This is a genomic window from Sinorhizobium terangae, assembly GCF_009601505.1.
In the GTDB taxonomy this organism is placed as follows: Bacteria; Pseudomonadota; Alphaproteobacteria; order Rhizobiales; family Rhizobiaceae; genus Sinorhizobium; species Sinorhizobium terangae.
On sequence record NZ_WITC01000036.1, the window covers coordinates 395,469 to 452,232 of the forward strand.

Genomic DNA, 56,764 nt, shown 5'->3' on the forward strand with positions numbered 1-56,764 from the left:
AGCCGCGCGAGTCCGGTCAGGTCCGGTCGGGCGATGCGTTCGCGGGCGTCGAAGAGGAGGGGCAGATCCCGCGATTGCGCGAGCACCGGTTCGGCGATGAGGAAGGCGCAGAGCGCGAGGATTCCGCAAATTCGTAGACTCAGGGCACGCGTCATTGCGATCCGATACTTGACGATCCGACACTGGGAGCCGCGGCCTGGAAACACGCGGATTCGATTTGGTTTTCCAGAGATTATCGAGATGTTGTCCGACTGGCTACAGGAACCTTGACGAGACGGGCAGGCGCCACTCCGGAAGTTCCTTCATCGTTACAAGGGACAGAAGAAGTGGAGCGGGTGATCGGGATCGAACCGACGACATCAAGCTTGGGAAGCTGGCGTTCTACCACTGAACTACACCCGCGACAGAAGCGGAAATTTCATCAACGGCCGCGTTCTGTCAAGCGCCTACAGCGTCGTGCGTCCTATTAGACGCACAAAAGGTCGCTGTAGCGCCGTGAATCGCTGCATCACTCGGCGCGAAAATGCTTGGAAAGCTTCAGGCCTTGCGCCTGATAGTTCGAGCCGAGGTCGAGGCCATAGAGACCTTCCGGCCGCTCCATCATGTGCTCGTAGACGAGGCGGCCGACGATCTGCCCGTGCTCCAGAATGAACGGCACTTCGTGGCTGCGCACCTCCAGCACCGCCCGACTGCCGCTGCCGCCGGCCGACGCGTGCCCGAAGCCAGGATCGAAGAAGCCGGCATAGTGAACGCGGAACTCGCCGACCAGAGGATCGAAGGGCGTCATTTCGGCCGCGTAGAGCGGCGGAACATGGACGGCCTCCCGCGAGACGAGGATATAGAACTCGTCCGGATCGAGGATCAGATCGTCGCGGCCGCGGCTGTAAAGCGGCTCCCAGAAGTCGAAGACCGGGTGTTCCGCCTTCTTGTCGACATCGACCACCGAGGTGTGGTGCTTGCCGCGGTAGCCGATGAGGCCGTCCGGACCAGTGCCCTTGAGATCGATCGAGAGCGCAATGCCGCCGCCGGTGACGTTGGGCCGCTCGCTCGCCACGAGCACATCGCTTTCGTGCAGCGCCAGCAACTCCTGTTCAGAGAGCACGGCATGCCCGACACGGAAGCGGATTTGCGACAGGCGGGAGCCGCGCCTGACGACGATCGGAAAGGTGCGCGGGCTGATCTCCAGATAGAGCGGGCCGCTGTAGCCGGCGGGGATCTTGTCGAATTCCTGTGCCCTGTCGGTGATGACGCGCGTGAAGATATCGAGGCGGCCGGTGGAGCTCTTCGGATTGGCGGAGGCCGACATGTTCTCCGGTAGTGCGAGGCTCTCCATCAGTGGCACGATATAGACGCAACCGGTCTCCAGCACCGCGCCGTCGGTGAGGTCAATGACATGCAATTTCAGGCGATCGAGCTTATCCGCGACAAGGTGGGCCGGGCCGGGCATGAAGCTCGCCCGAACGCGAAACGCCTTGGCGCCGAGGCGCAGATCAAGGCTTGCCGGCTGGATCTGGTCCTCATCCAGCGGCCTCTCGCTTTTCAAGCGCCCCGAGGCAAACAGCGCCGCAATCGCGCGGTCGGCCAAAATCCCTGTCTCGCGAGCCATACCGATCCTCATTCCAGTTGCCCGACAAAACCAAACTCCGGGAATTGACGCAAGCACGCCCAGGCAGTATTGGAGCTTTATCCCGTGGTGATTTGGCCGGTCGGCTTGCAGCCACGTTAAACAAGTAGCTAAAAAGGCCGGGTGTCAAACCGGCCCGTTTCGCGGCCGGTTTTTTTGTTTTGAAAGTGATTGTCGCATGAGCAAGACTTGGCGCCCGGCAACCCAACTCGTCCACGGCGGAACCCTCCGTTCGCAGTACGGCGAGACCTCCGAAGCAATCTTTCTGACACAGGGTTTCGTCTACGAAACATCCGAAGCGGCCGAAGCCCGTTTCAAGGGCGAGACCGACGGCTTCATCTATGCGCGCTACGGCAGTCCGACCAACGACATGTTCGAAAAGCGCATGTGCATGCTCGAAGGGGCCGAAGACGCCCGCGCCACCGCCTCCGGCATGGCCGCCGTTGCCTCGGCGATCCTCTGCCAGGTGAAGGCCGGCGATCACATCGTCGCCGCCCGCGCGCTTTTCGGCTCGTGCCGCTGGGTCGTGGAAACGCTCGCGCCCAAATACGGCGTCGAATGCACGCTCGTCGATGGCCGCGATCTCGCAAACTGGGAGAAGGCGGTGCGCCCGAACACCAAGGTCTTCTTCCTGGAGAGCCCGACCAACCCGACGCTCGAAGTGATCGACATCGCCGGCGTCGCGAAACTCGCCGATCAGGTGGGCGCCAAGCTGGTCGTCGACAACGTTTTTGCAACTCCCCTCTTCCAGAAGCCGCTGGAGCTCGGCGCCCATGTGGTCGTCTACTCCGCCACCAAGCACATTGACGGCCAAGGCCGCTGCCTTGGCGGCGTCGTGCTTTCCAGCAAGGAATGGATCGACGAAAACCTGCACGATTATTTCCGCCATACGGGCCCGGCGATGTCGCCGTTCAATGCCTGGACATTGCTCAAGGGCGTCGAGACGCTTCCCTTGCGCGTGAAGCAGCAGACCGAAAGCGCCCGCCTGATCGCCGACTTCCTGGCCGAGCAGCCGCAGGTCGGCCGTGTCATCTATCCCGGCCGCAAGGACCATCCGCAGGCGGATATCATCGCCAAGCAGATGAGCGGCGGTTCGACGCTGGTGGCGTTTGAACTGAAGGGCGGCAAGGAGGCAGCCTTCGCGCTTCAGAACGCATTGGAAATCGTCCGGATCTCCAACAATCTCGGCGACTCCAAGAGCCTGATCACCCATCCGGCGACGACAACGCACAAGAACCTGACGGAGGAAGCTCGCGCCGAACTCGGCATTTCCTCCGGCACCGTGCGCTTCTCCGCCGGCATCGAGGACGGTGAGGATCTCATCGAGGATTTCGCCCGCGCCTTGAGAAGCGTGAAGGCGTAACTATAGCAGGCCACGTTTTGTTGATGCCGCCCGTACATGCACGGGCGGTTTTTATTGCGGATCGAAGAAGCTGAGGCGGGCAAGAACGATCCGCGATACGGCCGTGTAAAGGCAGACGACCGCGAATACTGCCGCGAGAGGCGGGAACCACCCGGGAAACAGACAGAAGGCCAGAAAAACAACGATGGTCTCGGTCGCTTCGGCGAGCCCTGTCGTGAAATAGAGCGACTTTGCTCCGCGCACGCTGGTCGTCATCGCGCGCTTCTCGGCCATGATGGAATAGGCGAGAAAGCTCGATCCGTTGACATAAAAGGAGAAAAGCAGAAATGCGCCGGCAAGGGCGTTCGCAGCTGGATCCGCGACGATGAAGGCGAGCGGGATTGCGCCATAGAAGGCGAAGTCGAGGACGATATCGAGAAATCCGCCGAAATCCGTGCCGTGGCTGGCGCGTGCGACGGCTCCGTCGAGACCGTCGCACAGACGGCTGAGCAGGATCATGACGGCTCCGGCGAGATAGAACCGGTATGCTATGAGACCGGCGGCCGCCAGTCCGAGACCGAGACCGAAAAACGTGATGGTGTCGGCCTTTACGCCGCGCTTGACCAGAGCGGCGCCGAGCCGGTCAAGGAGCGGATCAAGCTGCCTGCGCACCGCACCGTCGAGCATGGATCTCGGCTCCGCCTAATTTGAATGGGCCTCGTGCAATCTTGCTGTTATTCTTGCCGAAACCATATTGCAGTAGAATACCCAAATAGATTTGGCATAGGGTGTTGCACATGTATCGTGCCCTGACTCGCGACATCGAGGTCACCGTCGAACCGTACTATCTGGAAGAACAGTCGGATCCGGACGATAGCCGCTATGTTTGGGGCTATCGCATCGTGATATCAAACCATTCAGACATCACCGTTCGCCTGATGACCCGTTACTGGCACATTACCGACGAGAACGGCCAGGTGGACGAAGTGAGTGGCCCCGGCGTGATCGGCGAGCAGCCTCTGCTCAATCCCGGCGACACTTACGAATATTCCTCCGGTTGCCCGCTGGATACCCCCTCGGGCGTCATGTTCGGCCACTACAGCATGGAGGCCGAAGACGGGGAGACCTTCAACGTGGCGATCCCCGCCTTCTCGCTCGATTCACCCGGGCTTGTCCGCACCCTGAACTGAGGGTGCGGCTCCTACAGCGTCGCGCGTCTTACCAGACGCGCCAAGGACGCTTTAGCACCTCAGTCGAGGCGCCTCACTGGGAGCGCACTTCGCTCGCCTCGAAGCGATAGGTGGTGGAGCAGAACTCGCACGTCACCTTGATCACGCCGTCCTCGATGCTGTTCTCGATATCGTCGCGGTCGAGCCCGGCCAATACCCCTCGGATCTTCTCGCGCGAGCAGCTGCAGCGATCAAAGACCGCTTGCGGCTGATAAACGCGGACTCCGCGCTCGTGGAACAGGCGATAGAGCAGCCTTTCCGTCCCGACGGTCGGGTCGGTCAACTCGTCGGTATCGATCGTTTCGACCATCACCTTGGCTTCCGACCAGAGATCGTCCTCCTCGAAGAGATGGATGGCCTCCCCCTCATCGCCATCGCCACCCGGAAGGTCCGGTTGGCGCATGCGTTCAGGTGCGTCCGGCAGGAACTGGGCAACCATACCGCCGGCGCGCCAGCGGTGCCGCGGCTTTCCGTCCTCGTCGCGATCGAGAAGCTCGGCGACACCGAGGCGCACCTTGGTCGGAATCTGCTCCGACTGACGGAAATAGGCGCCAGCAATGTCCTCAAGCGTTGCACCGTCGAGTTCGACAATGCCCTGGTAGCGCTGCATATGAGCGCCCTGGTCAATGGTGAAGGCAAGGACCCCCTTGCCGAGGAGCTCATGAGGCTCTGTGCGTCCATCCTGCTCGGCTGCAGCCAGAGCTTCCTGACTGTAACGAGCATAGGCGCGAACTCGGTCCGGGGTGGAAAAATCGGCGACGACAAGATCGACCGGACCATCACCCTGGGTCTGAACGATCAGCTTGCCCTCGAACTTCAGCGAAGTGCCAAGCAGTACCGTCAGCACCACTGTTTCAGCGACCAGACGAGCCACCGGCAGCGGATAATTGTGCCGCTCCAGGATGGCATCGAGCATCGGTCCGAGTTGCACGGCGCGTCCGCGCACATCGAGCCCCTCGACGTGGAAAGGCACGACATGGTCGTCACCGGCAAAATCGAACTCGCCAAGCCCCCGTGCTGTTTCTGTCATATCTTGCTCCTTGCATCACGGGCGAAGTTGCGTGGAGACATGGATTTCTCCGGCGCAGCCTGCCCGTTATTTCATTTGACCCTGTCGCGAACGAAGTTGTCCAGAAGGTTGTGCATTTCGACGGTGCGCACGCGCCCGCAATGCACGATGACTGATGGCGACCACTGTCCGGTAGCAGAACCGGAGCCGCCCGCTTGCCGCCCTAAATTGTGTTTCAGCCCGATAAATTCAATAGCCGTCCCGGTTTCCCAAGATCGGGCTGCTCGTCAGACGACGCCCATGCACCAGGCGAGGATCGATTTTTGCGCATGCAGCCGGTTTTCCGCCTCGTCGAAAACGACCGATTGCGGGCCATCAATGACCTCATCCGTCACCTCTTCGCCGCGGTGCGCCGGCAGGCAGTGCATGAACAATGCATCCGGCGCAGCATGCTTCATCAGGGCCCCGTTGACCTGATACGGCTGGAAAACATTGTGCCCGCGTGCGCGGTGCTCCTGGTTCATCGATACCCACGTGTCGGTGACGACGCAATTGGCGTCGGCGACGGCCTGCTCGGCCTCATGGCAAAGCAGGATCTCGCCGCCATTGTTGCGTGCCCAGTTGAGGAATTTGTCCTGTGGTTCGGACCCGAGCGGCACCGCCATGTTCATGCGATATCCGAAGCGCGCGGAGCCTTCGATCAGCGAATGAAGGACGTTGTTGCCGTCGCCCGTCCAGGCGATCGTCTTGCCCTTGACCGGTCCTCGATGCTCCTCGAAGGTCATGATGTCGGCCATGATCTGGCAGGGATGCGTATCGTCGGTCAGGCCGTTGATGACCGGCACCGTAGCGTGTTCGGCGAGCTCCAGCAGCCGCCGATGGTCTGTCGTGCGGATCATGATCGCGTCCACATAGCGCGAAAGTACCTTGGCGGTATCGCCGATCGTCTCGGCCCGGCCAAGCTGCATTTCCGTTCCGGAGAGAAACAGCGTCTCGCCACCGAGCTGGCGCATGCCGACATCAAAGGAGACGCGCGTGCGGGTGGAGGGCTTTTCGAAAATCATCGCGAGCATCTTACCGGCAAGCGGACGTCCGGCGGTGCCATCCTTCGTCGCCGTCTTGCGAACGCGGGCGTCGTCAATGATCGTCCTCAAGTCGGCGGCCGCCATCGCCGAGATGTCGAGAAAATGTCTGGTACCTGTCATTGCTCAGAATTCCTGTCGTGAAAGTCGGGCCGCTCAGGCCGCCGCGTTGCCGCTGTTGCTCTTGACCGCCTCGGCGGCGCGCTCGATCCTTGCGAGCCCTTCCCGGGCCTCGGCGGCGGTGGTGATCAACGGCGGCAGCAGGCGCAGCACGTTTTCGCCGGCGGGAACTACGAGCAGCTTCTCGGCGCGGATTGCTTTCAACAGGTCAGCCGAGGGCACCTTTGCCTTGATGCCAAGCAACAGCCCGTCGCCGCGGATTTCCTCGATCACATCCGGGAAACGGTCCTTGAGCGACGCGAGCCCCTGCCGGAAGACAAGAGCGACATCGCGCACCTGCTCGAGGAACCCGTCGGCAAGAACGACGTCGAGCACCGCGTTTCCGACCGCCATCGCCAACGGATTACCGCCATAGGTCGAGCCATGCGTGCCCGTGACCATGCCGGCTGCCGCTTCTTCAGTCGCCAGGCATGCGCCCAGCGGAAAGCCGCCGCCGATGCCCTTGGCGACCGCCATGATATCCGGCCGGATGCCGGCCCATTCATGGGCGAAAAGCTTGCCGGTCCGGCCAATGCCGGTCTGGACCTCATCGAGGATCAACAGCAGGCCGAACTCGTCGCAAAGCGCCCGCAACTCCTGCAGGAACTCCTTGCTCACCGGGCGAACGCCGCCCTCGCCCTGGATCGGCTCGATCAGGATCGCCGCCGTCTCGTCATTGATCGCATCCTTGACCGCGGCGATGTCGCCGAAGGGAACCTGGTAGAAGCCAGGTGCCTTTGGTCCGAAACCCTCGATGTACTTCTGTTGGCCACCGGCCGCGATCGTCGCGATCGTGCGGCCATGGAAGGCGCCCTCGAAGGTGATGACATGGAATTTTTCCGGGTTCCCCCTGGCGAAATGATAGCGGCGCGCGGTCTTGATGGCGCATTCCAGCGCTTCTGCACCCGAATTGGTGAAGAACACGCGATCCGCGAATGTCACTGCCGTCAGCCGGCGCGCCAGGCTTTCCTGGCCCGGAATTTCGTAGAGGTTGGAAAGATGCCAGACCTTGTCCGCCTGCGACTTCAGCGCCTCGACCAGGTGCGGATGGGCATGGCCAAGCGCATTCACGGCGACGCCGGCGGCAAAATCGAGATAGCGCGAGCCGTCCTCGGCAATGAGCCACACGCCTTCGCCTCGCTCGAAACGCAACGGCGCGCGCATATAGGTGTCGTAGAGCGGCGTTGTTGCGGCCATGGCGAACTTCTCCTTCCGTCCTGTTGGCATCGATATCGGGCGATCGCGCCCGATAAAAATCAAAAATGCCGCCTTTCGGCGGCGCAGGCACTATTCCCATTTCGCACCGCAATGTCAACAAAACCAAGGCTTGCAGCGCGCTTGAATGCCCGGATTCCGACGTGCGAAAAAACGTGCCGCAGGGGCTTGCAAAAATGCAACGGCCAGCCAGCAAGTTGGGGAAAACTCCGAAATCGATTCGGCGCGATTCCCGCGACTCTTGCCACGGAGTCACCCTGCCAGTAGGTTAATATTCAATTACTAGACGCATGCGGCGGACCTAGTCACCAAAAGAGTTATCGCGTTGCAGCTCCGGACTTTTTTCCGGAGCTTGGTGATGGATTCTGCCATCCAACGCCGAGAACGGGGAGTGCAGAAATGAACTGGACTGACGAGCGGGTGGAGAAACTGAAGAAGCTGTGGTCCGAGGGCCTGAGCGCCAGCCAGATCGCGGCACAACTGGGTGGCGTCAGCCGCAACGCCGTGATCGGCAAGGTTCACCGGTTGAGCCTGCCGGGCCGTGCGAAGGCGGGTGGCACGACCACTGCCGCGCGTCCGAAGCGCACCACGTCCGCTCCCCGGGCACCGAACTATGCCGCGCGCGTCGCCACCCGCACCGTCACCCGCACCGCCGGCGCGACCGTGCTGAAGGAAGAGGTCGAAGTCGATCTCGTCGCCGACCAGGACATCGAACTCGCACCGAACGTCGTCATCCCGATGTCGCGGCGCCTCGGCCTGACGGAGCTCACGGAGCGCACCTGCAAGTGGCCGATCGGCGACCCGCTGAAGGAAGAGTTCCATTTCTGCGGCAACGACTCGCCGGAATCGTCGCCCTATTGCAGCTATCACACGCGGCTCGCCTATCAGCCTTCCGCCGAGCGCCGGCGCATGCGCTGACCGACCGCGAGCAAACATAATTGAAAAAGGGGCGGTGACGCCCCTTTTTTGATGCCTGTGGAAGCGGGCGGGTGGCCTCAGCTTTCCAGTGAATAGCCGGCGCCGCGTACGGTGCGGATGACATCGGGCATGTTGGAGAAGTTCAACGCCTTGCGAAGGCGGCCGACATGCACGTCCACGGTGCGCTCGTCGACATAGATGTCATGTCCCCACACGCCGTCGAGAAGCTGCGAACGGGAGAAGACGCGCCCCGGCGAGGACATCAGGAACTCCAGGAGCCGGAACTCCGTCGGTCCGAGCCGGACTTCACGGCTGCGCCTGTGGACACGGTGCGTCTCGCGATCGAGTTCGATGTCGCCGCAGCGCAACAGCGTCGAAAGCACCTCGGGCTTGGCCCGCCTGAGCATTGCCTTCACTCTCGCCATCAGTTCCGGCGTCGAAAACGGTTTGACGACATAGTCGTCCGCGCCGGTGGCAAGCCCGCGAACGCGTTCGCTTTCCTCGCCCCGCGCGGTGAGCATGATGATCGGCAGGCGCTCCGTTTCCGGCCTCTGCCGCAGCCGGCGGCAGAGTTCGATGCCGGAGACCCCGGGCAGCATCCAGTCGAGGATCAGGAGATCGGGCAACCGCTCCTGAAGGCGGATCTCGGCCTCGTCTCCACGCAAGATCGTATCGACGTCGAAACCTTCGGCTTCGAGATTGTAGCGCAGGAGGACGCTCAGCGCCTCCTCGTCCTCGACTACGGCTATCTTCGGCAACATTCGGTCATGCTCCTTCCCACGCGCGGGTGCCATCATGCCACCGCGGCACAGTATGGGCCGCGGAAAACCGCGACCGGTATAAGATCAACGCATGCACTAGGGCATACGGCTATCGGGCACTCTAGTCCGTCACAGAGCCTAGCGTGGACGTCGTGTCGTCCTTCGGCCGCTCGCCCTGCGGCTGGGCGCCCGTCGCCATGTAGTAGATAGTTTCGGCAATGTTGGTCGCGTGGTCGCCGATACGCTCAATGTTCTTGGCACAGAAGAGAAGATGCGTGCACGGCGTGATGTTGCGCGGATCTTCCATCATATAGGTGAGCAGTTCGCGGAAAAGCGACGTGTAGATCGCGTCGATCTCCTCGTCGCGCTCGCGGATGCTGTTTGCCTTTTCCGGCGAGCGGGAGGCATAGACGTCGAGCACCTCCTTGAGCTGGACCAAGGCCAGTTCCGCCAGGTGCTCCAGGCCACGGGCGAGCTTGCGCGGGATGCCGGATCCGGCGACCGCGATCACGCGCTTGGCGGTGTTCTTGCCTAAATCGCCGACACGTTCCAGATCGGCGGCGATACGGATCGACCCCATGATCTCGCGGAGATCCGAGGCCATAGGCTGACGCTTGGCGATGGTGACGATCGCCTTGTCGCCGATTTGGCGCTCGGCATCGTCAAGGATGGCGTCGTCGGAAATCACCTTCTGCGCCAGCGCCAGGTCGGAATTCACGAGCGCCCGGACGGAATCGGCCACCATCTGCTCGGCAAGCCCTCCCATTTCCGAGACGCGGCGCGTCAGATATTTCAGCTCGTCGTCAAACGCCGACGTGATGTGTGTAGGTGACATGTTTCGTTCCTCGAACTCGCAAACCCGTTGACCAGATCATTTCATGCTCCGTCGAAACGCTGAAATGACCTAACTCCTTGAACTTACACAAATCCAGAGGAGAACCGTTGCGCGCTCTTCCTGGAATTGCCCTGGTCGCCTGGCTTAGCCAAACCGACCCATGATGTAGTCCTGCGTGCGCTGGTCATCCGGATTGGTGAACATCTTATCGGTATCGTTCTCCTCGACGAGATTGCCGAGGTGGAACATGGCGGTGCGCTGCGAGACGCGCGCGGCCTGCTGCATAGAGTGCGTCACGATGACGATCGTGAAGTTCGCGCGAAGTTCGTGAATGAGTTCCTCGACCTTCGCGGTAGCGATCGGATCGAGTGCCGAACAGGGCTCGTCCATCAGGATCACCTCGGGGCTGACGGCAACGGCGCGCGCAATACAGAGACGCTGCTGCTGGCCACCGGAAAGGCCTGTACCCGGCTCGTGCAGGCGATCCTTGACCTCGTTGAAAAGACCGGCCCTTTGCAGGCTCGTTTCGACGATCTCGTCGAACTCAGCCTTGGTGCGGGCGAGGCCATGAATACGAGGACCGTAGACGACGTTCTCGTAGATCGACTTCGGAAACGGGTTCGGTTTCTGGAACACCATGCCGACACGGGCCCGCAGTTCCACGACGTCGATCGACGGATCGTAAATGTCGTCCTCGTCGAGCGTGATCTTGCCGGTCACGCGGCAGTTCTCGATCGTGTCGTTCATACGGTTCAGCGTGCGCAGAAACGTCGACTTGCCGCAGCCCGACGGACCGATCAAGGCTGTCACGGTGTTTTCACGGATATTGAGATTGACGTCGAAAAGCGCGCGCTTCTCGCCGTAATAGACCGACACATCCTTGCCGATCATCTTGTAGGGTACCGTGTTCATTTTCAGGTCCAGAACTTTTTCCACTGCAGCTTCCGACATCATGTTCATAGTCCTTACCCCACTACCAGCGACGCTCAAAGCGACGCCGCAAGAGAATTGCGCCCAGGTTCATGATCACGAGGAAGATCAGGAGAATGATGATCGCTCCCGAGGTCCGCTCCACAAAGGCGCGTTCCGGCTCATTTGCCCACATGTAGATCTGCACCGGCAGTGCCGTGGAGGGCTCCAGCGGCGAACCGGGATAGTCGACAACGAAGGCCACCATGCCGATCAGGAGCAGCGGCGCCGTTTCGCCAAGCGCATGCGCAAGGCCGATGATCGTACCGGTCAGAATGCCCGGCATGGCGAGCGGCAGCACATGGTGGAAGATCGTCTGCATCCTCGATGCGCCGAGACCCAGTGCCGCGGAACGGATCGACGGCGGCACCGCCTTCAACGCCGCACGGGTGGCGATGATGATTGTCGGCAGCGTCATCAGCGTCAGCACGAAGCCGCCGACGAGGGCCGCCGAACGCGGCATGCCGGCGAAGTTGACGAATACGGCAAGACCAAGAAGGCCGTAAACGATCGACGGCACGGCGGCGAGATTGTTGATGTTGACTTCGATCAGATCCGTAAGCCGGTTCTTCGGCGCGAACTCCTCGAGATAGATCGAGGCGGCAACACCGATCGGCAGCGCCAGGACAAGCACGATCAGCATCATGTAGAGCGAGCCGACAAGTGCGACGCCGACACCCGCCGCTTCCGGACGGCTCGACGCGCCAAAGGTGAAGATACCGGTGTTGAAGCTCTTCTTGAGCACGCCGGCATCGGCAAGCTGGTTCATCCAGGCGACCTGCTGATCCTTGACCTTGCGCCTGCCCTCATCCACCGACAGGTCGATCTGACCCTTGAAAGCGGAGTCGATATTCGCCTCTGCAAGGAGGGTGACCGGCACGGTCTTGCCGATCAGCGACGGATCAGCAACGACCATGTTGCGCAGCTGCATGCGCGCGCTGGGCGAGATCATGTCCGTCGCCTGCTTGAGCAGCGGCCGCTTCGTCGGGTCGAGGCCGAGCTGCTTCACGAGAGCATTGCGTACGAGCAGAGGATAGTTTGCGGTCATCAGCGCCTTGGGATCGGTGGCGCGCTCGTTCTTCGGATCGATCACCTTCTCGGAGAATTCGATCGGCAGCGTGATCGTCGTCTGCAGGAAGGCGGTGTAACCATTGGAGACGACCGTCGAGATGAGGATCGCCAGAAACAGGAGGCCAAGGGTGATTGCGGTGATGCCGTAGGCGCGGAAGCGCCGCTCCGCCGCATAACGGCGCTTGATACCGATATCGCGGCGTGTTTCGGCGGGACGGGTGGAGACCCTTACCGTGGAGGTGGCAAGCTCGGTCATTCGTACTGTTCCCGGTATTTGCGCACGATGTAGAGCGCGTAGATGTTGAGGCAGAGCGTGATGACGAACAGCGTGATGCCGAGCGCGAAGGCGACCAGCGTCTGCGGCGACGTGAACTCCAGGTCGCCCGTCAACTGATTGACGATCTTGACCGTCACCGTCGTCATCGGCTCGAAGGGGCTGAATTGCATGCGCGCTGCGACGCCGGCGGCAAGCACGACGATCATCGTTTCACCGACCGCTCGCGAGGCCGTCAGCAACAGTGCGCCGACGATGCCGGGCAGTGCGGCCGGCAGGATGACCTTCTTCACCGTCTCCGAACGCGTGGCACCAAGGCCAAGAGAGCCATCGCGCAGCGCCCGCGGCACCTGGGTGATGATGTCGTCGGACAAAGAGGAGACGAACGGGATGAGCATGATGCCCATGACGATGCCGGCCGTGATGACGCTCTGTGCCTGAATGAAGTTCTGGTAGCTGCCGGTGATGAGACCGCTCAATTGCGCCGAGATATCGCGCAGGAATGGACCGACCGTCACGAGTGCGAAGAAGCCATAGACGATCGTCGGGATGCCGGCGAGCACCTCGAGGAGCGGCTTGGCGGTCGAACGCAGCCGCGGGCTGGCGTATTCGGCCATGTAGATCGCCGCGAAAAGGCCGATCGGCACGGCGAAAAGCATGGCGACGAAAGCAATGTAGAGCGTGCCGGCGAGCAGCGGCAGCAGACCAAACTGGCCCGAGGCACCGGAATTGCCGGCCGCGGCGAAACGCGGATCCCAGACGGTGCCGAAGAAAAACTCGACGGGCGATACCATGCTGAAGAACCGGCCGGCCTCCGACAGCATCGAACCGACGATGCCGATCGTCGTCAGGATGGCGATGGACGAGGCAACGACGAGCCCGCCCAGCATGACCCGCTCCACCTGATTGCGGGCACGGAAACGCGTCGAGACATTGCGGATCGCGTAGAGAGCGCCGGTAACGGCAATCAGAAGCACGACCGCGCTCATCAGCCAACGGCTGTAGTAACGCATTGCGTTGAACTGCTGCGCCGCCTCGATCATATACGGCTCGCCTTCACCGGCAAGCGGCACGCCCTTGGCCGCGAGCGCCTCACGAAGGTTGGCACTACCATTTTCAACCGCTGCAAGTTCGGCAGGGCTCAAGCGGCTGAGACCCACGGCAACGGACTTGACCTGGCCGAGCGCGAGCTGGGCATTCGCCTCACCCTGGCTCTGCACAGAATCGGGAAGAGCCGAGCGGACACTTGCATCGACGTAGATCGGCGAGGCGACCAGCCATGCGGCCAGCACGAGTACAGCGGGCAACATGGCCCATATGGCGACGTAGCTGCCGTGGTAGCCAGGCAGGGAATGCAGGTTCGAGAGCTTGCCGCCCGACCGCGCGAGCGAGCGCGCACGACCGGCAAAATAAGCAATGAAACCAATCAAAACAATCAACAAAAGTAGGAGCGAAGTACTCATCGGCACGTCTCCCTGGTAAAGGCCATGCCAAGCCACCGGCAATATCGAATGAACACACACCCCGGCGCAACAACGAGTCGCGCCGGGGTGCGTCTTTAAAATCAGAGCATGTTGCCAGCTTCGAAGGACTTGCGAATTTCTTCGCGCTCGGCGTCCGGAGCGGAAACGAGGCCGTACTCAGCGAGCGGGCTGTCGGGGCCGATCATCTGGTCGTCGATGAAGAATTCGACATATTCCTTGAGACCCGGGACCACACCCATGTGCGCCTTCTTCACGTAGAAGAACAGCGGGCGCGAAACCGGATATTCGCCGGAAGCGATCGTTTCGGTCGAGGGAACGACGCCGCTGACGGTCGCAACCTTCAGCTTGTCGGCGTTGTTTTCGTAGAACGAAAGGCCGAACACGCCGATACCGGTCTTGTTGGACGCGATACGGGCAAGCGTTTCGGTGTAGTCGCCGTCGATGTCGACAGCCATGCCGTCCTTGCGAACAGCGACGCACTTGGCGAGCTGTTCCTTGGCATCGCTGACGGCAGCCTTGATGACGTCCTGGGCGCCCGATTCCTTGCAGCCTTCGTTGAGGATCTTCTCTTCGAAGACTTCGCGCGTGCCGTGCTTCTGGCCCGGGATATAGGCGGCGATTTCGGCGTCCGGAAGCGAAGCGTCGATTTCCGACCACTTCTTGTAGGGGTTGGCGACGAGCTTGCCGTCGACGACGACTTCAGCGGCCAGAGCCTTGTAGAGGTGTTCCGGCTTCAGGGCGAGGTCGGCGTTGCCGGCGTCGGTCGCGAACACGATGCCGTCATAGCCGATCTTGACTTCCTGGATTTCGGTCACGCCGGCTGCCTTGCAGGCCTCGATTTCGCTGTCCTTGATCTTGCGCGAGGAGTTGGCGATGTCGATCGTGTCTTCGCCGACGCCCTTGCAGAATTCCTTCAGACCGGCGCCGGAGCCGCCGGATTCGACGACCGGGGTCTTGAAGTCCGGAAAGGCTTCGCCGAAGCTTTCAGCGACGATCTTTGCGTAGGGAAGAACGGTCGAGGAGCCGGCGACCTGGATCTGGTCGCGAGCCGCTGCGGCGCCCGCGAATGCGGCCGAGGCGACCAGGGCCGCTACAGTGAGTTTAAGAGCTTTCATAATGTTCTCCCGGAATGGGCTTGTGTTGGTGCGCTTCGGTTGCAGCGCTCTCTTCGCCGTATGATCGGCTGCCCCTTGTTAGCCGCCGATGGCCACATCTTTTATGTCAGTTCGATGAAACATTTATGACAGCCTATGTCGTTGAAGAAGCTGCTTTATTCCGAATTCCGCGATGAGGCGACGACGTTTTGTGTCAGAAGCGGACCGTGAAGATCGTGCCCTTGCCGACCTCCGAATGGACAAGAAGACGGGCGCGGTGACGCGTGAGAATATGCTTGACGATCGCAAGCCCAAGACCGGTGCCTTTCTTGGAACGGCTCGCCTCGACATTAACCCGATAGAAACGTTCGGTAATTCTGGGTACATGCTCGGCCGGGATGCCCGGGCCGTGGTCGGTGACGGTCACTTCGGCCTGCTCGCCCTCGCCGGCTACGAGACGCACCTCGACCTTCTTGCCCTCCTGGCCGTATTTGCAGCCATTCTCGATCAAGTTCTCGAAAACCTCGATCAACTCGTCGCGATCTCCGCGGACGAAGACCGGTGCATCCGGAACGTCGAGCGAAATCGCCACGTCGAGCTCGGTTGCGAGCGGCAGCAGGCTGTCGCGCACGTGCCCGAGCAGCGGCGCCAGATCGACCATGTCTTCCGGGGCAAGATGCGACTTCAGTTCGAGCCTGGAGAGCGACAAAAGATCGTCGACGAGCCGGCTCATGCGGGTGACCTGCTCGTGCATGATGACGAAAAACTTCTCCTGCGCCTTCGGATCGTTGCGCGCCGGCCCCTGCAGCGTTTCGATGAAACCGCGGAGAGAGGCGAGCGGCGTGCGCAACTCGTGGCTGGCATTGGCGACGAAATCCGAGCGCATCCGGTCGATCCGGCGGGCCTGTGAAATGTCGCGATAGGTCAGCAGGAAGATACGCCGGCTCGAAGCGTCGGTTCCAATCTCGGCGGGCGCGACCCTCACAACATAGACGGCATCCGACGGCAGTCTCTCGGTGTGTTCGATCTGGTTGATCTTGCCGGTGGCGATTGTCTCGCGCACCATATCGAGGATGCCCGGGGAACGGACGCGCGCGGAAAGGTCGCTGTTCGGGGGGATCATGCCGAAGGCCTTCTCGGCAGCGCTGTTCTGAAACACCACGGTCTCATCCGCGGCGACCACGAGCACGGGCATATCGAGCGCGTTCAGCGCCGGAACCAGCGGGTCGCTTCCCTTCTCGGCGGCAACGACCCTCACTGGTGCCGGCGGCACCGACGGCACGCTGCGATTGAGCAGTGCGGCGGCAAGCACGATCCAGAACGGCAGCACGGCGAGGATATGAATACCGGCGAGCGTGGCGAGAATAGCGATGAGGACCGAAAGGCCGAGAACCCACCGTTCCGCCTTCAGCTTCGGCAGCAGCGTTCGCCAGAACACCTTTGCGTCGTCCAACACAACATCCTCATGACTCAATTGCCGTTCCCCCTGCTCACGATGCCGCGAAAGCAGAGAGATAGCGCTGCTTCATGACATGATTTTCACGACATGCTTGAATCCGCAATGCAATTATGGCCTCTTCCGAGGAAATCGAGCATCAGCGGGAGGCAAAGCAAATGGCAGCAGAAACAGCGGCAGCCGAGGCCAAACCGGGCAGCCGGGCGGTCGAATTGCGAATCGGCGGCAAGACCCGCGTCTTTGATATCGACAACCCGGAATTGCCGACGTGGATCGATGACGAGGCCTTCTCGTCCGATGACTACCCTTACAAGAAGAAGCTCGAAGAGGACGAGTACGAAGAAACGCTGACCAAACTGCAGATCGAACTCGTCAAGGTCCAGTTCTGGATGCAGGCGACCGGCAAGCGGGTGATGGCGCTTTTCGAGGGACGCGACGCGGCCGGCAAGGGTGGCGCCATCCACGCGACGATGGCCTATATGAACCCGCGTTCCGCCCGCATCGTCGCGCTCACCAAACCGACAGAGACCGAGCGCGGTCAATGGTATTTCCAGCGCTACGTCGCGACCTTTCCGACGGCGGGCGAATTCGTGCTCTTCGATCGCTCCTGGTACAACCGCGCCGGTGTAGAACCGGTTATGGGCTTCTGCACACCCGAGCAGCACGAGCATTTCCTCAAGCAGGCTCCCCGCTTCGAGAAAATGATTGCCCATGACGGCATCCACCTCTTCAAATTCTGGATCAATATCGGCCGCGAGATGCAGTTGAAGCGATTCCATGATCGCCGGCATGATCCCCTGAAGATCTGGAAGTTGTCGCCGATGGACATCGCGGCACTGAACAAGTGGGACGACTATACCGAAAAACGCGATCGGATGCTGAAGGAAACGCACACCGACCATGCCCCCTGGACGGTCATCCGCGGCAACGACAAGCGCCGTGCCCGGATCAATCTGATCCGCCACATACTCAAGAACCTGGACTATGACGGCAAGGACAAGGCGGCGATCGGCGAAGTCGACGACAAGATCGTCGGCTCCGGACCGGGCTTCCTGAAATGATCCGCGGCTTCGTACGCGCGCTCAAGTGAACGCATCAACAGCGTCGCACGCACATTCGCGACACGGGGCGCCTGACCGCGCTACTGCCCCGGCAGCACGCGAATCGCGAAAATGTCCAGGCTGTTGCCCGCGCCGCTGACGTCGCTGTTGAGCACGAGCCTGCCAGGACCGCTTGGCGCCTTGTTCTGATCGAACGAGATCTTGAAAAGCATATCCAGCCGCTCGTCATGCGCGGTGAACCGGTGGCGGCCACAGGCGCCGAGCGAGGAGAAGTCGCATTCGACGGAAAATTCAGCCGTCTTGCCGGGCATGGCCTGGACGGTGAGCGCCAGTGTCGATGATTTGCCCGAGAGCTGTGCCAGGATATCGGCGGGAATTTCGAAGACGAGGTCCCCATCCCCGCTGGCGACTGCCGATGTCACCCGCACGCGTTCGCCCCCGTCGTCGTTCAATGGCTCGACGGTGGAGCGCGCACCCGGCTTGATCGCCGCGGCCTCCGCCGGCTTGAATACCTCGATCCACTCGCCCGAGAAGCCCTCCTGTGCGGCGAGGTTCTGAAGTCCTGCCGCGCCGTCGAAGTCTTCCGATTCCACCGTGGCCGGCGGATTGGCGACGCCGGTATCGGCCGGCGATTTCAGCAGCTCGTTCGTCTGGATCCACCACACGGTGGCGCCTGCCGCCGCCGCAAGCGTCGCCACAACCATGGCAAGGGAAAGCAGGCGCCCGCGCCGGCGCTTGCGCGGCCGCTTGTCCGCGGCGCCGACGTCGGGCGCGGCCGACGCGGCCTTGCCGCCCGCAGTTGCAGTTTGGGGCGTGGCGACAGTCCGCCCCGAGGCCAACGAATCCTCGCGATCGGCGCGCAGGGCACCAAGGTCGCTCTCGCCCTGCCCCGCGCGCCCTTGTCCTCCAGCAGGCGGCTCGCGACGGGGGGAAACGGAAAGATCCGCAGCCGCCGGATCGGGCGCCGCCCGCTCGCCTGCTCCGGCGAGGCTGACGGCCGGTGCTGCAGCGGGACGCGCCCGCAGGGCCGCGCGTTCCTCTGTCTCGATCGCGTGAATGACCGCTTCGAGCCGGTGGCGCTGTTTCGCGATCACCTCGGCGTCTTCGATTTGCTGCTTCTTCAGTCCGTTTTCCAGCGCCTGACGGGCCGACTGATAGATGCGTGCACGGATTTCCGCGTTGGTTCTGTCCGAGCGTTCCAGTGCATTTCTGATCGCAGTTTCGAGTCCGCTCACATCAAGTCCTTCTGTGCAACGAAGCCTTCTGGATGTTTCCATGGATCGTACTGATCCTAGGAAACATCCGCCAATTCAAGGCACTACAGCGACCCTTTGCGCGCCTGACAAGACGCACTCGCGCTGTGGCGGCGGCGCGGCCGAGCGGGTATTTCCATCCTCTGAGGAGAGAACGGTCCCCTTCCCGATCCACGCCGTTGGTTTTATTAACGATTGGGTAACCGTTGCTTTCGGAATTCGCAAGTCCGGGCGCAAAACCACCGGGACTTCCGCGGGGAAAAAGAGGGCGGGTACCGATCAATGCGTGGAAAGCCTCCTTTGCAAGTCCTGTGGTTGCTGTTATTTATTTTGACGTTTACGCAAACGTCAAAATACTGTGGGATGGAGAAACCTGATGTCCTTGCCGCCAATTCTTTCCGGAACAATGAGGCTGCCGGTGGTCGGCGCGCCGCTCTTCATCGTTTCGCATCCCCGGCTCACGATCGCGCAATGCAAGGCCGGCGTCATCGGCTCCTTTCCCGCCCTTAATGCGCGCCCGCAATCGCAACTCGATGAGTGGCTTGCGGAAATCACCGAAACGCTTGCCGACCACGATGCCAGGCACCCCGACCGGCCGGCGGCGCCATTCGCGGTCAATCAGATCGTCCACAAGTCGAACGCGAGGCTCGAGCAGGACCTGATGCTCTGCATCAAATACAAGGTGCCTATCGTCATATCGTCGCTCGGCGCGGTCCCGGAAGTGAATGCCGCCATCCATTCCTACGGCGGTATCGTGCTCCACGACGTCATAAACAATCGGCACGCCAACTCGGCGATCCGCAAGGGGGCGGACGGCCTGATCGCGGTTGCCGCGGGGGCCGGCGGCCACGCCGGGACGCTTTCGCCTTTCGCGCTTGTGCAGGAGATCCGCGCGTGGTTCGACGGGCCACTTCTGCTTTCCGGCGCAATCGCCACCGGTGGCGCCATCCTCGCGGCAGAGGCGATGGGCGCGGACATGGCCTATATCGGCTCCCCCTTCATCGCCACCGAAGAGGCGCGCGCCAGCAATGCCTACAAACGGATGATCGTCGACAGCAGCGCCGCCGACATCGTCTATTCCAACTATTTCACCGGCATTCACGGCAACTATCTCAAACCCTCGATCAGCGCCGCCGGCATGGATCCGGACAGCCTGCCGGAGGCAGACCCGTCCAAGATGGATTTCGGCAGCGCCGCCGAAGGGGCGAAAGTCTGGAAGGACATCTGGGGCTGCGGCCAGGGCATCGGCGCCATCCGCGAGATCGCCACGGTCGCGCAACTCGTCGACCGGCTGGAACGCGAATACGACGCGGCCCGAACACGGCTCGGGTTCGGCGCCTATCGCCATGTTCATCCGTCCAAGGAATTTTCAAGTTCTCGAAACTGATGGCTTGAAATCTTGCCGCTTTGCGTTTATCAGCGCCTCACACTTCGTTCCGCGGCTCTCCGCGGGACCATTGAGGGCCGCTTTAGCTCAGTCGGTAGAGCACATCATTCGTAATGATGGGGTCACGTGTTCGAGTCACGTAAGCGGCACCATTAATTTCAAGCAGATTGTGTGGTCTTGCACGGGTGGCGAGGCGGCAGTGTTGCTACATGCTCGACGCAAAAGTTGCTCGGGTTTTGGGCCCGGCTGCGCACGCGGCTTTTATGCTCAGACATATGGAAGCGTCCCGAGCGACGAGTAGCGTTCGTTCAGGCCATTGAGCGTCTCAACGTCGTCCTCGCTGATATCGAAATCAAACACATCGATATTCTCTTCCAAATGTTGCCGCTGGTTGGCCTTGGGAACGGGGACCGTGCCGCGCTCAAGGTTCCATCGGATCAGCACCTGCGCCGGCGATTTGCCGTATTTCGCGGCAATCTCTGCAAGCGTCGCATCACCGAGCCGTTTCGTGCGCGTCAGCGGGCTGTAGGCCTGGATGACGATCTGCTTTTCCCTCGCGTAGCGCAGCAGATCATCGCTGTGCCCGAACGGGCTCCACTCGACCTGATTGACGGTCGGAACTTCGCCGGTTGCATCTATCAACCTGTCGATGAGCTCGATCGAGTAATTGCTGACGCCGATGTCTTTCGTAAGGCCGTCCTCCTTCGCCCGGATCAGACTTCGCCAAAGATCCTCGCCCGCACCGGTTCGCGGTGGACGGTGTATGAGCATGAGATCGGCATAGTCGAGCTGCAATTCGTCGAGATTTTTCCGCGTCGCGTGATACGCGTCCCCGACTTCCTCCACTTTCGTCACGAGGTAAAAGTCCGCGCGCTCGACGCCACCCCTGCTGATTCCGTCTGCGATGCCCGGCTGCGTCCCGTAGTCTCCGGAAGTATCGATCATTCGATAGCCGAGTTTCAGGGCAGTTGCGATGGTATCCGCCGTGTCGGTCGTCAACTGCCATGTCCCGACGCCCATGACAGGCATCCTGTTGCCGGTGTGCAGCTTTAGCTCGGTCCTCGGGTCCATGATTGCACCTTTGCCTTGGTTGGGACGATTTGATCCAGGGCGCCGCGGCGCTCTGCTCCCACCACCAAAACCTCCGCTCGGGAAAAGGGTTCCAGCCGATCGTCTTGTGAAGCGGGGAACAATCGGCGCCTGCGGGGATTGGAGCACATGAGGTCGGCGGAACGCTCCAGCCAGTCACCATGCCGAACCTTGTTTCCGGTGGGAATCTGACCGGGGCGAAGCCGAAAGCTCCAGCGACGACAACGCCTGCGCCACGATTGAGAGGGCAAGCAGATGGCCTTTTCGACACCTGAAGATGTACAGTCCGTAAGAATCGACCCAGCGGGCATCGAGGCCTTTCTCGGCGTCCCTTCCGGCGCGAGCGGCCTCGTGATCTTTGCCCATGGCAGTGGAAGCGGGCGCTTCAGCCCCCGAAACAATCGCGTTGCGGCCGCACTGCGGGAAGCAGGATTGGCGACACTTCTCGTCGATCTCCTGAGACCCGAAGAGGAACAGGACCGCCGGAACGTCTTCGACATCGATCTCCTCGCCGATCGGCTGGTGGCGGCCAAGCGTTGGGTCACCGAAGTTCCCGAAATATTGCACATGGCGGTCGGCTACTTCGGCGCAAGCACAGGCGCCGGCGCGGCGCTGCAGGCGGCTTACGCTGAACCGGATGTAGGCGCGGTGGTATCGCGCGGCGGCCGCCCTGACCTTGCGATACAGATGCTACCGGGCGTTCGCGCTCCAACCCTCCTTCTCGTCGGAAGTCTCGACGGACCGGTGATCGAGATGAACCAACGCGCCTTCGAGGCGCTGACCTGCGAGAAGAGGCTCATCATTATCGACGGTGCGGGCCACCTGTTCGAGGAGCCCGGCACAATGGATCAGGTAATCCGGCATGCGGCAGACTGGTTCTTGATCCATCTCGGCAACACTCAAAGAGGGATATGAGACCATGAGATCTCCACAGCAGAAATTTGCAGATCGACGGGACGCCGGACGGCAGCTCGCAGGCGTTCTGGAAAAATATGCCCAGTCGGACCCCCTGATCTTGGCCTTGCCGCGCGGCGGCGTGCCCGTGGCATCCGAAATAGCCAAGGCCTTGCACGCACCGCTCGAGCTGGTTCTGGTGCGCAAAATCCGCGCGCCGGGGCATCCTGAATATGGCATCGGCGCTGTGGTGGACGGCAGTGACCCGCAGTTCGTATACAACGAAGAGGCAATGCGCACCGTCAATCCGAACGCTGCTTACGTCGAGGCCGAAACTCGGCACCAGCTCGCCGAAATCGAGCGGCGACGCGAAGTCTATCAGGGAGCCCGATCTCCGACGCCAACCGAAGGGCGCACGGTGATCGTCGTGGACGACGGCGTCGCGACCGGCGGCACTGTCAAGGTTGCCATGAAGGCGCTGCGCAAAGCAGGAACGGGCAAGATCATTCTTGCCATTCCGGTCGCAGAGAGCGACGCCCTCGAGCAACTGAAAGCGGAAGCTGACGACGTCATATGTCTGCAAACCCCGGACACGTTCCGGACGGTCGGCCGCCACTATATCGACTTCGACCAGACATCGGACGAAGAGGTCAGCAGGCTTCTCGACGAGGCTCACGACGCGGCTTGAGCTGCCTGCGTCTTCAATCTGCCGTTCGCCGTGCCAGCAGCGAATACGCTTCCTCGCGCGACGACGCCGAACAGTCGCCGCGACGATTCCCGGTGACCGCCTGGCTAGCGCATCGGCCCGAAAATCGGACCCGATTTTCGGAAAGCACGATGCGTGGAATCAAAGAGTTACAGCGTCCTTTGTGCGTCCTAAGGGACGCACGGCGCTGTAGGCCAGCACATCACTTCACGGATATATCCGCCCGCGAGATGTGGTTGACGGTCGGCTGCTCGGGCTGCGTGGTTACCTCGTGCAGCCATTCCCGCCAGATGGCGACAAGCAAAGCCATAAGCACAGGGCCAACGAACAGGCCTAGAAAGCCCATCGTCTTCACGCCGCCAATCAGCCCGAAGAAGGTCGGCAGGAATGGCAGCTTGATCGGTCCGCCGACGAGTTTCGGCCTCAGCGTCTTGTCGACGATGAAAAGCTCGGTCGTGCCCCAGGCGAAGAGGGCGACGCCCTGCACGGGCGAACCGCTTGCCACGAGATAGATCGACACGAGCGTGAAACAAAGCGGCGCGCCGCCGGGTATCAGCGCCATGATGCCGGTGATGATGCCGAGGGTTACCGGCGACGGGACGCCGGCCAGCCAGTAGGCCACCCCGAGAACGATGCCTTCGCCGATCGCGATGATGCCCATGCCGGTCACCGTCGAGCTGATGGTCAGCGGCACGACGCGGGACAGCCGCTCCCAGCGCATCGGGAAGATCCGCTCGCCGAGGTGGTCGAGCTGCCTCGAGAAGGACTGGCCGTCGCGATAGACGAAGAACAGCGTGATCAGCATGAAGAGCAGCGTCAGGAACGACTGGAAGGCGGATGCGCCGACCACGAGTACGCCGCGATAGATATTGCCGATATTGGAGCCGCTGACGAGCTGCACCAGTTCGCCGAGCGCCCCCGGATGGCCGATATATTTCACCCATTGCTCACCGAGCCAGGGACCGGCAATCGGGATCGTCGTCAGCCAGGCGGGCACCGGCGCACCATTGGCATTGGTCTCGACCGCCCAGACCAGCCAGTCGCGCACTTCGTCGACCGCATAGGCCGCCGCAAGCGAGATCGGCACGACGATGAAAGCGATCACGGAGATGATGGCGATCGTAGCTGCCAGGGTGCGGTTGCCGTTCACCGCGTCAAGCAGCCGTCTGTAAATCGGCCAGCTCGCAAAGCCGATAACGACGGCAGCGAGCACCGGCACCACAAAGCCGTGGAAGAAATAGACCCCTGCGAGCAGAACGAGGACGAGCAGCCAGCGAGCGGCCGAGATCGGCAGGACGAGGGCAGAGCGTGAATGGGCCGGCTGCCCGAAGAGCCTCGGCTCCGCGGGAAGGTTTTCTCGTTCACGATTGCCCAATTGCACCTGTCATCCTCCGTCTTTTAGAAACCTTACAACAAAGCCGAGGCCTTGCCAGCCCATCCGCTGTGTTGACACTCAGTTTCCGATCGCCACGAACGTTAGCGGCGGGACATGACAGGGAAATTTAGGCACACTCAAGATGTCGCGCGAAATTTCGGGTCGACAGATCTCTTCAAAGGCTCATTTTGCCAGCCGCTCGCGGCGGTCGACGAGGATCGAGACGAAGAAGATGGCAAAGCCGGCAAGGCCGAGAACCGCACCGACGAGCCCGGTCGAGGTCCAGCCGTAACCGGCGGCGATCGACACGCCGCCGAGCCAGGCGCCGAGCGCATTGGCGAGATTGAAGGCGGAGTGGCTGAGGGCGGCGGCGAGCGCCTGCGCCTTGCCCGCCACGTCCATCAGCCGTGTCTGCACGCCAGGCACGACCGCAAAGCCACCACCGATGAAGAGCACGTTGACGATCGCTATCCACGAGTTCGACATGGTGAAATAGAACAGCACGTAGGCGAAGATGTTGAAGGCGATCGCAATGCCGATCGCCGGCAGCAACGACCAGTCGGCGAGGCGTGAGCCGACGATGTTGCCGAGAATCATGCCGGCGCCGAAGACGGACAGCATGACCGGCACATTGCCGAGCGAAACGCCCGCCACCTCCGTCAGCGCCGGCGTGATGTAGCTGAAAACCGCGAACATGCCGCCGCAGCCGATGGCGCAAATGCCGAGCAGCAGCCAGACCTGCAACTTCCCGAGTGCGCCGAGTTCGCGCAGCGGCGTCGCCTGCGGATCGCCCTCGTCGCGCGGCACGTGGAACCAGGTCAGGGCCATCGTCAGCAGGCTGATGGCGCCGACGACAGTGAAGGCGGTCCTCCAACCGAGCGCCTGGCCGAACCAGGCAGCAAGCGGCGTACCGAAGAGCGTGGCAATCGTCAGCCCCATCATCACCCGGCCGATAGCCCGTGCCCGCTGGTTGGGTGCCGCAAGGCCGGCAGCGACGACCGCCGCGACGCCGAAATAGGCGCCGTGCGGCAGCCCGGCGAGGAACCGCGCCGCGACAAGTGTGTAAAAATCCGGAGCTGCCGCGCTGGCAAAATTGCCGAGAGCGAACAGCGCCATCAGGACGAGAAGAACTTGAAAACGCGCAAAGCGAGCGGCGAGAACGGCAATCAACGGGGCGCCGACCACGACACCCAAGGCATAGGCGCTGATCACCGCGCCGGCTTTCGGCACCGAAACGGCAACGTCTTCGGCGCCCTGGGGCAGCAGCCCCATGATTGCAAATTCACCTGTGCCAATGCCGAACCCGCCGACGGCGAGCGCAATCTCGGCGGCAGACACGCGGCTGCGACGTGTCAGAAGGGCGGAGGGAAGGACGTCTTCGGACATGGAACAGCCTTGCTGCGGCCTTCAGCCGCTGCTCAAGAATCGCTATGTGGAAATGCCGCGAACGGCGTGACACCAATGATGCCGGGGAGAATTATGCTGCGGCGCACTATAGATTGTTTGCCAACGATCGCAAGGAGTTATGCTGGAGCACGCATCAAAATCTCGTGCATTCTCCCGGTGTATTACACGGCGCATCTTGTTGACGTTTACGTCAAAGTCATATAATCGGATTCACGGCTTGAAGAGAGGCTGCAAAAGCTTCATCTTCGACGGAGAGGAAGATCGGGAGGGATTTTTCTTCGCCGTGAGCACGGCCGGTCAGTGGCGACCACAGGGAGAGAGGTCATGGCGGAAGCAAGCACGCAGCAGGCGGGTTCCAATACGGGAAAAATCTGGCTGAAATCCTATCCGCCCGGCGTGCCGGCCGAAATCGGCCCCCTGCCCTATCGCTCCATCGGCGAGTTCTTCGACCACGCTGTCGCGCAATATTCCTGGCGTCCGGCGTTCACCTGCATGGGCAAGTCGCTGAGTTTCGCCGCCCTCAATACCCATTCGGCCGCGATCAGCGCATGGCTGCAATCGCTCGGCCTCAAAAAGGGTGATCGCGTCGCCGTGATGCTGCCGAACATCCTGCCGAACCCGGTGATCGTCTACGGCATCCTGCGTGCGGGGCTGACGGTGGTCAACGTCAATCCGCTCTACACGCCGCGCGAGCTCGAGCATCAGCTTGTCGATGCGGGCGCCAAGGCGATCTTCGTGCTGGAGAATTTCGCCCACACGGTCGAGCAGGTCCTCGCCCGCACGGTGGTCAAGCATGTGGTGGTTGCAAGCATGGGCGACATGCTCGGCGTCAAGGGGGCGGTCGTCAATCTCGTCGTGCGGCGCGTCAAGAAGCTCGTGCCGGCCTGGTCGCTCCCGGGGCATCTCTCCTTCCGGACCGCGCTTGCCAGGGGTGCGAAACTGACCCTCACGAAGCCCCACACGGCGCCGTCGGACGTTGCCTTCCTGCAATACACCGGCGGCACGACGGGCGTCTCCAAGGGCGCCACCCTCACCCATTCCAACCTGCTTTCCAACATGGCTCAGATGGAGCTGTGGCTGGAGACCGCCTTCCGGCGCAAGCCTCGTCCGGAAAACCTGACCTTCATGTGCGCGCTGCCGCTCTATCATATCTTCGCGCTGACCGTGAATTCGCTGATGGGCCTCTCGACGGGCGGCAACAACATCCTCATCCCCAATCCCCGCGACATTCCCGCCTTCGTCAAGGAACTCGGCAAGTACCGGCCAAACATCTTCCCCGGCCTCAACACGCTGTTCAACGCTCTGATGAACAACGCCGAATTCAAGAAGCTCGACTTTTCTTCGCTCGTGCTGACGTTCGGCGGCGGCATGGCCGTGCAGCGGCCTGTGGCCGAGCGTTGGATGGCGATGACCGGCTGCCCGATCCATGAAGGCTACGGCCTTTCGGAGACCTCGCCGGTCGCGACCGCCAACCGGCTTGATACGGGCGATTTCACTGGCACGATCGGCATGCCGCTTCCCTCCACCGAGGTCGAGATCCGTGACGAGCAGGGCAATACGCTGCCGATCGGCGAAATCGGTGAAATCTGCATCCGCGGCCCGCAGGTCATGGCCGGCTATTGGCAGCGTCCGGACGAGACGGATAAGGCGATCTCGCCGGACGGCTTTTTCCGCACCGGCGACATCGGCTTCATGAATGCCGACGGGCTGACAAAGATCGTCGACCGCAAGAAGGACATGATCCTCGTTTCGGGCTTTAACGTTTTCCCGAACGAGATCGAAGAGGTTGCCGCAACCCACCCCGGTATCCTCGAATGTGCCGCCATCGGGGTTGCCGATCCGCATTCCGGAGAGGCCGTGAAGCTTTTCGTCGTGCGCAAGGATCCGGACCTCACCGAAGAGGACGTCAAGCGCCACTGCGCCGCCAACCTCACCAACTACAAGCGGCCGAGGCACGTGGAATTCCGCAACGAGTTGCCGAAGTCGAATGTCGGCAAGATCCTGCGCAAGGATTTGCGCGGCTAGGCCCCCCGTTCGCTCCAAAGTCCGCGAAGCCCCTCATCCGGCCTGCCGGCCACCTTCTCCCCGCAGGCGGGGCGAAGGGGATCTGCCGCAGCCGCCTCGCTCTATAATTCCCTGAAAAGTACGCCGCGCGTCCCCGCCTGCGGGGAGAGGGCTAGGGTGAGGGGCAGACTCCCGGCCGGCGTAAACGTGTGGGCCGAAGCTCGGGCACCGCCTTTTTTCGCTGCAGCGCACACATGCCCTTGATTTACCGCAAACAAACCGACTAGCTATCGCAGCCAATTTCCGATGCAAGGAGCCTGCGATGAAAGCGCTTGTCGAAAACCTCAAAGCCACTGCACGCGAAACCAATGCAACCGACATTCGCGCCGCCTTCGCGGCCGACCGGAACCGCTTCTCCCGCTTCAGCACGACGCTCGACGACCTCCTCTTCGACTATTCGAAATGCGCGGTGAATGACCGGATTCTCGATGGTCTCGAAGCACTGTCCAAGGCTGCGAAGGTGGAAGAAAAGCGGGACGCCATGTTCCGTGGCGACATCATCAACATCACCGAAGGCCGCGCCGTGCTGCACACGGCGCTCAGGAACCGGAGCAACCGGCCCGTGCTTGTCGACGGCAAGGACGTGATGCCCGATGTCAACGCTGTGCTCGATGCGATGGGGGCCTTTGCCGATGACATTCGTTCGGGCGCCTTGAAGGGCGCCACCGGCAAGAAGATCACCGATGTCATCAACATTGGCATTGGCGGTTCAGACCTCGGCCCTGTGATGGCAACGCTGGCGCTCGCTCCCTTCCACGACGGCCCGCGGCTGCATTTCGTTTCCAATATCGACGGTGCGCATATCGCCGACACGCTGAAACTTATCGACCCGGAAACCGCACTCTTCATCGTCGCCTCGAAGACCTTCACCACGATCGAGACAATGACCAATGCCGCCACTGCCCGCGCCTTCATCGCCGGCAAGCTCGGCGAGGCTGCGGTCGGCCACCACTTTGCCGCCGTTTCCACCGCGCTCGACAAGGTCGCGGCCTTCGGCATCGATCAGGCGCGCGTCTTCGGCTTCTGGGACTGGGTCGGCGGACGCTATTCGATCTGGTCGGCGATCGGCCTGCCGCTGATGATCGCGATCGGCAAAGAAAATTTCGGGCGCTTCCTCGATGGCGGCCATGCCATCGACGAGCATTTCCGGAACGCCCCGCTGCGCCAGAACATTCCGATGCTGCTTGGCCTGATCGGCTTCTATCACCGCAACGTGCTCGGCTATCCGTCGCGGGCGATCCTGCCCTACGACCAGCGCCTTGCGCGCTTCCCCGCCTATCTGCAGCAGCTCGACATGGAATCGAACGGCAAGGGCGTCACCACGGACAGCACACCGGTCGAATTCTCGACCGGCCCCGTCGTCTGGGGCGAACCGGGCACCAACGGCCAGCACGCCTTCTACCAACTCATCCACCAGGGCACCGACATCATCCCGGCCGAGTTCATGATCGCCGCCAATGGCCACGAAAAGCAACTGCGTCACCAGCACCAACTGCTGATGGCGAACTGCCTGGCGCAATCGGAGGCCTTGATGAAGGGTCGCACGCTTGCCGAAGCCAAGGCACAACTCACCTCAAAGGGCATGGATGACGCCAAGGCTGACAAGATCGCGCCGCATCGCGTATTCACCGGCAACCGGCCGTCCCTGACCATCGTCTACGATGAGCTCGATCCCTTCGCGCTTGGGCGCCTGATCGCGCTCTACGAACATCGCGTTTTCGTCGAAGGTGCGCTTTTCAACATCAATTCCTTTGACCAATGGGGCGTCGAGCTTGGCAAGGAATTGGCCACGGGGCTGCTTCCGGTCGTCGAAGGCAAGGAAAGCGCCGAGGGGCATGATTCTTCGACGGCCGGCCTTGTTGCGGCGTTGTTGAAGGCGGCGCGCTGAACGAAAGCAGCGAGCGACGCCCCCCTCTGCCCTGCCGGGCATCTCCCCCACAGGGGGGAGATTACTGCATGATTCCTTAAATCGGAATCGATTTAAGGACAAAGTCATGAAGCAATTCAAAGTGCTACAGCGACCTTTGCGCGTCCGATTGGACGCGCGGCGCTGTAGCTGGGGGCACGCTCCTGGCCGGAGATACCTCTGCACTGGATACCGCGGGTTTGGCGGAGCGAGACTTTGCCGCTTGCCGATCTCCCCCTTGTGGGGAGATGCCCGGCAGGGCAGAGGGGGTGGCGACGATTCCGGTCCAGATTTCTCCGTACTGCGATCAAATGCCGATCATATCGGCCGATGGCCTGATGTCGCAGGTATCAACCTCAAAGCCCGAGCTCATGCCGCCATGGCGGATTTGCGCCGGCACGCGAGACTGTGACCGCGGCTGCCTTTGCGCCGAGCGCCAGCGCCTGACGGACCGCCTCTTCGCTCAGATTTGCCACCGCACCCCTGGTCAGCAGGCTGTTGAGCTTCAATGAAGCCAGCACGCCGGCATCGAACGTATCGCCGGCGCCGACCGTATCGACAACCGCGACGCGTTCGCCGGCGACTTCCACCTTGTGGTCTCTTGTATAGCCCACCGCGCCATCGGCGCCCTTTGTGATCAGCACCAGCTTGGGGCCGCGCTTCAGCCATTCGGCGGCAAGCTCGTCATGGCTCCCTTCCATGCCGAACCAGGCGAGATCCTCGTCCGAGAACTTGATGATGTCGGACATCGCGGCCATGCGGTTCATGCGGCCGAGATGCGCCTCGCGGTCCTTGATGAAGTCGGGGCGGATGTTCGGATCGAATGAGATCACGCGTTTCTCGTGCTCGCGCACCATCAAGGCTTCGTATGTCGAGCCGCATGGCTCGGGGATGAGGCTGATCGCCCCGAAATGCAGCGCTTCGCAGGAATCGCCGAGCGCCGGCAGATGCTCCCTGGTGATCATTCGCCCCGCGGTGTTCTCGTCGAAGAAGGCATAGCTCGCATGACCGTTGACGAGTTTCACGAAGGCAAGCGTCGTGTGCAGCGGCAGGGTCGCGCAAGGGCCAAAATCGACATTCGCGGCTTTCAGCGTAGCGCGCAGGATATCGCCGAACATGTCGTCGGAAAGGCCGGTAAAGAAGCCGGTCGGGATGCCGAGCCGCCCTAGCGCGATCGCGGTATTGAAGATCGCGCCGCCGGCATAGGGGGCGAAGGCGCTCTCCCCGGCTGCCGTGTCGCGCGGCAGCATATCGATCAAGGCTTCCCCGCAGCAGACGATCATCGGCATTCCTCCCTCAACGGTTATTTCTTCGATTATTCAATCGATTTAAATCAGATTTCCTGCCAAAGCCAGCGGAAAGCTCACTGGGCTGCGAGTGCGCTGGCGCCGCCGTTGCGGCCGGACCAGGCGAGCGGAGCGTTGAGGAAGGCTTCGACCTCGTTCAGCGTCTTCTCGTCGAACAGCGCCTGCTCGCGGGCAACCGCCAGCACGGTGCGCCACGTGGCGATGAAGTGCAGGTCGACGCCCTTCGCTTTCATGTTGCCGCGCGCTTCCGGGAAGATGTCGTAATAGAAGAGCGCGATGCCGTGGTCGACAATGCCGCCAGCCGCACGGATCGCATCGATGAACTTGAACATCGAGCCGCCGGCGGTCGTCAGGTCCTCGATCACCAGGACGCGCGCTCCTTCCGGCATATGGCCCTCGATCTGGGCATTGCGTCCGTGGCCCTTCGGGGCCTTGCGCACATAGATCATCGGCAGGCCGAGCCGCTCGGCAAGCATGGCCGCGAAGGGAATGCCAGCCGTCTCGCCGCCGGCGACAACGTCGAACTGTTCGAAGCCGGCCTCGCGAAGGATGGTCGCGGCGGCGAAATCCATCACCGCCGAGCGGATGCGCGGATAGGAAATCAGCTTGCGGCAGTCGATATAGACGGGGCTCGCCATGCCGGAGGAGAGCTTGTAGGGCTCGTCGGCGCGGAAATGCACCGCCTTGATCTCCCAGAGCATTTTCGCGACCAGTTCGGCCATCACCGCCTTGTCGGTGAACGCGTTGGAAAACATGAATCTCTCCTTCTAGCGTGACCCGAAAAGCGAGAACCGGTTCTCGGCGTCAGTCGCGCGACAAACAAAACTCGTTAATCAGACAACCGCCCAGTGGAGCGGGAACATCGGATCGAAAACCGTGACCGGGCCTGCTTCCGTCTCGACCTTGGCGGGATAGCGGACAGGCTCTTCGCTCTTGCGTAATGTGATCGTCTCTTCGTTGACTGGCAGGCCATACCATGCGGGACCGTTCAACGATGCAAACGCCTCGAGGCGGTCGAGCGCGCCCTCCTCCTCGAAGACATGGGCAAGGCAGCTCATGGTATTGATCGAGGTGTAGATGCCGGCGCAGCCGCAGGCGCATTCCTTGAGCGGATCGACATGGGGCGCGGAATCAGTGCCGAGGAAGAAGCGAACGTCACCGGACGTTGCAGCCGCGCGCAGCGCCAGGCGGTGCGTTTCGCGCTTGGCGACCGGCAGGCAGTAGTAGTGCGGCTTGATACCGCCGACGAGAATGGCGTTGCGGTTGATGATCAGATGGTGGGTCGTGATCGAGCCGGCGAGATTGGCCTTCGACGACCTGATATAGTCGATGCCGTCCTTGGTTGTTACGTGTTCCATCGTGATCCGAAGCTCTGGCAGCCGCCGGCGGAGCGGGTCGAGCACAGTTTCGATGAACACCGCTTCGCGGTCGAAGATGTCGACGTCTGCGGTCGTCACCTCGCCGTGAACGCAGAGCGGCACGCCGATCTCCGCCATTCGCTCCAGAACCGGCATCGCCTTCTCGATGTCGCGAACGCCGCTGTTGGAGTTGGTCGTCGCCCCGGCCGGATAGAGCTTGACCGCCTTGACGAGGCCACGCCTGTAGCCCGCCTCGACATCGTCCGGGTCGGTGCCCTCGGTCAGGTAGAGCGTCATCAGCGGCTCGAACCGATCTTCCGCGGGAACGGCGGCTTGGATGCGCTCGCGATAGGCGGCCGCATCGGCGGTGGTCACGACCGGCGGCACCAGATTGGGCATGATGATGGCGCGGGCGAAGTGGCGGCTCGTGTCCGCGATCACGCCGCGCAGCATACCGCCGTCGCGCAGGTGAAGGTGCCAATCATCCGGGCGGCGGATAACGAGTTCTTGCATGGTCAGCGTTCTCCCGATGCTCGCGTCCGATCGGCGCGAGCGGCATTGCGGCCGGCCGGTGCGCTCGATGGGGCGGGACTTCATTTGGTGAAACCGCGCCTCGATATCATCATTGCGCCGCAAAACACAATGGCGATTCGAAAATCTGAGAGCGGGATGCGGGCGGAAAACCGCGCACACTTTTCCTCATCCCGCTTCGAGCCATCTCTCAGAAATCCCGGATGACGAGGTCGGCCGGCCGGCAACTGCCGAGAACGCGCCGGGCGTTTGGAATGTCGTTGCCGAACGCCTTCGCCTTGGCGGTCTCGTCGTCATAGCCGTGTTCGAACCAGCGTTGCAGCAATCGCCGCTCGATCACCTCAAGGCCAGGATCGATGAAGATCGAAAAGTCGAAGGCGCCGTCGAGCCTGTTCCACGGCGCCTCATCGAGCATGAGATAGTTGCCTTCGACAAGGATGATGCGCGTTTCCGGCGCGACCACCCGCGCGGACGCAATTGCCAGTTCGCGCGACCGGTCGAAGATCGGCACCAGAACTTCGCCGTCATTGGCCCGTACGGCGACGACCGTCGAGAGAAACGATCGGAAGTCGAAGGTTTCCGGCGCGCCCTTGCGGGCAAGCAGTCCCTTCTCTTCGAGCACGGCATTGTCCATGTGGAAGCCGTCCATCGGCAGGACAGCCGTCTTCTCTCCGGCCGCGACGAGCGCCTTGGCGAGCGCTTCGGAGAGCGTCGATTTGCCGGCACCCGGGGGGCCGGCGATCGCAACGACGAAACGGGCGGCGCCGGCCGCCCGTTTCAGGATCTCGTCCGTCAAGGCCCGCACATTCATGCAGCCAGCACCTCGCCGGGCGGCGCCTTGGCACCGGTCATGAAGGCGACCGCATCCGACATCGTGTATTCCTTCGGATTGATGACGCAGAGCCGACGGCCGAGGCGGTGGATGTGGATCCGGTCCGCCACCTCGAAGACGTGCGGCATATTGTGCGAGATCAAGACGATCGGCAGGCCGCGACGGCGAACGTCGAGGATCAGTTCCAGCACGCGGCGGCTTTCCTTGACGCCGAGCGCCGCCGTCGGTTCGTCCATGATCACTACCTTGGAACCGAATGCCGCGGCACGCGCGACGGCAACACCCTGCCGCTGACCACCCGACAGCGTCTCCACCGCCTGGTTGATGTTCTGGATCGTCATCAGGCCGAGCTCCGAGAGCTTTGCCCGCGCCTGCTTTTCCATGGCCGCGCGGTCCAGCGAGCGGAACCATTTGCCCATGATGCCCGGTTTGCGGATCTCGCGGCCGAGGAACATGTTGTCGGCGATCGACAGCGCCGGCGACAAGGCGAGGTTCTGGTAGACCGTCTCGATGCCGGCCTTCCTGGCCTCCATCGGCGAGCGGAAATTCACGGGCTGGCCTTCGAGCTGGATCTCGCCCTCGTCGGGGGTGATCGCGCCGGAGATCGCCTTGATCATCGAGGATTTGCCGGCGCCATTGTCGCCGATCACGGCCAGGATTTCACCCGGGTAAAGATCGAAATCGGCGTGGTCGAGAGCGGTCACGCGACCGTAGCGCTTGACGAGACCGCGGGCGGTGAGAATGGGTTCCTGTGCCATCAGGCTGCTACCTTTCTGATCCACTGGTCGATTGCGACGGCGATGATGATCAGCAAGCCGATCAAGAGATAGGTCCATTGCGGGTCCGTGCCCATGAGGCGAAGCCCGAGCGAGAATACGCCGACGATCAATGCGCCGAAGATCATGCCGAGAATGGAGCCACGGCCGCCGAACAGCGAGATGCCGCCGATCACCACGGCGGTAATCGATTCGATGTTCGCGAACTGGCCTGCCGTCGGCGAGACGGAGCCGATGCGGCCGATCAGGGTCCAGCCGGCAAGCGCGCAGATCAGACCCGAAAGTGTGTAGATAGTGACGAGCATGCCCTTGACATTTACGCCGGCGAGCTTGGCCGCCTCCGGGTCGTCGCCGACCGCGTAGACATAACGCCCCCAGGCGGTGCGGTTGAGCACATACCAGAGCAGGGTCACGAGAAGCACCATGGCGACGACGCCATAGGTGAAGACGGCATTGCCGATGCGGAAATTCTGACCGAAGAACTGCAGGATCGGCGCGTTGGCGGAGATATCCTGTGCGCGGATCGTCTCGTTGGCGGAGTAGAGGAAGTTGGAGGCGAGCACGATCTGCCACATGCCGAGCGTGACGATGAAGGGCGGCAGCTTCATGCGCGCAACGAGCGTGCCGTTGATAAAGCCGCAGAGCGCGCCGACGCCGAGACCGCAGAGAACCGACAAGGCCGGTGGCAGGCCGTAGCGGAACGTGAACTGTCCCATGATCACCGATGACAGCACCATCATGGCGCCGACCGAGAGATCGATACCCGCCGTCAGGACGACGAGCGTCTGGGCAGCGCCGACGATGCCGACGATCGCTACCTGCTGCAGGATAAGCGTCAGCGTGAAGGCAGAAAAGAACTTGCCGCCGAGAATGGCGCCGAAGGCGATCAACGACAGGACCAGCACGATCAGCGGAACGGCGGCCGGGCTTGAATGAAGGAAATGCTGAAGCTTCTGAAGCGGCGTCTTGTCGTGCGTGTCGAAGGACGCCACTTCCGTCGAGCTGTTGACCAGGACCTTTTCGAATTCCTGGGATGTCGGTGCGGCTGTATTTGGTTCGGCCATGGAGACTCCTCCCGTGAACCCCACTCCCAAGGGGGTTGCATTGCTGCCGGATGCGGCCCGCCTGTGATCGCGGCGAGTTTCAGCAATTACTAAAAATTGTGCAGGTTTTCCGCGCCTTGTCAAAGACTGCGGCGCTTACACGAAGGGCGGCCGGGGCCGCCCTTCCCTGTCACATGATCTGGCTGGACATGATCTGCCTTGACTGGGAGCCCGATCAGCCCCAGCACTTGTCCGTGCCGGCCTTGGTGTCGATCGAATCGACGCCTGCGGCCGGCTTGTCGGTGACCAGCGAGACGCCGGTATCGACGAAGTCCTTGCCTTCGGTCGGCTTCGGCTTTTCGCCGGTGTCGGCGAACTTCTTGATTGCTTCGATGCCGAGCGCGGCCATCATCAGCGGATATTGCTGCGATGTCGCGCCGATGACGCCGTCGGCGACGTTCTTGACGCCCGGGCAACCGCCGTCGACAGAAACGATCAGCACGTCCTTTTCACGGCCGACGGCCTTCAGCGCCTCATAGGCACCAGCGGCGGCAGGCTCATTGATCGTGTGCACGACGTTGATGGTCGGGTCCTTCTGGAGAAGGTTCTCCATGGCCGTGCGACCGCCCTCTTCGTTGCCGTTGGTGACGTCGTGGCCGACGATGCGCGCGTCGTCCTCGTCACCGATCTTGTTCGGGTCCTTCGGGTCGATGCCGAAGCCGATCATGAAGCCCTGGTCGCGCAGAACGTCGACGGTCGGCTGCGACGGAGTCAGGTCGAGGAAGGCGACCTTGGCATCCTTGGCGGCGTCACCGAGCGTGGCGGCCGCCCATTGCCCGATCAGCTTGCCGGCAAGCAGGTTGTCGGTCGCGAAGGTGGCATCAGCGGCATCGAGCGGCTCAAGGGGGGTGTCGAGCGCGATGACCAGCAAGCCGGCTTCGCGTGCCTTCTGCACCTGTGGCACGATGCCCTTGGTGTCGGATGCCGTCAGCAGGATGCCCTTGGCACCATCGGCAATGCAGGTTTCGATCGCCGCAACCTGGCTTTCGGAATCACCATCGATCTTGCCGGCATAGGACTTCAGCGTCATGCCGAGTTCCTGCGCCTTGGCAGCGGCACCTTCCTTCATCTTCACGAAGAAGGGGTTGGTGTCGGTCTTGGTGATGAGGCAGGCGGAGACATCGGCCGCCTGCGACGGCGAAGCGAAGGCCACGCCAAGTGCGAGCGCGCCGAATGCGGCAGAAAGAACTGTTTTCTTCATAAAACCCTCCCAAGGATGAAAAGCGCCGGTGGGCCGGCTTCCAGGCATCGCCGCCGCAGCATTCTCCTCCTGCAGACGGCGCTTCCGAAGATAAGTCAAACACCAAACTTTCAGGGTGTCAATAAATAAATCAAATTGAATTATTATTTGGTTGTGGCATTCTGAGACTCAAGGACGATCTCGGGAGGAAGCTCGACCGTCCGTCAAATTGACAGATCCACCTGAAGTGGAAACAACAGACTCGTGCCAAGCGAGCATCTACAGCGCCGCGCGCTCCACCGGACGCGCGACGTCGCTGTAGGCCTTTGAATTTGCGGCATGATTTTGTCCTGGGGTCGTTCCAGATTTAAGGAGTCATGCGGCGGTGCCAACGGGAGGAGACGGTGGCATGTCACTGACAGATGATTCCCGCGAGGGATCGACGCAACCGGACGTGATAGACCCAAGCGGCGGAGCGAACCAGACCCGGGTGCGCGCCTATAACGAGCGCCTGGTCATGTCGCTGGTCCGCCGCCACGGCAGTCTGTCGAAGGCGGACATCGCCCGACGCTCCGGCCTCTCCGCCCAAACCGTCTCGGTCATCATGCGCGCGCTCGAACGCGACGGCCTCCTGATCCGCGGCGCCCCGGTTCGCGGCCGCGTCGGTCAGCCCTCGATCCCGATGCGTCTCAATCCGGATGCCGTCTACTCCTTCGGCGTCAAGATCGGCCGGCGCAGCGCCGACCTGGTTCTGATGGATTTCGTCGGCAATATCCGGCTGCATCTGCATCAGATCCACACCTACCCACTACCCGAGGATCTTGTCACCTTCATCGTCGGCGGCATTGAAAAACTCGAGCAGAAACTCGCGCCCGAGCAGCGGGCGCGGATCGCCGGCGTCGGTATCGCGACGCCCTTCGAACTCTGGAACTGGGCCGAGGAAGTCGGCGCACCACGGGAAGAAATGGACCGCTGGCGTGACGCCAACCTGCAGGCGGCCGTGGCCGCGCAGATACGCCATCCGGTCTTTCTGCAGAACGACGGAACGAGCGCCTGCGGAGCGGAGCTCGCCTTCGGTGTCGGCTCGAGTTATCCCGATTTCGTCTATTTCTATATCGGCTCCTTCATCGGCGGCGGCATCGTCCTCAACTCCGCCCTCTTTTCCGGGCGGACCGGGACCGCAGGCGCGGTCGGTCCGCTCCCGGTCTCGGGCAAGGACGGCAAGTCCACGCAATTGCTGAAGATCGCTTCGGTCTTCGTGCTCGAAAACCTGCTGCGCGAGCGCGGCATCGATCCGCAGCCGCTCTGGTACTCGGCGGACGATTGGATCGACTTCGGCGAACCGCTCGAGATCTGGATCCAGGACACCGCCGCGGCCCTCGCCCAGGCCGTTGTCTCCGCCGCATCGATCATCGATTTCTCGGCAGCGGTCATCGACGGGGGCTTCCCCCCCTGGGTGCGGGCGCGCATCCTTGCGGCGACGCGCCGGGCGCTGCAGACGCTCGACCTCCAGGGCGTGACGGTTCCGGATCTCGTCGAAGGCGCGGTCGGAAGCCACGCCCGAGCGATCGGCGGCGCGAGCCTTCCGCTGTTTTCCCGTTATCTCTTGGACACCAATGTCCTCTTCAAGGAGCTTAGTTGATGAAGGAGCTTAGTTGATGTTGAAAGGAATAAACCCGCTGCTCGGCCCGGAACTTCTCGCGGCACTGAGGGCAATGGGTCACGGCGACGAGATCGCGCTCGTCGACGGCAATTATCCGGGCCAGGAGCACGCGCGTCGCCTTATCCGGCTCGACGGACACGGCCTTATCCCGGTGCTCGACGCAATCTTGAGCGTCCTGCCGATCGATGATTTCGTGCCCGAGGCGATCTTCCGCGCCACGGTCAAGCAGGACAAGCAGGCGCTGGACCCCGTGCATCGGGAAATCATCGAATGCTGCGGCAGGCATGAGCCGTCACGCAACGTCGTGCCGCTGCTCGGCGCCGACTTCTATCCGCGCGTTAAAGCCGCCCATACGGTGGTGCAGACCAGCGAACCGCGCCTTTACGGCAACGTCATTCTCCGCAAGGGCGTCATCTATCCCTGACAGAACGCGACAAATGCAAAGAGCCCGCCAGGACAGCCGGCGGGCTCTTTGTTTTTGGTCAGAAACGCCACGCCTTATGCAGTGGCGAGAACCTTTCCAGTGCGGGCATCGACCGAAAGAGCGCCCGGACCGAAGGCGGCTAGCACCAGGAAGGCACCGGCGATCGTGATGTTCTTCATCATCATGATCTGGTTGAAGACCGTCAGCAGGCCGTTGGCAGCCGCCGGAAAGTCCGGAACGTTGATGGCGCCGCTGTGGAAGACGAGACCGGTAACCAGCGCGAATGCGGCCAGCAGGTAGGACGCGATGCGGGTCTGGAAACCGACGAGGACCGCGATGCCGGCAACGAGTTCAAACAGTCCGGCGAGATAGGCGAGCGCGGTCGGAGCCGGCCATCCGGCGCCGGTAATCATGCCGGCGGTTGAGGTGGGATCGGCCAGCTTGCCGAAGCCGGACATGATGAACATGATCGAAAGGAGGATGCGCCCGATGAGGACGATAACATTCTGAGACATGCGCGAGGCTCCTGTTAGAAGAGTGTTGGCACCAGAAATATCAACATTTTCAAAAACATCTAGTTGCACAACCGACAACACATCGTTCACAATATGGAGACAGCCGCGAGCCATCGTCAACCACTTTCCCATCCAAGCAACTCTTTTCTGTTGCAAGGAAGGACGGACTGGGTGAAGAATTTCAAGGCGTTGCAGGGAACGCAGGGGAGATCTTATGAGCGAAGTCAACAGAAGTCCGGCCTTCTGGCGATCCTTTCCGATTTTCGAGGAATTCGACAAGGAGACGCTGATGGAGCTCGCCGGCATCGCCACGTACCGGAGATGGCCGGCAGGAACGGTCATCTTCCAGCGCGGCGACGAAGGCAATTACATGGTCGTCGTGGTTTCGGGCCGCATCAAGCTCTCGCTCTTCACACCCCAGGGCCGCGAACTGATGCTGCGCCAGCACGAGGGGGGCGCCCTCTTCGGTGAAATGGCTCTGCTCGACGGCCAGCCGCGGTCGGCCGACGCGACGGCGGTCATCGCATCCGAAGGCTACGTTATCGGCAAGAAGGCCTTTCTCGATCTCATCATCCACCGGCCGCAGATCGCCGAGGCTGTGATCCGCTTTCTCTGTGCGCAGCTTCGCGATACCACCGAGCGGCTGGAAACGATCGCGCTCTACGACCTCAACGCCCGCGTCGCCCGTTTCTTCCTGGCAACGCTCAAACAGATCCACGGCCACGAGCTACCGAGCAGCGCCAATCTGCGCCTGACCTTGAGCCAGACCGACATCGCCGCCATTCTCGGCGCAAGCCGGCCAAAGGTTAATCGCGCCATTCTCTCGCTTGAGGAATGCGGTGCGCTGAAGCGCACGGACGGCATCATTTGCTGCAACGTCGATCGCCTCCTGAATGTCGCCGATCCGGAGGAGGGCTAGCTCGATTGAGCGCGAAGCACCGCGGCCGCCATCGCGTCACCCCGCTCTTCGGCGGGATCGTCGCAAGCCTGGCGGTGGCGCTGCTTCTCTATCTTTATGGCGAAACCGTCTTCAAAACCCCGCGCGAACTGTTCTTCGACAACCTCACGCAATGGGTGACCTCGCCCCGGTCACCGGACATCACCGTTATCGACGTCGACCGCAAGGCGCATGAAGCGCTCGGCTCCGGAAACTGGGACCGGGCGGCGACGGCGGCGCTGATATCGCGGCTGGCCGCGGCGCGAGCGAAGGTGATCGCGGTCGATTTCGTCTTCAGCTCCGATTGCGAGACCGACGCCGCCGGCAATGTCGCGCTCGCTTCTGCGATCGCGGAGGCGCCTGTCGTTCTGGGCTTTCTCGCCGCGGACCGTGCGCTGGAGCATCCGCGTCCCGTTCCTCCGCTTGCGCTCAGGCGCCCGCTTGCGGTGCCGGAATCTTGGTTCATTGCAGGGGCGGAGACGTCCTGCCCGGCGTTCATGGACTCGTCCAAAGCGGCGACCGCCGGATTTTTCGTCGGCGACGAGGATGCGCGCGTGCGCCGCGCGCAGGCTTTCACGATCCTCGGCAACGACGCTTATCCGGCGCTTGCGATCGAAGCGGGACGGCTCGCGGCCGGGAGCAGCACGCCGGTGCTTGGCGGCGAGCCTGCCTGGCTCCGGCTCGATCACGCCGTCATCCCCCTCGACGAGGCGGGCAACCTGCGCTTCGTCGCAAGCTCGGAAGATGCAATTGCCGCACGCACGCTCTCGGCTGCCGACGTCATGGCAAACACGGCCGACCGGAACCGCCTTGAGGGAAAACTGATCTTCATCGGCAGCAGCATGCCGAGCCTCGGCGGTTTGAGGCCCAGCGCCTCGATGCCGCTTGAGCCTTCGGTCCAGATCCACGCCGACATCGCCAATGCCATCATTACCGGCTTCGTACCGTATCGGTATGGCGGGCTGCCGCTGCTGGAAGCCTTGTTCAGCTTCGCTGCCGGCACCCTTGCAGCTGTTTGCGCGACGCGGCTTCGGCCGCTCGCAACCCTCGCCTTCGGCCTTCTCGCCCTGCTCTTCGTCGTCGCCGGCGCCGGCGGGATTTATGTCGCGACCGGCTGGCTCATCGATGCCGTCGGCATCGGTGCGGCGCTAATGGCTGTGCTCGTGGTAACGAGTGCGCTGCACCTTGCCCATGTACGCCGCGCCGAGGCGATCGCCCGGGAGAAATTCTCGCAATACCTGCCGCAGTCCGTCGTCGCGCGCTACATCGACCAGCCGAATGCCGGACGCGTCGCCGGCGAGGAGCGCGTGGTCACCGCGCTCTTCACCGATATCGAGGGATTCTCGACCCTCGCTCACAAGCTCGGTCCTCACGAGCTGGTGGCCCTCCTCGACATCTATTTCGCGGAGGTGAACGCGCTCGTCTCGCGCTATGGCGGCATGGTCGACAAGGTGGTCGGCGATGCCGTGCATGCGCTCTTCAACGCGCCGGAAGACCTCGACGATCACGTCGACAAGGCGATCGGATGCGCCGTGGCGATCCACGCCTTGACCGAAGAAATGCGGCGGCGGCCCCAATTTGCAGAAAACGGCTTCGGCCGAACCCGGATCGGCGTCGAAACCGGGCCTGCCGTACTCGGCGAGGTCGGCGCGGGTGGCAAGCTCGACTACACCGCTCATGGCAACGCCGTGAACCTGGCGGCGCGGCTTCAGGACGCGAACAAGTTCCTCGGAACGGCAATCTGCATCGGGCCGGCGGCCGCGGCCCAATCGGGCGTACCTCTCCAGGCGCTCGGACGTCACGATATCCGCGGTTTCGGACCGATGGAGCTTTTCACAGTCGCCGACCTGCCATCAACGGCAGCGTGACGGCGTGCGTTACAAGCCGACGCTTGCATAGGCTTCCCGGATGCGGGCCTGCCCCCAGTTTGTCAACTCCGACGGCGCTGCGCCGGGCCGGTCGAAGTCTACGCCCTGGCCGGCGGTAACCGTGCGCGTCACACCGCCGCCCCGGACCGAGACCGCTCCACGCTCGACGAAGACGGCAAAGGCGGCCCGGCTCGGGCCGCAGAAGAATTTCGTGCCGCGCACACCGATCATGCCGAAAGCTGTGCGCACCGCCACGTTCACCTTCGAAAGCCCTTCCGGACGGTCGAATACCATCCGGCCAAGACCGAGTTCGAGCGTGCCACCCTGGCCGGCGATGAACTTGTCGATCAAGAGTTCCGTTTGCGGACCGAGCAGGATGCGCGTCTCGCTGAGCGCCAAATCGGCAAAGCTGTTGGTGCTCGTCGACACATAATCGTTGTCGAGAACGTCACTGCCGACGGCAAGCCGCGCCTCGTCCTCTCCCTGCCGACGGCGTACATTGCCGCGTATCTTTTCCGCCTTGCCGACCACGGAATTGGGCGCCGCCCGCGCCGACCGGCCGGCGATCGCCGCCAGCATCAGGCCGCCGACAAAAAAACGCCTTTTCACAAATATCTGCCGCATCGGCTTTGCTCGCTGCTCCCGCAACGCTCCCTGTTCGAGCCTCCGGCGTTTCAGAGGATAACCGCACGCATAGGCGAAGCAAGACGCATCTCGCCTTTGCACGACGCAGGCGCCTCCCCCCCCCCGCAACTTCGCCGCCCGATGTGAAGCGCCGCTGTTTCCCCAGGAACAGGGCCGGCGCCGCGACCGCCGTAGGATCGGAGTGCTAAGAGGGAAACCGTCATGAGCAACCGGATCAATCAGTGCATTCGCATCGCCAACGTCCTGCTGTTGGCGGCCATCATGCTCCTTTCGTTTGCTGCGATCGCGCTGCCCGCGGCGCGCGCTTCCGACCTGACCGCCGCGGAACAATGCGACCGGGAAGCGGGCAGCGAATTCGACCTCGAGCGGAACAGATCGTTCCCGGCGGTTTCCACGGAAGACATCCGTATCGGTATCGCGCTTTCCGCCTGCCGCGAAGCCTATAACCAGAATGGCGATGCGCGCACACAATTCCAGCTCGCGCGTGTCCTCGACAAGGCCGGGCAGAAAGTCCAGTCGCGCCGCATCCTCGAGGAAGCCGCGCGCGGCGGTCATGCGCTCGCCATGGTGAATTACGGCGCCCTGCTTGCCGAGGCGGGCGAAGCGGAAACGGCGTTCGACCTCTATCAGCGAGCAGCGGCAGCCGGAAACATCCTCGCCGCCTACAATCTCGGTGTCGCCTATCGCGACGGTGTTGGCACCGACGCTGACGGCGCGCTTGCAATCCGCTGGTTTGAGCGGGCATCGATCGCCGGCGACGACGTCGCCGCATTCAATCTGGCGGTGATGCTCGACGAGGGCAAGGCGGTGCCGGAAGACAATCTAGAGGCCGCAAAATTCTACGGGCTCGCCGCCGAGCGCGGCAATGTCGACGCGATGATCAATCTGGGCCTGATGTTCGAAAGCGGTGAAGGCGTGCGGCGCAACCCTGTCGCCGCACAGGAACTGTTCAGGCAGGCAGCCAATCGGGGCGATCCGCTTGGGCAACAAAAGCTCGACCCGATCGCCACCGGCAGCGTTTTGCGCACCGCCATGCTGGCAAAGATGGACCAGTCCAAATGAAGACACCATCTGTGCGCGGCGGGATAATGCCCGCCGCACGATCGGGCCTCAGCGGATCTCGCCCGCCTGCGGCCCCCAGGTATCGGTCAGCGCAAATCCTTCGGCGAGCGGATCGAACGGATCCAGCGCCACCTGATGCAGGCCGAACGTCCAGCCCCGACCGGAGATGGTCGGAATGATTGCCGGCCGGCCGGCGACCGTCGTCACGCCCTCGAGCCCCACCTCGAACTCCGAGCCGATGATCGACCGGGATTTCAGCACGTCGCCCGGCTTGACTTGGCCGCGCGCGTGAAGCGTCGCGAGGTTGGCCGAGCTGCCGGTTCCGCAGGGAGAGCGATCGACGCGGCCTGGCCACATTGTCGTGCAGGTGCGGACCGTGCCATCCGTCTCGGTATCGCGAAACATCACATAGGCGACGCCGCTGATTTCGGGGATTTCCGGATGGACGACCGGGATCGTGCGATTGACGAGGTCCTTGAGCAGCATGCCCGCCTCGACCAGTAGCCGCGCATTCGCCTTTTCGATCGTCGTGCCGATCTGGCGGACATCGACCAGCGCATAGAAAATGCCGCCGAAGCAAAGATCGAGCTTGATGCGGCCCCATTCCGGCGTTTCGACCTCGACATCGAGCTCCTGCACGAAGGACGGCACCATGGTGAGCTTCACCCTTTCGCACCGTCCGTCGCGGCAGGTGGCCGTCGCCTTGACGAGGCCTGCCGCCGTGTCGAGCACCACCACCGTCTCCGGCTCCTTCATCTCGATCATGCCGGATTCGAGCAGGGCGGTCGTCACACAGATCGAATTGGAACCGGACATGGCATGGGCCTGATCCGCCTGGAGGATGATGAAGCCGGCATCGGCCTCCGGCCGCTTCGGCGGCACGAGCAGGTTGACCGAGCCGATCGATCCGGAACGCGGCTCAAGGCAAAGGAAGCGGCGCAGGCTGTCGTCGACCGTGTTGATGTGGTTCAACTGCTCGGCGATCGAGTTGCCCGGGATCTTCGGCACGCCGCCGATCGCCACCTTGCCGATCTCACCCTCGCAATGAACGTCCAGCAACTGGATCGTGCGCTTCCATCTCATGACCTATCTCCGGATATCGCGTCTTCTCGCCGTTCACCGATCTCGAACCAGGTCGGCGCCGCCGCCTGATATATCAGACGGAGTGATGTTGCATACAGTGTTCATTGGCCTGCTGCAAGATGGCCGACGACACCGTCTCGACAAGTACATCGACCCGTTGCCCATTCACCCAAAGTTGCCGCTTGACGGTTGTGCCGCGGGGCGGGAGCGTGAAAGTACCGCCTATCACCGAAACGAGCATGACGAAGTTCATCCTCTTCACCGATCTGCATATGGTTCCCGAAGGTGTGACGATCATCGGGCTCGATCCCTATCGGCGGCTCGCCAGCGGGATCGCTCACGTCAATCGCTACCATGCCGATGCGGATCGGGTGATTTTTGCCGGAGACCTCACCCACGGGGCCGACCGCCCGTCCTACGAGCGCCTGAAGGCACTCCTTGGTGAACTCGTTCCGCCGGCGGCGATGATGATCGGCAATCATGACAGACGCGAGGTTTTCCTCGATGTTTTTCCCGGCGCGGCGACCGATGAGAACGGCTTCGTCCAGCAGGTCATCGATTTTGACGACTGTCGCGCCGTGCTGCTCGACACGCTGTTCGCGCCGCCTTACGACTATCCGGTGAGCCACGCTGGGCATCTTTGCCGACAGCGCCTTGCCTGGCTCGACCGGCAACTCGCCGAGGCCGGCGGCCGGCCGGTGCTGATCTTCATGCACCATCCTCCGCATGTGACCGGCTTCACGAGCATCGACATGATCCGCCTTGTCAACGGGCAGGAATTCTACGAACTCGTGAAACGCCACGGCAACGTGCGCCACATCTTCGCCGGTCATGTTCATCGCACGATCAGCGGCTCGAGCCACGGCATTCCGTTCTCGATATTCAAGAGCCCGGTTCATCAGCAACCGATGCCCTTCGATACGCCGGACGCCTCGCTCTCCGTCGACGAGCCGGCGGCCTATGGCATCATCCTCATTACCAGTGACGGAGTCATCGTCCACACGGAAGACTACGAAATTGCCCGGCGCGACGCGGCAATGGCGTGACGACCATTTCGACGCCACTGCCTTCGTGTTAGGCTGGGGCCATGAGCCATTCCGTTTCATCCAGCCTGGATTTCGACTGTCAAAGCTGCGGCGCCTGTTGTGCCTATTCGGCCAATTGGCCGCGCTTCTCGCTGGAGACAGACGAGGAACTCGATCGCATTCCGGCGGAATATGTCGCTGCCGATCTCGGCGGCATGCGTTGCGAGAACGATCGATGCACGGCGCTCGATGGCACGCTCGGCCGCTTCGTCGCTTGCAAGATCTATGCGGTACGACCGATCGTGTGCCGCACATGTATGCCCGGTGACGACGAATGTCTGATTGCGCGCGCACGCCATTTCGGCGCAGCCGCCTGACACCGGATCATTCGGCACTGACGGCGACACTCCGCATGTTCCGCCGTTTGCTGGCGGGTCGATAGCGAAATATCCCGAGAACGGTGAAATTTGCCGGATGGATGTTCGGCGTTGTCAAGCGTATTTTCTGCCCACGAAATCAGGGGTGCCAGGCGCCCCGTTAGCCGCTCCGTGGAGGACCCCGTTCGATGAGCCAGACCAAGCTTCAAAAATCCCCCCCAGCCACGGACGCAGCGCCGGCGCCCTTTGCCGACTTCGCACCGCCGATCCGGCCGCAAACCACGCTTCGCCAGGCTATCACCGCCGCCTATCGCCGTCCCGAAACGGAATGCCTGCCGGCGCTCATCGAGGCGGCGACGCTGCCCAAAGAAATCCGCGATGCCGCCGCCAAAACCGCCCGCAAGCTGATCGAGGCGCTCCGTGCCAAGCACAAGGGATCGGGCGTCGAGGGGCTCGTGCACGAATATTCGCTGTCGAGCCAGGAGGGCGTGGCGCTGATGTGCCTTGCGGAAGCGCTGCTGCGCATTCCCGATACGGCGACCCGCGACGCGCTGATCCGCGACAAGATCGCCGACGGCGACTGGAAGTCGCACCTCGGCGGCGGTCGTTCGCTCTTCGTCAACGCCGCAACCTGGGGCCTCGTCGTCACCGGCAAGCTGACCTCGACCGTCAACGACCGCAGCCTCGCGGCAGCACTATCGCGGCTCATCGCGCGCTGCGGCGAACCGGTGATCCGCCGCGGCGTCGACATGGCGATGCGGATGATGGGCGAGCAGTTCGTCACCGGCGAGACGATCGACGAGGCGCTGCGCCGCTCGCGCGCGCTCGAACAGAAGGGCTTCCGCTACTCCTACGACATGCTCGGCGAAGCGGCGACCACGGCGGCCGATGCGGAGCGCTACTACAAGGACTACGAATCCGCGATCCACGCGATCGGCAAAGCTTCGGCCGGGCGCGGTATCTACGAAGGTCCCGGCATCTCGATCAAGCTCTCGGCGCTCCACCCGCGCTATACGCGGGCGCAAGCCTCCCGCGTCATGGGCGAACTGCTGCCGAAGGTAAAAGCGCTCGCGCTCATCGCCAAGAGATACGACATCGGTCTCAACATCGACGCCGAGGAGGCCGACCGGCTGGAGCTGTCGCTCGATCTTCTCGAAGAGCTCTGCCTCGACGCCGACCTTTCCGGCTGGAACGGCATGGGCTTCGTCGTGCAGGCCTACGGCAAGCGCTGCCCCTTCGTTCTGGATTTCATCATCGACCTCGCGCGCCGCTCGGGCCGGCGCATCATGGTGCGCCTCGTCAAGGGCGCCTATTGGGATGCGGAGATCAAGCGCGCGCAGCTCGACGGGCTTGAGGATTTCCCCGTCTTCACCCGCAAGATCCATACCGACGTTTCCTATGTCGCCTGCGCCCGCAAGCTGCTTTCGGCGACGGACGTGATCTTCCCGCAGTTTGCCACCCACAACGCGCAGACGCTCGCCACCATCTACCACATGGCTGGCAAGGATTTTCAGGTCGGCAAATACGAGTTCCAGTGCCTGCACGGCATGGGCGAGCCGCTCTATGACGAGGTCGTCGGCCGCGCCAATCTCAATCGTCCGTGCCGCATCTATGCGCCGGTCGGCACGCACGAGACGCTGCTTGCCTACCTCGTCCGCCGCCTGCTCGAAAACGGCGCAAACTCCTCCTTCGTCAACCGCATCGCCGACCCGAAGGTCTCGGTCGACGAGCTCATCGCCGATCCGGTGGAAATCGTCCGCTCCATGCCGGTGGTTGGCGCCAAGCACGACCAGATCGCCTTGCCGGCGAAGATCTTCGGCGAGACGCGCACCAATTCCGCCGGCGTTGATCTTTCGAACGAAGAGAGCCTCGCTTCGCTGACGGAGGCATTGAAGGCGAGCGCCGCGACCACCTGGGCAGCCGTGCCGCAACTCGCGACCGGCGTGGCCTCCGGCGAAACGCGCCCGGTCCTCAACCCCGGCGACCACCGCGACATCGTCGGCTCGGTGACGGAAACCTCGGACGAGGATGCCAAGCGCGCGGCCCGCCTCGCTCTCGAGGCTGCCGACGCATGGGCCGCGGTCCTTCCGGCGGAGAGGGCCGCCTGCCTCGACCGCGCGGCCGACCTGATGCAGGCGCGCATGCCGACGCTCCTTGGGCTGATCGCCCGCGAGGCCGGCAAGTCGCTGCCGAACGCGATCGCAGAGGTGCGGGAGGCGATCGACTTCCTGCGCTACTATGCCGAACAGACGCGCCGCACGCTCGGTCCGGCCCATAAGCCGCTCGGGCCGATCGTCTGCATCAGCCCCTGGAACTTCCCGCTGGCGATCTTCACCGGCCAGATTGCCGCCGCACTCGTTGCGGGCAATCCGGTGCTTGCCAAGCCGGCGGAAGAAACGCCGTTGATCGCCGCCGAAGGCGTGCGCCTGCTGCATGAGGCCGGCGTCCCGGCCAATGTCCTGCAACTCCTGCCGGGCGATGGTCGTGTCGGCGCGGCGCTGGTCGCGGCACCGGAGATCGCCGGCGTGATGTTCACCGGTTCGACGGAGGTCGCGCGCCTCATTCAGGCGCAGCTTGCCGACCGGCTTTCGCCTGCCGGGCGGCCGATCCCGCTGATCGCCGAGACCGGCGGCCAGAACGCGATGATCGTCGATTCCTCGGCGCTTGCCGAGCAGGTCGTCGGCGACGTGATCGCATCAGCCTTCGACAGCGCCGGCCAGCGCTGCTCGGCGCTGCGCGTGCTCTGCCTGCAGGAGGACGTCGCCGACCGCACACTCAATATGCTGAAGGGGGCGCTGCACGAACTGAACATCGGCCGCACCGACCGCCTTTCCGTCGACGTCGGCCCGGTCATCACCGCCGAGGCGAAGGGCATCATCGAAAAGCACATCGACGCGATGCGCGGGCTTGGCCGCAAGGTGGAGCAGATCGGCCTTGCCGCCGAGACGGATCAAGGCACCTTCGTGCCGCCGACGATCATCGAGCTTCAGAAGCTCTCCGATCTCAAGCGTGAGGTCTTCGGGCCGGTGCTTCACGTCATCCGCTACCGCCGCGATGATCTCGACCGGCTGGTCGATGACATCAACGCCACCGGTTACGGGCTGACCTTCGGCCTCCACACGCGCCTCGACGAGACGATCGCGCATGTGACGAGCCGCGTGAAGGCCGGCAACCTCTATGTGAACCGCAACATCATCGGCGCCGTCGTCGGCGTGCAACCCTTCGGCGGGCGCGGCCTTTCCGGCACCGGCCCGAAGGCAGGCGGCCCGCTCTATCTCGGCCGGCTGGTGACGACCGCGCCGGTGCCGCCGCAGCACAGCTCGGTTCACACGGATCCTGCTCTCCTCGACTTCGCCAAGTGGCTCGATGGCCGCAGCGCGAGAACCGAAGCGGAAGCGGCACGCAACGCCGGCAGCAGTTCGGCGCTCGGGCTTGAGCTGGAGCTGCCGGGACCGGTCGGTGAGCGCAATCTCTATGCGCTCCACCCGCGCGGCCGTATTCTGCTCGTTCCTGAGACCGAGACGGGCCTCTACCATCAGCTCGCCGCCGCGCTCGCGACCGGCAACAGCGTCGTCATCGACGCTGCCTCCGGCCTGCAGCCTTCGCTCAAGGACCTGCCCCAGAGCGTCGCCGTGCGTCTCTCCTGGTCGAAGGACTGGGCCGCGGACGGACCCTTCGCCGGCGCCCTCGTCGAGGGTGACGCCGAACGCGTCCGCGTCGTCAACAAGGCGATCGCGGCGCTACCCGGTCCGCTGGTGCTCGTCCAGGCTGCGTCGAAGGAGGAGATTGCCCGCAACCCCGACGCCTACTGCCTCAACTGGCTCCTGGAAGAGGTCTCGACGTCGATCAACACCGCAGCGGCCGGCGGCAACGCCAGCCTGATGGCGATCGGCTAAGGGCGCCGATTTGCCCCTCACCCTAACCCTCTCCGCGCATGCGGGGAGAGGGGACGTGCTCACGCCGACGGTATCACTCTGCGGCTTTGCGAAGGGCGAGGCCGTGCCGCGAGTCCTTTCTCCCCGCCTGCGGGGAGAAGGTGCCGGCAGGCGGATGAGGGGCAGACCCCGATGACCTGCGCCCCGCTAGCGCCCCCTTCCCCAATCCGCTATCACCGCCTGAAAAACGGAAGCAGCGGATGTTCACGCTCCAGCGCATCGAGACCTCGACACAGGAAATCAAGAAAAGCCGGTTCCTGGCGATCGCCAGCCCGGTCGAGGACGAGCCATCGGCAAAGGCCTTTCTCGCGGCCCATTCCGACCCGAGCGCCAATCACAATTGCTGGGCTTGGCGCATCGGCCAGACCTATCGGTTCAGTGACGATGGAGAACCCAGCGGCACGGCGGGCAAGCCTATCCTTGCGGCGATCGACGGCCAATCGCTCGATCGCGTCGCAGTCGTCGTCACCCGACGGTTCGGCGGGGTCCTGCTTGGAAGCGGCGGGCTGATCCGCGCCTATGGCGGCACCGCGGCACTCTGCCTGAGGGCTGCCGAAAAGGCCGAACTCGTCGACACGCAGCGCGCGACGATCGTCTGCGACTTTGCCGATCTTGCCCTGATCAAAGCGCGACTGACGGCCCGCGGCGTAGCTCTTGCCGGAGAAACATTCACCGACAGAGGGGCGGTCCTGACGGCCGATATGCGGGAGGACATCGCGACGGAGGTCGTTGCACTCGTCACCGATCTCAGTCGCGGCAAGGCGATCGTCTCGCTCGAAAACTGAACTTCCATGCGAAGTACAACCAGCATAGAAGTCACACCGACGCAGAACAGGGCGAGGACATCGAAATGAAAACAAGAGTTTTAGGACGAACGGGTGCAACGATCTCGGAAGTCGGCTTTGGCGCCTGGCAGATCGGCGGGGCCTGGGGCGACGTCAGCGAAGAAGACGGCAAGCGCGCGCTTCACGCCGCGCTCGACAGCGGCGTCACCTTCATCGACACGGCCGACGTCTATGGCGACGGGCGTTCGGAAAAGATCATCGCGACGGTGCTGAACGAACGCGGCGGCGAAAGACCCTTCGTTGCCACCAAGGCCGGCCGCCGACTCAATCCGCATGTCGCCGACGGCTATACGGCCGCCAATATCGAGGCCTTCATCGACCGCAGCTTGAAAAATCTCGGCGTCGAGACGCTCGATCTCGTGCAACTCCACTGCCCGCCGACGGATGTCTATTATCGCCCGGACGTCTTCGAGGCGCTCGACCGGCTTGTCGCCAATGGCAAGATCCGCAACTACGGCGTTTCGGTCGAAAAGGTCGAGGAAGCGTTGAAGGCGATCGAATATCCGGGCGTCACCACGGTTCAGATCATCTACAACATCTTCCGTCAGCGTCCCCAGGAATTGTTCTTCGCCGAGGCGCGGAGGAAGGATGTCGGCGTCATCGTGCGCGTTCCGCTCGCCTCCGGCCTGCTGACCGGCAAGATCGGCAAGGACACGGTTTTTGCGGCTGACGACCACCGCAATTTCAACCGCCACGGCGAAGCCTTCGATGTCGGTGAAACCTTCGCAGGCGTGCCTTTCGACGTCGCGCTCGAGGCGGTGGAAGAGTTGCGCGCGCTGGTGCCGGCCAATGTGCCGATGGCCCAGTTCGCACTACGCTGGATCCTGGAGCAGCCGGCGGTTTCTGTCGTGATCCCCGGCGCCCGCAACGAGGCGCAGGCGCAGTCGAACGCCGCGGCAAGCGCGGTTCCGGCACTCGACAATGCGACACTGGCCGCGATCGCCGTGCTTTACGAGCGGCTGATCAAGGTTCATGTTCATCAGAGATGGTAAAACACCGGCGCCCTGCGGAAAGACGCGGAGCGCCGGAAGGAAGGCGCCGATGCAAGAGGCCTTCGATCTTGAGCGCTTCGTGAAAGCGCAGGAAAGCACGTATCGCACCGCGCTCGCGGAACTCACCGCCGGCGCCAAGCGAACCCATTGGATGTGGTTCATCTTTCCGCAGATCGAGGGCCTCGGCCATTCACCGACGGCGCAATATTATGCGCTCGCGAACCTGGACGAGGCGCGCGCCTATCTCAGGCATCCGCTGCTTGGCCACCGCATTCTTGAATGCACGGAGGCGGTCAATGCCGTTCTGGGCCGATCGGCGCTCGAGATTTTCGGCCGACCGGATGACCTCAAGTTTCGCTCGTCGATGACGCTGTTCGAAAGCGCCGGCCCGACGGTCGGCGTCTTCGCAAGGGCGCTCGAGCGCTATTTCGACGGGGAGAGGGATCCGAGGACGCTTGAAAAGCTCGGTAAAGGCTGACGCCGACGTCTTCACAATGTCTACAGAAGAAATAGCAGCATCAACGTCGAGAAGACAGCGAGCCCGACGATGACGAACATGAGTTCCTTCATCATATAGCGATACATAAAGCCCTCCTTGCCGTGACCGGCGTCGGGAAGCACGCTTTTTATATGGGTATCGAGCAAAGGGTTGTTAAGCAGCGACCTGCACACGACAGCGTGAAGGCGACTGCCATCACAGCTCCGCTTGAGCCGTCGCAGGGCAGATTTCGAACGTGTCGAGAAGTATCGAACGCCGGCAAAGTCTCTGCAGGCGAGCGGAAAAGTCCTCCACTGTGTAGGTCGCACAATGGAGGGTTGCGATCGCGAGCGACGGCGCTATCTGAAACGCTGTCACAGCGACCTTACAGCGCCGCGCGTCCAATCGGACGCGCAAAGCTCGCTGTAGCACTTTGATTTGCTGCATGATTTTATCCTTAAATCCATTCCGATTTAAGGAATCATGCAGTAGCGCGTCCGATTGGACGTGCTGCGCTGCGGCGTCCCGATCATCTGGAGCGTGACCATGGTCGTCAGGCTGATCGTTCAAACCCTCATCTGGTTTGGGATCATCGCAATGGTGCTCTTCGCATCGGCTGGAACCCTCGCCTGGCCGGCCGGATGGGTTTTCCTCGCGATGATGCTGACGGTCTCGCTGATCGCCGGACTGTCACTCGGCCGGCATGATCCGGAACTGCTCAAAGAACGGCTATCGGCACCGATCCAGAAAGATCAACCCTTCGCGGACAAGGTGCTCCTCACGATCATCTTTCTATTCCTGTTCGGCTCATTTGCGTTCATGGCGCTGGATGTCGTGCGGTTCCGATGGTCGTCGGCTCCGCCATGGGTGCAGGTGCTCGGCGCCTTGGCGCTCCTGCTCTCGATCTGGCTCAACTATTGGACATTCAGGGAAAACAGCTTCGCGGCACCGGTCGTGAAAATCCAGAAGGAGCGGGCACAAAGGGTTATCACCACCGGGCCATATCGCCACGTCCGCCATCCGCTTTACGCCAGCGCCCTCGTCTTCGTCGCAGGCACATCGCTGCTCCTCGGCTCCTGGTGGGGGCTCGGGGCGGTACTTGTGTTGGCCGCCTTGCTCGCCATTCGCATCCGGATCGAGGAACAGGCTCTTCGGACCGGGCTCGCGGGATATGACGACTATGCAGCGCGCGTTCGCTATCGCCTCATCCCTTTCGTCTGGTAGCTCCGATCGACGTTACGGCGCGCTTGTGCCGCGCTCGGCCCGGAGGATGCGATCGGTAGCTTCCGACATTTCGGCACGAGCACGGCTATCGCCGCGTGCCGGGGGCTGCGATGTTTGCCCGGGCGGCATCAGGAGTTCCTCGAGGAAATAGGCAGAAAGCGCAGCCCGGCCGGAGAGTTCTGCCTTGTGGTAAACTGCGGTCGCTTGCTGGCGTATCGTCGCCTCGCTGGCCCCGCGAAAGCGCGCGATCTCCTTGTGACTGAACCCCTTGAGCAGCAGAAGTCCGACCTCCTGCTCCGCCTGGGTACAGCCCCAGGCGGCGAACTGGCGTTGGATCGCGGCACCGAGTTCCTGAAAATGATCGGCCAGGTCGGCACGCCACTGTGCATCGCGTGCTCGAATGCGCGCCACCTCGTCACGTAGGCCGAAGCTTTCCGCCTCCTGCTCACGCAGCCGAGAGGACAGCAGCGCAACACAGGCCGAACAGCCGACGAGAAGCGCGATGCTCACCGCCTCCGTCAACAGTTCTGTGACTGTTAGCTCCTCCTCCTCTTTCACGACCTCAAGGCCGAGCAACAGCGCAAATGCCGATACCGCACCCGCGACAAGGATCGTTCGGCCACGTCCCCTGGTCCAATCCATGGTTCGCCTCCCCGGCTCATCACGGTGGCGTCCCGCAATTTGCTGTGCCGTCGTGATTTTGCGCCCGCAGGCCTGACTCCGCAACAGACGGGGCGCAAAAGCGGCTCAGGCGAAGAAGAAACCATCGGCACTCAGAGAGGCGGCGCCGGTGGCTGCGACATCGACATTGCCCGGGGCGATCAAATCGGTACCGTCGAGCCAATCATCGTGGATGCGTTCGCCAAAAGAGAAGGCCCAATCCTCGGCCACGACCAAATGGCCCCCGCTGGTGCCGAAATCTGTGGCCCGCTCATGCGGCGCCGCGTCGGCGAACTGGAAAGTGTCGCCGGCAAGCCAGTCTCCGAGGGGATCTTCGTATTGATGCTCGGTCCGGTCGTCGGCCGGGAGGTCACCTGCGCTGATGCCGATCGGCTCACTGCCACCCGTCGCTCCGGACTTTGCGCCTCCGGCTTCGCGAACGAGTTGACCGAGCGTCTCGGACGGGAGCGGCATATCGCTGACCGCAACGATCGCGTCGTTGAAATCGCCGTCATAGTCGGGACTGGTGTTCAACCGGTCTTCGAAGCCGACGATCTCGATCCCGGCTGTCCCGGGCACCTTCGAGGAAAGCCCGATCGCCTGCATGCTGCCGGCGGGGTTCAACAGATTTGACCCATCATCGGCCCCGAGAGCGCTCAAGGGCTGAATCGGCAGAATGTTGCCGGCGTCGTCCATGATAGTCGGCGCGAATGGATCGTTCGCGTTGGCCGTCGCACCGGTCAGGAGGTTCTTGAGCTGCAGGCCACCATCGGCGAACTGCTCCAGATCGACTCCGATCTCGTCCACGCCGCGCACCAGGAACAGGCACAGGCTCTGGCCTTCCGGCACGTCGATAGCCACCGACTCGCCGTTTGACGCATCGGAGAGATCCGACACCAGTATGCGCGCTTCGCTGATGGCGCCGGTCGCGGTGTCTACGAAATAGGCGCCCAGCGCGTCAGTGCTGTCGGTGGAGCCGCCGAGCACCGTCACCTGCTTCGTCGTCCCGGTCCCGGTGAAGTCCGCCAAATCAAGATCACGTACGTCGGGGAGATCCTTTACCTCCTTGCCTTCGTGAAGCGAAGCCAAAGCAGGCGTGACGTCGTCCGTGTCGTCATCCGCCACGCCGACCACGCCTCGTCGGTAGAGATCGGCCTTCGACGTGATACTGCCGTCGGGCGCCAGCTCAAGCTCGGCGATTTCGCCCACGCCGGGCGCGTAAAATTTGAATTCGGCACCGGTGGACAGGGCGGAACTGTCGATCGTTTTGATTACGTCCTCGAATTTCCCCAAGGGCGTCTTCATGCTGAGCCCGATCTCCGCGAGGATACTTTCGTCCTCCGCGATGCCCGGAGCGAATTCTTGATAATAGGCCGTGCCGAATTCCGGGGTCGCCTTCATGGCCCAGCCCGGCTGGTTGCCGGGATCATCGGCCGACCATTGGCCGTCATGATTGACGCCGATGAAGTTTCCGTCGTCATCGTACTCGTAATTGACGACGATCTCGCCGAAGTACCACACATTGCCTGCGGTATCCTGTGCATACCAATCGAAGGTGTCCTCGAGAATCACGTCGTCCTCGTAGACCGTGTCGCGGATTACCGTCGTACTCACTCCACGGACCTCGAACGTCGCGGAGGTGGTGAAGACGTCGTTGCGCTCCGTCGTGACCTCGCCGGTATTGGGATCGATCTCATCGCCCTTGTAGCTCAAGACGTGACCGGGGATCAGCGGCAGGTAAGGGTTGTCGATCGGCGCGCCGGGAATGAAGGTCGCCGCACCGAAATCGGGTAAGATGGCCATGGCATGTCCTCCGAGGTGATCGCGTCGCGGACGCGCCCCAACCGCCCGCTCGCCGCTGCAGCAACATGCGGCGGTTGTCCGCTCGCGGGAATCCGGCAGGTGTGACGTGGGAAAGGCTCAAAAGTTCAAGGGCCTGGGCGACCCATCTTACGGATGTGAGATATGCAGGCCCGCCCGATCGTCCTCATCAAGGGCGAATTCCGATGCTGGTGGCCGCCCATCATTCCGATCAACTGGACCTCGTGGGAACACTCTGCCGGTTGGCTCCCTTTCGCGGCGACATTGGTGGTGGGCACTTCATGCGCTATGGTCGGCCCACCGGGTGTCAAACGGGTATTCGACGACCATGCGGATTTCGCTTTATTCGGAAGGGAGCAAGGGAAAGTCCGAACCCCGCCAGGCCGACGGCGAGAGGAGCTGACTGGGCCGCCATGCGTCTTCTCGCCTCCGCCTGCGTCGGCACGCTGTTGCTGTCGC

At 62.6% G+C, this 56,764-nt stretch carries 52 protein-coding genes, 2 tRNA genes, 1 pseudogene and 1 riboswitch (2 of these 56 only partly in view); of the genes and pseudogenes, 24 read left to right on the forward strand and 31 right to left on the reverse strand.

What is annotated here, in order from left to right:
* The 3 genes from GHK62_RS10245 to GHK62_RS10255 all read right to left on the reverse strand — a co-directional run.
* Positions 1-155: the 5' portion of a transporter substrate-binding domain-containing protein gene (locus GHK62_RS10245; protein ID WP_153438647.1), read on the reverse strand. The gene continues 697 nt to the left of window position 1, outside the view; 155 of the gene's 852 nt are visible here — the first part of the coding sequence; it begins with the start codon at positions 153-155; its stop codon lies off the left edge, out of view.
* A 172-nt stretch (positions 156-327) separates the two neighbouring features.
* A tRNA-Gly gene (locus GHK62_RS10250) sits at positions 328-402 on the reverse strand.
* A 106-nt stretch (positions 403-508) separates the two neighbouring features.
* Entirely contained in the window at positions 509-1,606 is a 1,098-nt protein-coding gene (locus GHK62_RS10255; protein WP_153438648.1) for a 2'-deoxycytidine 5'-triphosphate deaminase, read from the reverse strand.
* Positions 1,607-1,680: 74 nt separating this feature from the next.
* Positions 1,681-1,759, forward strand: a riboswitch (SAM riboswitch).
* 43 nt (positions 1,760-1,802) lie between these two features.
* Between GHK62_RS10255 and GHK62_RS10260 the strand changes: the two genes are divergently transcribed.
* Complete coding sequence (locus tag GHK62_RS10260; protein ID WP_153438651.1) at positions 1,803-2,987, forward strand: O-succinylhomoserine sulfhydrylase; 1,185 nt, start codon at positions 1,803-1,805, stop codon at positions 2,985-2,987.
* 51 nt (positions 2,988-3,038) lie between these two features.
* Here GHK62_RS10260 and GHK62_RS10265 read toward each other — a convergent pair whose 3' ends face one another.
* Positions 3,039-3,653, reverse strand: coding sequence for a CDP-alcohol phosphatidyltransferase family protein (locus GHK62_RS10265; protein ID WP_153438653.1), 615 nt, complete (start codon positions 3,651-3,653; stop codon positions 3,039-3,041).
* 110 nt (positions 3,654-3,763) lie between these two features.
* Between GHK62_RS10265 and apaG the strand changes: the two genes are divergently transcribed.
* Positions 3,764-4,156 carry a Co2+/Mg2+ efflux protein ApaG gene (gene apaG, locus GHK62_RS10270; RefSeq protein ID WP_153438655.1) on the forward strand — a complete coding sequence of 131 codons (393 nt, stop codon included), beginning with the start codon at positions 3,764-3,766 and terminating at the stop codon, positions 4,154-4,156.
* A 73-nt stretch (positions 4,157-4,229) separates the two neighbouring features.
* Here apaG and GHK62_RS10275 read toward each other — a convergent pair whose 3' ends face one another.
* The 3 genes from GHK62_RS10275 to GHK62_RS10285 all read right to left on the reverse strand — a co-directional run bounded on the left by GHK62_RS10275 (position 4,230) and on the right by GHK62_RS10285 (position 7,642).
* Complete coding sequence (locus tag GHK62_RS10275) at positions 4,230-5,225, reverse strand: Hsp33 family molecular chaperone (protein ID WP_153438656.1); 996 nt, start codon at positions 5,223-5,225, stop codon at positions 4,230-4,232.
* Between the two features lie 266 nt (positions 5,226-5,491).
* Positions 5,492-6,409 carry an ornithine carbamoyltransferase gene (gene argF / locus GHK62_RS10280; RefSeq protein ID WP_153438658.1) on the reverse strand — a complete coding sequence of 306 codons (918 nt, stop codon included), beginning with the start codon at positions 6,407-6,409 and terminating at the stop codon, positions 5,492-5,494.
* A 33-nt stretch (positions 6,410-6,442) separates the two neighbouring features.
* Entirely contained in the window at positions 6,443-7,642 is a 1,200-nt protein-coding gene (locus tag GHK62_RS10285) for an aspartate aminotransferase family protein (protein ID WP_153438660.1), read from the reverse strand.
* A 417-nt stretch (positions 7,643-8,059) separates the two neighbouring features.
* Here GHK62_RS10285 and GHK62_RS10290 point away from each other — a divergent pair, with 417 nt between their 5' ends.
* A complete protein-coding gene (locus GHK62_RS10290; protein ID WP_153438662.1) occupies positions 8,060-8,578 on the forward strand; it encodes a GcrA family cell cycle regulator in 519 nt (172 codons plus the stop codon).
* Between the two features lie 77 nt (positions 8,579-8,655).
* On the opposite strand, the gene phoB is transcribed toward GHK62_RS10290, so the two are convergent.
* The 7 genes from phoB to phoR form a co-directional block, all read right to left on the reverse strand.
* Positions 8,656-9,339 carry a phosphate regulon transcriptional regulator PhoB gene (phoB, locus tag GHK62_RS10295; protein ID WP_034797168.1) on the reverse strand — a complete coding sequence of 228 codons (684 nt, stop codon included), beginning with the start codon at positions 9,337-9,339 and terminating at the stop codon, positions 8,656-8,658.
* Between the two features lie 121 nt (positions 9,340-9,460).
* Positions 9,461-10,174: a phosphate signaling complex protein PhoU gene (gene phoU / locus GHK62_RS10300; RefSeq protein ID WP_153438664.1), complete on the reverse strand. Its 714-nt coding sequence runs from the start codon at positions 10,172-10,174 to the stop codon at positions 9,461-9,463.
* Positions 10,175-10,318: 144 nt separating this feature from the next.
* Positions 10,319-11,134, reverse strand: a complete 816-nt coding sequence (gene pstB / locus GHK62_RS10305) for a phosphate ABC transporter ATP-binding protein PstB (RefSeq protein ID WP_153438666.1) — start codon at positions 11,132-11,134, stop codon at positions 10,319-10,321.
* Positions 11,135-11,147: 13 nt separating this feature from the next.
* Positions 11,148-12,470, reverse strand: coding sequence for a phosphate ABC transporter permease PstA (gene pstA, locus GHK62_RS10310; RefSeq protein ID WP_153438667.1), 1,323 nt, complete (start codon positions 12,468-12,470; stop codon positions 11,148-11,150).
* Positions 12,467-13,951: a phosphate ABC transporter permease subunit PstC gene (pstC, locus tag GHK62_RS10315; RefSeq protein WP_153438669.1), complete on the reverse strand. Its 1,485-nt coding sequence runs from the start codon at positions 13,949-13,951 to the stop codon at positions 12,467-12,469. The genes pstA and pstC overlap by 4 nt, the downstream gene beginning before the upstream one ends.
* A gap of 101 nt (positions 13,952-14,052) precedes the next feature.
* Positions 14,053-15,087: a substrate-binding domain-containing protein gene (locus GHK62_RS10320; protein ID WP_153438671.1), complete on the reverse strand. Its 1,035-nt coding sequence runs from the start codon at positions 15,085-15,087 to the stop codon at positions 14,053-14,055.
* A 193-nt stretch (positions 15,088-15,280) separates the two neighbouring features.
* A complete protein-coding gene (gene phoR / locus GHK62_RS10325; protein ID WP_153438673.1) occupies positions 15,281-16,540 on the reverse strand; it encodes a phosphate regulon sensor histidine kinase PhoR in 1,260 nt (419 codons plus the stop codon).
* A gap of 140 nt (positions 16,541-16,680) precedes the next feature.
* Here phoR and ppk2 point away from each other — a divergent pair, with 140 nt between their 5' ends.
* Positions 16,681-17,583 (forward strand): polyphosphate kinase 2, encoded by a 903-nt coding sequence (ppk2, locus tag GHK62_RS10330; protein WP_153438675.1) that lies wholly within the window; start codon positions 16,681-16,683, stop codon positions 17,581-17,583.
* Between the two features lie 80 nt (positions 17,584-17,663).
* Here the strand turns inward: ppk2 and GHK62_RS10335 are convergent, their stop codons facing one another.
* Positions 17,664-18,818, reverse strand: a complete 1,155-nt coding sequence (locus tag GHK62_RS10335) for a biotin transporter BioY (RefSeq protein ID WP_184108418.1) — start codon at positions 18,816-18,818, stop codon at positions 17,664-17,666.
* Positions 18,819-19,212: 394 nt separating this feature from the next.
* Here GHK62_RS10335 and GHK62_RS10340 point away from each other — a divergent pair, with 394 nt between their 5' ends.
* Entirely contained in the window at positions 19,213-20,223 is a 1,011-nt protein-coding gene (locus GHK62_RS10340) for an NAD(P)H-dependent flavin oxidoreductase (RefSeq protein ID WP_153438679.1), read from the forward strand.
* Between the two features lie 76 nt (positions 20,224-20,299).
* Positions 20,300-20,375: transfer RNA gene (locus GHK62_RS10345), tRNA-Thr, on the forward strand.
* 115 nt (positions 20,376-20,490) lie between these two features.
* Here GHK62_RS10345 and GHK62_RS10350 read toward each other — a convergent pair.
* On the reverse strand, positions 20,491-21,294 hold the full coding sequence (locus tag GHK62_RS10350) for an aldo/keto reductase family protein (RefSeq protein WP_234886840.1): 804 nt from the start codon (positions 21,292-21,294) through the stop codon (positions 20,491-20,493).
* 273 nt (positions 21,295-21,567) lie between these two features.
* On the opposite strand from GHK62_RS10350, the gene GHK62_RS10355 reads away from it, so the two are divergent.
* Entirely contained in the window at positions 21,568-22,227 is a 660-nt protein-coding gene (locus tag GHK62_RS10355) for a dienelactone hydrolase family protein (protein WP_153438681.1), read from the forward strand.
* A gap of 4 nt (positions 22,228-22,231) precedes the next feature.
* On the forward strand, positions 22,232-22,894 hold the full coding sequence (locus tag GHK62_RS10360) for a phosphoribosyltransferase (protein ID WP_153438682.1): 663 nt from the start codon (positions 22,232-22,234) through the stop codon (positions 22,892-22,894).
* A 220-nt stretch (positions 22,895-23,114) separates the two neighbouring features.
* Here the strand turns inward: GHK62_RS10360 and GHK62_RS10365 are convergent, their stop codons facing one another.
* Both GHK62_RS10365 and GHK62_RS10370 read right to left on the reverse strand, forming a co-directional pair.
* Positions 23,115-24,293, reverse strand: a complete 1,179-nt coding sequence (locus tag GHK62_RS10365; RefSeq protein WP_184108417.1) for an AI-2E family transporter — start codon at positions 24,291-24,293, stop codon at positions 23,115-23,117.
* Positions 24,294-24,470: 177 nt separating this feature from the next.
* Entirely contained in the window at positions 24,471-25,673 is a 1,203-nt protein-coding gene (locus GHK62_RS10370) for an MFS transporter (protein WP_153438684.1), read from the reverse strand.
* Between the two features lie 345 nt (positions 25,674-26,018).
* Here GHK62_RS10370 and GHK62_RS10375 point away from each other — a divergent pair, with 345 nt between their 5' ends.
* Both GHK62_RS10375 and pgi read left to right on the forward strand, forming a co-directional pair.
* Entirely contained in the window at positions 26,019-27,719 is a 1,701-nt protein-coding gene (locus GHK62_RS10375) for a long-chain fatty acid--CoA ligase (RefSeq protein ID WP_153438686.1), read from the forward strand.
* 301 nt (positions 27,720-28,020) lie between these two features.
* Positions 28,021-29,646 carry a glucose-6-phosphate isomerase gene (gene pgi, locus GHK62_RS10380; RefSeq protein WP_153438688.1) on the forward strand — a complete coding sequence of 542 codons (1,626 nt, stop codon included), beginning with the start codon at positions 28,021-28,023 and terminating at the stop codon, positions 29,644-29,646.
* A gap of 374 nt (positions 29,647-30,020) precedes the next feature.
* Here pgi and GHK62_RS10385 read toward each other — a convergent pair whose 3' ends face one another.
* From GHK62_RS10385 to GHK62_RS10415, 7 genes are all read right to left on the reverse strand, one after another.
* The gene (locus GHK62_RS10385) at positions 30,021-30,947 is read right to left on the reverse strand and encodes a carbohydrate kinase family protein (protein WP_153438933.1); all 927 of its coding nucleotides are present in this window, start codon (positions 30,945-30,947) and stop codon (positions 30,021-30,023) included.
* A gap of 80 nt (positions 30,948-31,027) precedes the next feature.
* Positions 31,028-31,726, reverse strand: a complete 699-nt coding sequence (locus GHK62_RS10390) for an orotate phosphoribosyltransferase (RefSeq protein ID WP_153438690.1) — start codon at positions 31,724-31,726, stop codon at positions 31,028-31,030.
* Between the two features lie 78 nt (positions 31,727-31,804).
* Positions 31,805-32,842, reverse strand: a complete 1,038-nt coding sequence (gene pyrC / locus GHK62_RS10395; RefSeq protein ID WP_153438692.1) for a dihydroorotase — start codon at positions 32,840-32,842, stop codon at positions 31,805-31,807.
* Between the two features lie 208 nt (positions 32,843-33,050).
* A complete protein-coding gene (locus GHK62_RS10400; RefSeq protein WP_153438694.1) occupies positions 33,051-33,671 on the reverse strand; it encodes a nucleoside triphosphate hydrolase in 621 nt (206 codons plus the stop codon).
* Positions 33,668-34,450: an ATP-binding cassette domain-containing protein gene (locus tag GHK62_RS10405; RefSeq protein ID WP_153438696.1), complete on the reverse strand. Its 783-nt coding sequence runs from the start codon at positions 34,448-34,450 to the stop codon at positions 33,668-33,670. The genes GHK62_RS10400 and GHK62_RS10405 overlap by 4 nt, the downstream gene beginning before the upstream one ends.
* On the reverse strand, positions 34,450-35,532 hold the full coding sequence (locus GHK62_RS10410) for an ABC transporter permease (protein WP_153438698.1): 1,083 nt from the start codon (positions 35,530-35,532) through the stop codon (positions 34,450-34,452). Before GHK62_RS10410 ends, GHK62_RS10405 begins: the two co-directional genes overlap by 1 nt.
* A gap of 214 nt (positions 35,533-35,746) precedes the next feature.
* Positions 35,747-36,772: a sugar ABC transporter substrate-binding protein gene (locus tag GHK62_RS10415; RefSeq protein ID WP_153438703.1), complete on the reverse strand. Its 1,026-nt coding sequence runs from the start codon at positions 36,770-36,772 to the stop codon at positions 35,747-35,749.
* Between the two features lie 388 nt (positions 36,773-37,160).
* On the opposite strand from GHK62_RS10415, the gene GHK62_RS10420 reads away from it, so the two are divergent.
* Positions 37,161-38,393 carry an ROK family transcriptional regulator gene (locus GHK62_RS10420; RefSeq protein ID WP_153438705.1) on the forward strand — a complete coding sequence of 411 codons (1,233 nt, stop codon included), beginning with the start codon at positions 37,161-37,163 and terminating at the stop codon, positions 38,391-38,393.
* A 16-nt stretch (positions 38,394-38,409) separates the two neighbouring features.
* Positions 38,410-38,838 (forward strand): RbsD/FucU family protein, encoded by a 429-nt coding sequence (locus tag GHK62_RS10425; protein ID WP_153438708.1) that lies wholly within the window; start codon positions 38,410-38,412, stop codon positions 38,836-38,838.
* Positions 38,839-38,912: 74 nt separating this feature from the next.
* Here GHK62_RS10425 and GHK62_RS10430 read toward each other — a convergent pair whose 3' ends face one another.
* Positions 38,913-39,353, reverse strand: coding sequence for a DoxX family protein (locus GHK62_RS10430; protein WP_153438710.1), 441 nt, complete (start codon positions 39,351-39,353; stop codon positions 38,913-38,915).
* Positions 39,354-39,567: 214 nt separating this feature from the next.
* Here GHK62_RS10430 and GHK62_RS10435 point away from each other — a divergent pair, with 214 nt between their 5' ends.
* Together GHK62_RS10435 and GHK62_RS10440 are read left to right on the forward strand one after the other, a co-directional pair.
* Complete coding sequence (locus tag GHK62_RS10435; RefSeq protein ID WP_153438712.1) at positions 39,568-40,272, forward strand: Crp/Fnr family transcriptional regulator; 705 nt, start codon at positions 39,568-39,570, stop codon at positions 40,270-40,272.
* A 5-nt stretch (positions 40,273-40,277) separates the two neighbouring features.
* On the forward strand, positions 40,278-42,158 hold the full coding sequence (locus tag GHK62_RS10440) for a CHASE2 domain-containing protein (RefSeq protein ID WP_234886841.1): 1,881 nt from the start codon (positions 40,278-40,280) through the stop codon (positions 42,156-42,158).
* Positions 42,159-42,167: 9 nt separating this feature from the next.
* On the opposite strand, the gene GHK62_RS10445 is transcribed toward GHK62_RS10440, so the two are convergent.
* Entirely contained in the window at positions 42,168-42,782 is a 615-nt protein-coding gene (locus tag GHK62_RS10445) for a FecR family protein (RefSeq protein WP_153438715.1), read from the reverse strand.
* A gap of 222 nt (positions 42,783-43,004) precedes the next feature.
* Between GHK62_RS10445 and GHK62_RS34200 the strand changes: the two are divergent.
* Both GHK62_RS34200 and GHK62_RS34205 read left to right on the forward strand, forming a co-directional pair.
* Positions 43,005-43,550: pseudogene (locus tag GHK62_RS34200) on the forward strand (SEL1-like repeat protein); the annotation flags it as partial.
* A complete protein-coding gene (locus GHK62_RS34205; protein ID WP_327790992.1) occupies positions 43,551-43,865 on the forward strand; it encodes a tetratricopeptide repeat protein in 315 nt (104 codons plus the stop codon). It begins immediately after the preceding pseudogene.
* Between the two features lie 48 nt (positions 43,866-43,913).
* On the opposite strand, the gene GHK62_RS10455 is transcribed toward GHK62_RS34205, so the two are convergent.
* Positions 43,914-44,948, reverse strand: a complete 1,035-nt coding sequence (locus GHK62_RS10455; RefSeq protein WP_153438719.1) for a proline racemase family protein — start codon at positions 44,946-44,948, stop codon at positions 43,914-43,916.
* Positions 44,949-45,187: 239 nt separating this feature from the next.
* On the opposite strand from GHK62_RS10455, the gene spdA reads away from it, so the two are divergent.
* From spdA to GHK62_RS10485, 6 genes are all read left to right on the forward strand, one after another.
* The gene (spdA, locus tag GHK62_RS10460) at positions 45,188-45,994 is read left to right on the forward strand and encodes a 2', 3'cyclic nucleotide phosphodiesterase SpdA (RefSeq protein ID WP_153438721.1); all 807 of its coding nucleotides are present in this window, start codon (positions 45,188-45,190) and stop codon (positions 45,992-45,994) included.
* Positions 45,995-46,035: 41 nt separating this feature from the next.
* Entirely contained in the window at positions 46,036-46,350 is a 315-nt protein-coding gene (locus GHK62_RS10465; RefSeq protein ID WP_153438723.1) for a YkgJ family cysteine cluster protein, read from the forward strand.
* A gap of 188 nt (positions 46,351-46,538) precedes the next feature.
* Positions 46,539-50,246, forward strand: coding sequence for a trifunctional transcriptional regulator/proline dehydrogenase/L-glutamate gamma-semialdehyde dehydrogenase (putA, locus tag GHK62_RS10470; protein ID WP_153438725.1), 3,708 nt, complete (start codon positions 46,539-46,541; stop codon positions 50,244-50,246).
* A 239-nt stretch (positions 50,247-50,485) separates the two neighbouring features.
* A complete protein-coding gene (locus tag GHK62_RS10475; RefSeq protein ID WP_153438727.1) occupies positions 50,486-51,070 on the forward strand; it encodes an IMPACT family protein in 585 nt (194 codons plus the stop codon).
* Positions 51,071-51,135: 65 nt separating this feature from the next.
* The gene (locus tag GHK62_RS10480; protein ID WP_153438729.1) at positions 51,136-52,122 is read left to right on the forward strand and encodes an aldo/keto reductase; all 987 of its coding nucleotides are present in this window, start codon (positions 51,136-51,138) and stop codon (positions 52,120-52,122) included.
* Positions 52,123-52,171: 49 nt separating this feature from the next.
* On the forward strand, positions 52,172-52,600 hold the full coding sequence (locus GHK62_RS10485; protein ID WP_153438731.1) for a DUF1810 domain-containing protein: 429 nt from the start codon (positions 52,172-52,174) through the stop codon (positions 52,598-52,600).
* 20 nt (positions 52,601-52,620) lie between these two features.
* On the opposite strand, the gene GHK62_RS10490 is transcribed toward GHK62_RS10485, so the two are convergent.
* The gene (locus GHK62_RS10490; protein ID WP_153438733.1) at positions 52,621-52,767 is read right to left on the reverse strand and encodes a hypothetical protein; all 147 of its coding nucleotides are present in this window, start codon (positions 52,765-52,767) and stop codon (positions 52,621-52,623) included.
* 379 nt (positions 52,768-53,146) lie between these two features.
* Between GHK62_RS10490 and GHK62_RS10500 the strand changes: the two genes are divergently transcribed.
* Positions 53,147-53,824, forward strand: a complete 678-nt coding sequence (locus GHK62_RS10500; RefSeq protein WP_153438737.1) for a methyltransferase family protein — start codon at positions 53,147-53,149, stop codon at positions 53,822-53,824.
* Positions 53,825-53,836: 12 nt separating this feature from the next.
* Here the strand turns inward: GHK62_RS10500 and GHK62_RS10505 are convergent, their stop codons facing one another.
* Both GHK62_RS10505 and GHK62_RS10510 read right to left on the reverse strand, forming a co-directional pair.
* Positions 53,837-54,466, reverse strand: coding sequence for a helix-turn-helix transcriptional regulator (locus GHK62_RS10505; protein ID WP_153438739.1), 630 nt, complete (start codon positions 54,464-54,466; stop codon positions 53,837-53,839).
* A 105-nt stretch (positions 54,467-54,571) separates the two neighbouring features.
* Positions 54,572-56,287 carry a hypothetical protein gene (locus tag GHK62_RS10510; protein WP_234886842.1) on the reverse strand — a complete coding sequence of 572 codons (1,716 nt, stop codon included), beginning with the start codon at positions 56,285-56,287 and terminating at the stop codon, positions 54,572-54,574.
* A gap of 203 nt (positions 56,288-56,490) precedes the next feature.
* Here GHK62_RS10510 and GHK62_RS10515 point away from each other — a divergent pair, with 203 nt between their 5' ends.
* A protein-coding gene (locus GHK62_RS10515) for a hypothetical protein (protein ID WP_234886843.1) crosses the window boundary here: on the forward strand, positions 56,491-56,764 show its 5' end (the start). It continues 1,148 nt past the right edge of the window; 274 of the gene's 1,422 nt are visible here — the first part of the coding sequence; the start codon lies at positions 56,491-56,493; its stop codon lies beyond the right edge, outside the window.

Bases quoted from the DNA above. Each gene is read 5' to 3' on its own strand.
- GHK62_RS10255 (WP_153438648.1), bottom strand. From the start codon at position 1,606: ATGGCTCGCGAGACAGGGATTTTGGCCGACCGCGCGATTGCGGCGCTG.
- GHK62_RS10260 (WP_153438651.1), top strand. From the start codon at position 1,803: ATGAGCAAGACTTGGCGCCCGGCAACCCAACTCGTCCACGGCGGAACC.
- GHK62_RS10265 (WP_153438653.1), bottom strand. From the start codon at position 3,653: ATGCTCGACGGTGCGGTGCGCAGGCAGCTTGATCCGCTCCTTGACCGG.
- apaG (WP_153438655.1), top strand. From the start codon at position 3,764: ATGTATCGTGCCCTGACTCGCGACATCGAGGTCACCGTCGAACCGTAC.
- GHK62_RS10275 (WP_153438656.1), bottom strand. From the start codon at position 5,225: ATGACAGAAACAGCACGGGGGCTTGGCGAGTTCGATTTTGCCGGTGAC.
- argF (WP_153438658.1), bottom strand. From the start codon at position 6,409: ATGACAGGTACCAGACATTTTCTCGACATCTCGGCGATGGCGGCCGCC.
- GHK62_RS10285 (WP_153438660.1), bottom strand. From the start codon at position 7,642: ATGGCCGCAACAACGCCGCTCTACGACACCTATATGCGCGCGCCGTTG.
- GHK62_RS10290 (WP_153438662.1), top strand. From the start codon at position 8,060: ATGAACTGGACTGACGAGCGGGTGGAGAAACTGAAGAAGCTGTGGTCC.
- phoB (WP_034797168.1), bottom strand. From the start codon at position 9,339: ATGTTGCCGAAGATAGCCGTAGTCGAGGACGAGGAGGCGCTGAGCGTC.
- phoU (WP_153438664.1), bottom strand. From the start codon at position 10,174: ATGTCACCTACACACATCACGTCGGCGTTTGACGACGAGCTGAAATAT.
- pstB (WP_153438666.1), bottom strand. From the start codon at position 11,134: ATGAACATGATGTCGGAAGCTGCAGTGGAAAAAGTTCTGGACCTGAAA.
- pstA (WP_153438667.1), bottom strand. From the start codon at position 12,470: ATGACCGAGCTTGCCACCTCCACGGTAAGGGTCTCCACCCGTCCCGCC.
- pstC (WP_153438669.1), bottom strand. From the start codon at position 13,951: ATGAGTACTTCGCTCCTACTTTTGTTGATTGTTTTGATTGGTTTCATT.
- GHK62_RS10320 (WP_153438671.1), bottom strand. From the start codon at position 15,087: ATGAAAGCTCTTAAACTCACTGTAGCGGCCCTGGTCGCCTCGGCCGCA.
- ppk2 (WP_153438675.1), top strand. From the start codon at position 16,681: ATGGCAGCAGAAACAGCGGCAGCCGAGGCCAAACCGGGCAGCCGGGCG.
- GHK62_RS10340 (WP_153438679.1), top strand. From the start codon at position 19,213: ATGTCCTTGCCGCCAATTCTTTCCGGAACAATGAGGCTGCCGGTGGTC.
- GHK62_RS10350 (WP_234886840.1), bottom strand. From the start codon at position 21,294: ATGGACCCGAGGACCGAGCTAAAGCTGCACACCGGCAACAGGATGCCT.
- GHK62_RS10355 (WP_153438681.1), top strand. From the start codon at position 21,568: ATGGCCTTTTCGACACCTGAAGATGTACAGTCCGTAAGAATCGACCCA.
- GHK62_RS10360 (WP_153438682.1), top strand. From the start codon at position 22,232: ATGAGATCTCCACAGCAGAAATTTGCAGATCGACGGGACGCCGGACGG.
- GHK62_RS10370 (WP_153438684.1), bottom strand. From the start codon at position 25,673: ATGTCCGAAGACGTCCTTCCCTCCGCCCTTCTGACACGTCGCAGCCGC.
- GHK62_RS10375 (WP_153438686.1), top strand. From the start codon at position 26,019: ATGGCGGAAGCAAGCACGCAGCAGGCGGGTTCCAATACGGGAAAAATC.
- pgi (WP_153438688.1), top strand. From the start codon at position 28,021: ATGAAAGCGCTTGTCGAAAACCTCAAAGCCACTGCACGCGAAACCAAT.
- GHK62_RS10385 (WP_153438933.1), bottom strand. From the start codon at position 30,947: ATGATCGTCTGCTGCGGGGAAGCCTTGATCGATATGCTGCCGCGCGAC.
- GHK62_RS10390 (WP_153438690.1), bottom strand. From the start codon at position 31,726: ATGTTTTCCAACGCGTTCACCGACAAGGCGGTGATGGCCGAACTGGTC.
- pyrC (WP_153438692.1), bottom strand. From the start codon at position 32,842: ATGCAAGAACTCGTTATCCGCCGCCCGGATGATTGGCACCTTCACCTG.
- GHK62_RS10400 (WP_153438694.1), bottom strand. From the start codon at position 33,671: ATGAATGTGCGGGCCTTGACGGACGAGATCCTGAAACGGGCGGCCGGC.
- GHK62_RS10405 (WP_153438696.1), bottom strand. From the start codon at position 34,450: ATGGCACAGGAACCCATTCTCACCGCCCGCGGTCTCGTCAAGCGCTAC.
- GHK62_RS10410 (WP_153438698.1), bottom strand. From the start codon at position 35,532: ATGGCCGAACCAAATACAGCCGCACCGACATCCCAGGAATTCGAAAAG.
- GHK62_RS10415 (WP_153438703.1), bottom strand. From the start codon at position 36,772: ATGAAGAAAACAGTTCTTTCTGCCGCATTCGGCGCGCTCGCACTTGGC.
- GHK62_RS10420 (WP_153438705.1), top strand. From the start codon at position 37,161: ATGTCACTGACAGATGATTCCCGCGAGGGATCGACGCAACCGGACGTG.
- GHK62_RS10425 (WP_153438708.1), top strand. From the start codon at position 38,410: ATGTTGAAAGGAATAAACCCGCTGCTCGGCCCGGAACTTCTCGCGGCA.
- GHK62_RS10430 (WP_153438710.1), bottom strand. From the start codon at position 39,353: ATGTCTCAGAATGTTATCGTCCTCATCGGGCGCATCCTCCTTTCGATC.
- GHK62_RS10435 (WP_153438712.1), top strand. From the start codon at position 39,568: ATGAGCGAAGTCAACAGAAGTCCGGCCTTCTGGCGATCCTTTCCGATT.
- GHK62_RS10445 (WP_153438715.1), bottom strand. From the start codon at position 42,782: ATGCGGCAGATATTTGTGAAAAGGCGTTTTTTTGTCGGCGGCCTGATG.
- GHK62_RS10455 (WP_153438719.1), bottom strand. From the start codon at position 44,948: ATGAGATGGAAGCGCACGATCCAGTTGCTGGACGTTCATTGCGAGGGT.
- spdA (WP_153438721.1), top strand. From the start codon at position 45,188: ATGACGAAGTTCATCCTCTTCACCGATCTGCATATGGTTCCCGAAGGT.
- GHK62_RS10465 (WP_153438723.1), top strand. From the start codon at position 46,036: ATGAGCCATTCCGTTTCATCCAGCCTGGATTTCGACTGTCAAAGCTGC.
- putA (WP_153438725.1), top strand. From the start codon at position 46,539: ATGAGCCAGACCAAGCTTCAAAAATCCCCCCCAGCCACGGACGCAGCG.
- GHK62_RS10475 (WP_153438727.1), top strand. From the start codon at position 50,486: ATGTTCACGCTCCAGCGCATCGAGACCTCGACACAGGAAATCAAGAAA.
- GHK62_RS10480 (WP_153438729.1), top strand. From the start codon at position 51,136: ATGAAAACAAGAGTTTTAGGACGAACGGGTGCAACGATCTCGGAAGTC.
- GHK62_RS10485 (WP_153438731.1), top strand. From the start codon at position 52,172: ATGCAAGAGGCCTTCGATCTTGAGCGCTTCGTGAAAGCGCAGGAAAGC.
- GHK62_RS10500 (WP_153438737.1), top strand. From the start codon at position 53,147: ATGGTCGTCAGGCTGATCGTTCAAACCCTCATCTGGTTTGGGATCATC.
- GHK62_RS10505 (WP_153438739.1), bottom strand. From the start codon at position 54,466: ATGGATTGGACCAGGGGACGTGGCCGAACGATCCTTGTCGCGGGTGCG.
- GHK62_RS10510 (WP_234886842.1), bottom strand. From the start codon at position 56,287: ATGGCCATCTTACCCGATTTCGGTGCGGCGACCTTCATTCCCGGCGCG.